Raw genomic sequence first — 55397 nt, 5'->3', positions numbered from 1 at the left:
AACTGCCGCGATACGCAACCCGCTCCAAGGATCGCACAGCACCAAACTCGTCCGCCACCCTACTAACTGCGCATCTGACAAAGCGACACTAGCGCCAGTAAGCAAAATCAACACAAAAGACAGACCAAACAGTAGCAATAGCCAATAAAGCGGCCGAACTGGTGAGAATCCAAAATCGGAGAAAAACCCCCAAAACCAAAGGATCCTCTTGGTCAATCCCGTCTCTTGTACCTGCTCTATGGCAAGCTCGTTTCGTCGAGCGATGTGAGCTAATGCAGAATCGTTCCTCCTATTGGCCCAATCTGCCAAATAAGCGAAAGAGGCGCGATTAGGGGCTTTAAACCCCTTTAAAAGCACTTCTTCAATTCCCCCCAAAACGACACTTCTGTCAAAAGTGGTACTTCCCTTGATCTCTATTGAATGCGCATTCAGTTCGCGCGGGAATAAAAATGTGCCAATCGAGCAGTTTTCTATGACAACTTTTAGATTATCGACCGGCTTTTGATTTTTAAATTCGATTTGACCAATTTCGCAGTTCTTTAGCTCGACAGTTTTCGCACGACTGTCAAATTCAATAATTCCAATTTTACATTTATAAAAACTGCAACTGCATTCACCGAGACCGACACGCCAAAACACATTTTCCCGAAAAGCAGCATCCACAGAAGTCGAAAGATGTCGAACAACTCTTCCTATTTTCCCAAAAATAAGCTTCCCGATTTCTGGCTGACCGCTTGGTCGAGAGATGCGGATCTCTAACTCCGTTTCATCTTGTAGTGTTGCCGCTTGAATAAGTATTTCATCAGCGCTTACCACTCTATTATATCCTGTACGAGAATCACCGATTACAAACTTCCCAATCGGCGGACTTGCGCGCGGCCTTGGTATGACTTTCTCGAGTGTTGGCGGATAGGAATGCGTCATTTACCGCCCCAACATCCCCTCAAACTCGCGCCATTCGCCCTTGCTCATGCCGCTCGTCTCTTGGGTCACGGCCTCGCCTGCCAGCATCCGTTTGACGCACTCAAGCCCCTTCGCGGACAGGTTCACGCCACCCATCCGGTAATCCTCGAACGCGGCATAGGCGGCGGGCACCCAGTCTTTCGTGACCCCACACATCGCATCCGCATAGGCGCGGATCTCATACTGGGCATGGGCATCGGCGCGCAGGCGCAGGAAGTGGAACAGGTTGTGCAGGTCAATCTTCCAATACCATTGGGTATAGATATTGGCAGGCAGGTTCATCCGGGCCAATTCGCGCGCCAGACCATCCTGCCCATCCTGTGACAGCATCTCCTCGTAATGGTCATAGGACCGGCCCGCGTCGGCCTTGAGCATCTCCAGCACCCGCGCGGCTTCTTCCCCCTGCAACACAGCGCCCCTGCCCTGATTGTTCACCGTGCTTTGCGCGGCGAGCTTGTCCGGCTCAGGGATATAGAATTCGCGGTCAAGGATCGAATAGCGCGCCGAGTATTCATTCACATTCGCCGTGCGATGCCGGATCCACTGGCGGGCGACGAACACGGGCAGTTTAACGTGGAATTTTACTTCGCACATCTCAAACGGGGTCGAATGCCAGTGCCGCATGAGATAACGGATCAGCCCCTCATCGTTTTGCACCGCCTTCGTGCCCTTGCCATAGCTGACGCGCGCGGCCTGCGTGATCGCAGCATCGTCGCCCATATAGTCGATCACCCGGATGAACCCGTGATCCAGCACCGGGATGGCCGTGTAGAGGTGTTTCTCCATGCCCTCACTGACCGCGCGCAGCGTCGGGCGCGGGGTGGCGCGCAGGGCGTCAATCTCGGCTTGTTGGTCTGGGGTGATGGACATGGCTCGGCTCCTCGCGATTCTTTGGGACACTATATGTGGTATGAGCCAAGGCCGGGAGCCCCTAATGGCCCGGAACCAAGGCGAAGCCGCCGGGCCGCGCCCTCCCTCCCCCATGGGAGGGTGCATCGCGACCGATCAAACAGTGGCGCGCGTCGGTCGATACGGCGAAATAAACCGATCCGCACACCTGTATCAGCGCCCACCCGAGGGAGAGCGCGTCCCTCTGTTCCAAACAAAAAGGGGCCACGGTTTCCCGCAGCCCCGGTTTGTTTCACGCAGAAACGTTAGACAGCGATCTTACCGCCACCTTGCTTGGTGACCACCACCACAGACGGGCGCGGCGGCATTGCGGGGTCGAAATCGGGCCAACGGGTTGCCGGATCCTCGAAGGTCGAGTCCCGCTCGAACCCGACCAGATCGCGGGTGCCGTCCGTGCCGGGGTGCTGCACGGCAAGGAACAGCGTCTCGGCATTGTCCGTGAAATAGGGGCCACACAGCTCCCCACCCACCGGGCAGCGGAAGAAGAGCTTGGAATGCCCGCGCTTCTCCCCTTCGGTTTCCAGCGAGTAAAGGCCATCCGATTTGCCGGTCTTGCCCCAGTTGCCGCCCTGATCGGTGGAGATCCAGAGCCGCCCATCGGCGTCAATCGCGCAGTTGTCGGGGGAGCCGAACCAGCCGTTCTCTGACGTTTCGGGATGCCATTGCGCCCCGACTTCGGCCACTGCCGGATCACCGCATTTTACAAGGATGTCCCATGTGCCACGGGTTGCGGAATGGTTGCCGCCCTCTTCCTTGATCTCGATGATATGGCCGAACGCGTTGTCGGCGCGCGGGTTTGCGGCGTTCTCATCCCCCGGTTTGCGGCGGGTGTTGTTGGTGAGCATGATATAGGCCGTGCCGTCGCCGCGCGGCTGCGCGTCCTCCGGGCGGTCCATCGGAGTGGCCCCCAAGAGATCCGCTGCCATCCGCGTGTCGATCATCACATCGCCCTGATCGTTGAACCCGTTGAGCGCATTGAGCGGCCCATTGCCATGCACCAGCGGCAGCCACTCGACTGTGCCATCGGCATCGAAGCGCGCGACATAAAGCGTACCTTCAGACAGAAGGCGCGAGTTCGCGGCCTTGTCATCGGTCACGACGCCATCGGACACATACTTATACTGGTAATCAAACCGGTTATCGTCGCCGGAATAGATGACGAGCTTGCCGTCAGACGCCACGGTCGTCTCTGCGCCCTCATGACGGAAACGGCCAAGTGCTGTGTGCTTGACCGGTTTGGCCGTCGGGTCGGTCGGGTCCACTTCGACGATCCAGCCGTATTTGTTCGGCATGTTCGGCTCTTTGTCGATGTTGAAGCGGTCATAGTGCTGACCCCAGGCATACCAGCGGCCCGGCACGCCGTAACGCTTATAGGACGCGGCTTCCGGGTTGGTCTCGTCGATCACGATCTTGCCTTCGGCATCCACGTTATCGGTCCAGAAATAGCCGTGGAAGTTTTCCTCGGCCATCAGGTAGGTGCCCCAAGGGGTCATGCCGCCTGCGCAATTGTTGATCGTGCCGATCACGGACATGCCGGTCGGATCATCATTGGTTTTCATCCGGTCATGGCCTGCCGCCGGGCCGGAGAAGGTCATCTCCGTGTTCAGCGGCGTGATGCGGCGGTTGTATTGGCCATCGCGCACGACGGACCATTTGCCATCCGCCCCTTGCGCGATCTCGACCACGGTGCCGCCATGGGCCGCCATTTCGATATCGACCAACTCTTTAGTCATGCCCTTGAACCCGTCGCGGTCCTGACGGCCAAGGCCGGGGAACATCACTTCTTCATTGGTGTATTCGTGGTTCACGCACAGAAGGCCACGGGTGCCCTCGGCATTGAGCGGGGCGAAACCAACATAATCATTGTTGTAGCCAAACTGCTTGAGCTGCGCTTCTGCCGTCTGGTTCATCACGTCGAACTCAGGCGCATCCGCAGTGATCGGATCGCCCCAGCGCAGCAGCACGTCAGCGTTATAGCCGTCCGCGATGTGGTGGGTCGCGTCATTGCCCCATGCCAGCTCTTCAAACTTGAACCGGTCGCCATGCCCCATCGCCGATGCCTGCTTGGGTGCCACAAGGGCGGAGGTGCCGAACAGGGCCGTCGCGGCGGAAACGCCAAGCACGCCGCGCAACACATCCCGGCGGCCATAGCGCTGGTTGATCACGTCACCGATGGTGGTTTGCAGGTTAGGGTTGGTGGGAATGTCGTCGAACGCCTCGAACGCTTCGGCCTTGTTGCCATAGCTGGGGTCGTTGATGATTGCCTTGCGATCCATTGAATGCTCCATGCTGAACGGGCCCGGGCGGTTGCCTTGGGGCCAACTGTGCTCAGCCATAGCCGCGCTCTATGACAGTAGCGCAAAGGTTGTATTGCGGAAATGCGACGCTGCCCGGACCTCACGCAATCGGGTTTTGACCTTGGCGGAGGAAGCCTTAGGTTGGACAGGCAACACCGACAAAGAAGGACGCTCAATGCTGACCTATCTGCACACCATGGTTCGTGTGAAAGACATCGACGAAAGCAAACGCTTTTATCGCGATCTTTTGGGCTTGGAGGAGACCAAGCGGATCGACAATGAAAAGGGCAAATTCACCCTCGTGTTCCTTTCTCCGCCCGGTCAGGACAATGCCGCTGTTGAACTGACCTATAACTGGGGCAGTGAGGAGGACTATACGGGCGGGCGCAATTTCGGGCATCTCGCCTATCGCGTCGGCAATATCTACGACATGTGCCAAAAGATGATGGATGCGGGCGTGACCATCAACCGCCCGCCGCGTGACGGGCATATGGCGTTTGTCCGCTCGCCCGATGGGATTTCCATCGAGCTTCTGCAAGAAGGCGATCACCTGCCCCCGCAGGAGCCATGGGCCTCCATGCCCAACACGGGCGAATGGTAAGGGCTTGGGTCAAAGGCGCGTGTGCGCTTGTGCTGGCTGGGGTGGTCACGATCACCCCAGCGCTCGCCCAGTGTCGTCTGGCGTTGGCGCTGGCACTGGATATCTCCAGTTCCGTCGATGAGCGGGAATACTTCCTCCAGCAGGAGGGGCTGGCCCGCGCGCTTGAGGACGAGGGCGTGCGCGGGGCCTTCCTGCCCGGCATGATGGAGCCGGTGGCGCTGTCGATCTATGAATGGTCCGGCTCCCGGCAACAGACGCTGATCCAGCCATGGATTCTGATCGACAGTTTCGACAAGCTCGATCAGGTGGCCGAGCGTATCCGCCGCCATCCCCGATCCGCCGGAACCCAGCCCACCGCCATCGGCAACGCGCTGTTGTTCGGCTATGCGCTGTTGAACGAATCCCCCAATTGCACCGAATGGACCATCGACCTGTCGGGCGATGGCATCAACAATGACGGCATGGCCCCCGCACGCGCCTATCAGGAGCGGGACTGGACGGGCATCACCGTCAACGCATTGGCGATCGGGCGGGAGCGCCAGATGGAGACCTATTACAGCCGCAACGTGATCCGCGGCTTTGGCGCATTTGTCGAACATGCCGAACAGTTCGAGGATTTCGGTGACGTGATGGAGCGCAAACTGATCCGCGAATTGCTGCCCGACATGATGCTCGGCGCGTTGAGCGAGTGAGGCTGGCGCTTGCCTTTCTGATCCTGCTGCTGCCCGCGCAGGCCATCGCGCAATGCCGCGTGGCGCTGGTGTTGGCGCTTGATGTCTCTCAATCCGTGGATGGGCGCGAATACCGGTTGCAGATGGACGGGATCATCTCTGCGTTGACCGACCCGGAGGTGCTGGACCTGCTCACCCTTCCCGGTGCGCCCGCCGCCATCAGCGTGTTTGAATGGTCCGGCCCGCAGGAGCGGTTTCGAATTCTCGACTGGACGATGCTGACGGACCATGCGGCGGTGGCGCGTGTGGTGGCGCGGCTCAGCACCCATGAGCGCGGGTTCAGTTTTGGCCCGACAGCACTCGGCAGTGCGTTGGAAGCGGCCCATGCGCAGGCCATGTTGGCACCAGCCTGTGGGCGGGTGGTGGTCGATATCTCCGGTGACGGCTTGCCCAATGCGGGCCCGCGCGTGGAGGATGTGAACGCGCGGCTTGATTGGGGGGACACGATCATCAACGGGCTGATTGTGGGTGGCGACACCAGCCCGGAAATCACCGCATTCTATATCGCGGACGTGATCCGTGGCCCCGGCGCCTTTACCGAAGTGGCGAGCGATTACACCGATTATGCGCGCGCAATGCGGCGCAAACTCCTGCGGGAATTGGCGATACAGGTGGTCTTGCGATGAAACAGCTTATCCCGCTTTGCCTTGCCGCCCTGCCCCTGACCGCACAGGCGCAGGAGCCGCCCTGCCGGTTGGCGCTCGCGATGGCGCTTGATATCTCAAGCTCGGTCAATGAATGGGAATATGACATCCAGCTTCTGGGACTGGTGGAGGCGCTGCGCGATCCTGAAATTCAGGAGATGATCCTCGCCATTCCCGGCACGCAGGTGCAGGCGATGGTCTATGAATGGTCCGGCTATGTGCAGCAGGATCTGATCGTGGGCTGGACCCGCCTTTCAACGGTGGAGGAGATCGACGCCTTCGCCGACCGGCTCAGCCAGCATTGGCGTATCTATAGCGACTTTCCGACAGCGATTGGCAAGGCGCTGGAAAAGGCGATTGACGAATTTGACCGGCTGCCGGTGTCTTGCGCCTATTCGGTAGTGGATATTTCAGGCGACGGGGTTGGCAATGATGGCCCGCCCGCGCGGGACATGTGGCCCGCACTCGCCGCACGCGGGATCACCGTGAACGCGCTGGTGATCGCGGGGGCCGAGCCTGACCCGGTGGCGCATTATCGTGAGAATGTCATCACCGGACCCGGCGCGTTTCTGATAGAGGCGCGCAACGGGTTTGAGGATTATCCGGCGCTGATCCGGGGCAAGCTGCTGCGCGAGCTTGCCCCGCAAATCATCCTCAGCTCCCCTGCGGACCATCGTTGAACTGCACTTCATCCACCAATTGCCGCGCGGCACGCTGCGCATTGGAAATCTGCTGGATGGAGATGCTGTCCGGCACGAAATTGACCGGCATTCCATAGATTTGCGCCGAGCCTAGATCGCTGTTGATCGGAAATTCATGGAGTTCCCGGTTGTAGATACCCTGCGCGATTTCACCGACCTGAAATTCCATGAACCGCCGCGCCGCATCTACGTTATCCGCCGTTGTCAGCATCGCCATGCCTGACAGGTTCACATGGGTGCCATCGTTGGGGAAGGATGGGAACACAAGCTGTATCTGCTCCGCCCATTCGCGCTGGCGCAGATTGCTGTGCGCCAGACCGTAATAATAGGAGTTGCCAATCGCGATGGAGCAGATGCCATCCGCCACGGCCTTCATCTGTGCCCGGTCATTGCCCTGCGGGACGCGGGCAAGGTTTTCACGCATCCCGATGAGCCAATCCCGCGCGGCCTCCCGTCCGTAATGCACGATATAGGCCGCGATCAAGTCGATATTGTAGGCGTGTTTGCCCGACCGGATGCAGATCTGGCCCGCAAACCGCGGCGTCGCGAGATCGTCATAGGTGATCCGCGAACGATCATTCGAGCGTTGCGTGCGGATATAGAGGTTTCGCGTGCGCAGCGTCACGCCATACCAGTGGTTATCTTCCTGACGAAACCGCGCTGGCACACGCGCATCAAGCGCGGGGCTGGTGATGGGCTGGGTCAGCCCGGCGCGATAGGCCTCATCGAGGTTACCGATCGAGGCAGTGATGTAGATATCGGCCTCCGACTGGTCATCTTCGTCAAGCAGGCGGTCGAGCACGTCCTCCTTGAAGGTGCGCAATTGCACATTGATGCCCGTCTCCTGCTGGAAGGCTTGCAGGATCGGCACCAGTCCCCGCACTGTCCTGTCCGTGTAGACCGTCACGGTCTGCGCAGTTGCCCCGGCGCCCAGCAGCATCGCTGCCATCGCCCATGCCAATACCGTTCTCATGTGAGTCTCCCCGTTGATTTTAGAAAAGACGGTAAAGAACGATTGCAATATGTAAATTCGTTTCAACCGAAAACGTGGCGTCGGATTGCATTTTACAATCTGGGCGTGTGGAAGCGTGGTGTTGAAGTGGCTCGCGCGATCTCCTATATCTCGATTGTTCTCTTTCGGGGGGACTATGGCAATAAACGCGCGCGTAATAAGCGGATCGGACCCGGGGGCGGTACCCGGCGGCTCCACCAACACATCCTGTCATTTGCAGGGGCTTGGGGCCGAAACAGGATAGACGGACGTCTAAAGGTGTTAGCTTTTGCTCGGCAGGATGCCACCGTTATCGGCTCGAATTGTACAGTTGCAAATGACAACAGTGCTCCGGTTGCAGTCGCTGCGTAAGCAGTGCCGAATACCGAAACTTAAGTCCTAGGGCCTAGCAGCCTTAGGCGGGGTTCGCAGGCACCTGGCAACAGAAGCCTGCACTTACACCCTCCGCGCAAAATCTTGGGAATCGGGTTCACCCCCGGCTCGAATCGTTTATGGTCAGGTCAGGCAGACCAAAGGGCCCGACCGCATGAGCAAGATTGACTATGGACGCCTGATGCATGACGCGCTGCGCCAATTGATGGCGTCGGTGCTGGAACGGGTCGCGGCAGACGGGTTGCCGGGAGATCACCATTTCTACATCACATTCGACACTGGACACCCGGATGTCGAAATTGCCGATTGGCTGATGGAACGCTATCCCGAGGAAATGACCATCGTCATTCAAAACTGGTTTGATAACCTCACGGTGAAACCCGATCATTTCACCATCACCCTGAATTTCGGCAATAATCCCGAACCGTTGGTGATCCCCTTCGATGCGGTCAAAACCTTTGTCGATCCGTCGGTGGAATTCGGCCTGCGCTTTGATCCCTCTGATGACGAGCTGGAAGAGGAGTTCTACGACGATGAACTGGACCTGCCGGACGATGACGCCAAACCTGCCAAGCCTGAAGGCAGCGCCGAGGTCGTGAGCCTCGACACGTTCCGCAAATCCTAGCCGGGGCATCGCGCCGCATACATCGGTATACACTTGGAAAACCGGTCGCATCGGCGCTATAGGTTGCGCAACTCAACGCATGAGGAGCGACCCATGGCCCAGACCCGCACCGAAACCGACAGCTTCGGCCCTCTCGAAGTCCCCGCTGACAAGTATTGGGGCGCGCAAACCCAGCGCAGCCTGATGAACTTCCCCATCGGCTGGGAAAAGCAGCCCGTGGCGCTGGTCCGTGGGCTTGGCGTGATCAAAAAGGCCGCGGCCCTCACCAACCGGGATCTTGGCAACCTGGAGCCGGAGCTTGCGGATGCCATCGCGGCTGCCGCGACGGAAGTGATCGAAGGCAAACTTGATGACAACTTCCCCCTGGTCGTGTGGCAAACCGGCTCCGGCACCCAGTCGAATATGAACGCCAATGAGGTGATCGCGAACCGCGCGATTGAAATGCTGGGCGGCACGATCGGCTCCAAGACACCAGTGCATCCGAACGACCACGTCAATCGCTCGCAATCCTCGAATGACACCTTCCCCACGGCCATGCACATCGCCGCCGCGATGACCGCGCGTGACGTGTTGATCCCCGGTCTTGAGACGCTGCACGCTGCCCTCGCGGCGAAGGCGGAGGCGTTCCAGGACATCATCAAGATCGGCCGCACCCACACGCAGGACGCAACACCGCTGACCCTTGGTCAGGAATTTGGCGGCTATGCGTATCAGGTGGAGCAGGGCATCAAACGCGTCAAAGCCGCCCTGCCGAACATCTACGCGCTGGCACAGGGTGGCACCGCCGTCGGCACCGGGCTGAACACCAAGCCGGGCTTTGCCGAAAAGGTCGCCGCCCATATGGCAGAAATCACCGGCCTGCCCTTCGTCACGGCCCCGAACAAATTCGAAGCCCTCGCCGCCCATGACGCGGTCGTGGAAATGTCGGGTGCGCTGAAAACCGTCGCCGCATCCCTCTACAAGATCGCTTGCGACATTCGGATGCTCGGCTCCGGCCCGCGCTGCGGCCTTGGCGAATTGATCCTGCCGGAGAATGAGCCGGGCTCGTCCATCATGCCGGGCAAGGTGAACCCGACACAGGTGGAGGCGCTCACGCAGGTCTGCGCGCATGTCATGGGCAATGACGCGGCCATCGGCTTTGCGGGCTCGCAGGGCCATTTTGAGCTGAATGTCATGAAGCCGATGATGATCTACAACCTCCTGCAATCCATGCAGCTTCTGGGCGATGCCTCCACTTGCTTTACGCAAAACTGCGTCGTTGGCATTCAGGCCGATGAGGACCGGATCAGCAAACTGATGTGGGAAAGCCTGATGCTGGTGACAGCCCTCGCCCCCGAGATTGGCTATGACAACGCGACAAAGGTCGCGAAAACCGCGCATAAAAACAAAACCACCCTGAAGGAAGAGGCGATCAATCTTGGTTTCGTCGATGCCGAAACCTTCGACCGTGTCGTCCAGCCCAAGGATATGCTTGGCCCGAAATAACACTGGCCATCTACTGAACCGGGCGGGGCCATGCGCACCCGCCCGTTTTCTTTTTTCTCTAAATACCTCCCGCCGGAGGCACCCTTCCGCTTCCCCATGCGCGCGGCCCGATCTACACTCGGCGCATGGCCAAGCTCATCAATCTGCGCACTGCCCGAAAACAACGCGCCCGCGCGGCGGCGCGCGACGCGGCGGATGTGTCCTCGGCAAAACACGGGGAGGCGAAGTCCGCGAAAACCCTGCGCCGCGATGAGGCCGCCCGTGTGGCCAAACTCCACGACCAGCACAAGCGTGAGCGCTAGGATGCGACCCGAAAAGCATTCGGTCACGCTCAATGGCCACCGCACGTCAATCTCTCTTGAGCCGGAATTCTGGGTGGCCTTTCGCCAGATCGCCAAGGCGCAAAACATCCCGATCAATGCGCTTGTCTCACAGATCGACACTGCCCGGGATGCTGACACCGGGCTGGCCTCCGCCATTCGTGTGTTCGTGTTGAAAGAGCTTCAGGCGCGCGGCGCTAGCGCGACGTAAATCCCGTCTCTCGCGCGCAGGGTCAGATGCGCCACCGGCTCCGGCGGCTGTTCGTCGAGGGTATCAAGCCGGAACCGCCGCAGGATCAGCACGAGCGTCAGCACTCCCTCCATCATCGCAAAACCCGCCCCCGGGCAGGCGCGTGGCCCCGCGCTGAACGGATAATAGGCCCCGCGCCGCGCGCTGTCCTGTGCGTCATCCTGCCAGCGATCCGGATCAAACCGGTCGGGATGCTGCCAGATGCGCCGATGCCGGTGCGCATGCCATGGCGACAGGATCACCATGGCACCACGCGGCACAGCCCGCCCGCGCCACCGCGTCGCCCGCGCTGTTTGGCGCAGCATCATCGGCACGGGAGGGTAGAGGCGCAACACCTCGCGAAACACATCCCGCAAAAACGGCGCGGCCCGCAAATCACGCATCTCTATCCGCGGGGGCAGGGCCAAGGCTTCCGCCGCCGCGCGCGCCTGCACCTCCGGGTGGGCCGCCAGAAGCCAGATGGCCCATGCCAGCGCCGAGGCGCTCGTTTCATGGCCTGCGAGGAAGAAAATGGCGATCTGATCGACCATCTCCGCCGGGGTGAAACAGCGCCCCTCTACCGGGTCGGGCGTGCTCATCAAACGTGTCGCCAGATCGTCGGGTGCGCGACCCTCCGCAATCTCCGCTGCGCGGGTGGTGACCATCTCATGGATCAGGGCGCGGATTTTTGCGGCCTCCGCGGCCCCCCTTGGGCGCGGTCGGGGCATCCAGCGCGGTGCGCGCACCAGATCCAGCGGAGACAACAGCGGCTGCGCGCGCTGATAGGCGCGAAACGCCTCGAAGACGGCCTGCGCCTGCGCGTCCTCAATCGGGCGGGAGAACAGCGTACGAAACATTGCATCCGCCGTCAGATGCGACATCGGGCGCTCCATCTCCCCGCTGTCGAGCCGCGCCACCGTCGCCTCCGCCGCGCCGCGCATCGGCTCAAACAGCGCGGCAAGCCCTGCCCCCTGAAAAGCCGGATCGATGATCCGCCGCGCCCGCGCCCAATCCGGCCCGTTCGACACAAAAACCGAATTACCCAAAAGCGGCCCAAGGGCGGAGCGCAGCAAATCATGCTTGGGCATCTCATCTGCGGGCGCGTTCAGCACATCGCGCAACAGACCCGGCTCATTGACGAGGAAAGAGCGGAAGAACGGCGTCCGCTGCTCTGCCATCCACGCGTCGTAAAGGCTGTCAGGTTGAGAGGCGAACACATCCCCGCGAAACCGCCGCAGACGCTCCAACACGCCTGCCGATTTAGGGCGGCTCTCGGGCTTTGGCGGGATCACTCCATATCCCGGTGCGGGGACATCACGTCCCACACCGCCCCCGCACTTGACCCCCGCCAGCCGAAACGTTCTCGCAGGGTCATCGGCCCGGCGGTAATGGCAAAATAATCGTAATCCTGCACCCGCTCAAAGGCACGCAGATATTGCACATGCTTGGTGAAAAACCGGCCTTTCAGCTCCTGATGCTGCCGCTCCGACAGCGCACGCGAAAATTTCGCTGACACGACAATCGGCCAGCGTTTGACATCCTTACCAGGGCTGGCACCGCTCACATCCACCGGATCGGCAAGCGCGAAACAGGCGCCATCGGACGGCGCGCTGATGTCGATCCAACACAGATCAGGCCGTAGGCTCGCACGCTGCAAATCACCGCGCAAATCCCGCGCCGTGGGCAGGAAACTGACCATCGGGATCACCTGCCCCAGCGTGAGCAGCGCAAGCTCCGGGCCATTCTGCGGTCGCGTCACCCGCGCGGCCAGATGCACCGCGATCTGCGCCCCGCTTGAATGACCAACGATCAGCACCTCATCGACATCACTGGCCAGCGCCGCCTCGATCCGAGTTTGGAATGACGCGACCCGTTCAGCCACGTCCCGCGGCATCCGCCCCCCTTCGGAGGCGGCATAGGCATAGTCACTCATCAGGTAATAAACATAGAGCTTGCCATCCTTGCGCCGCAAAAACAGCATCAGCGCGCAAAACACCGCGATCCCGAACGGTCCGGCCAGCAGCCATGACAACCCGAACAGCACCAGTCCCTCCGCCAGACCCCAGCCGATCATGCCACAGACGACAAGGTACAGCGTCAGGATCACAGCGGGATAAAGCGCGATCAGCATCGGGATATAGCGCAGCCGGATCAGCGCGATCAGCGCCCCGGACGAGAGATAAAGCCACAGGGTCCGCGCCAATTGCGCATAGGAGCGGGGGATGGAGACATTCATCGCCCCTTTCACGATATCGGCCCATTCCAGAAAGGCGATATCGGCCTCCGTCTCGACCCCATCCATACTGGCCCGTGCCGTCCAGCCATATGGCCCTTTACCGGGACGCCCCTCCACGGTCAGCGCATAGCCTGCCCATTCGGCCTGCTGGCGGCCCTGCTTGCGGTAGAGTTCACGATAGCGCCGCGCGCCCAGCGGATCAAAGCCGGGCACGAAAAACACCTTCCGGCGGCGCACCACCGGGGCAGAGGATAGGGGCGTATCATCGTCCATACGCCTCTTTAATCGGGTGAATTTGGTAAAGAAATGGCGAAGGTGTCAGCCGATCACAGCCAGCGCCGGAAAGGCCTCAAGCAGCCAGAACGAAAAGTCCGAAAACGCGCCCGTCAGCATCATCAGACCAATGGTGTAGAGCATCAGCCCCATCAGCTTTTCCACCATACCCATATGCTGCTTGAACCGGTTCATCATTCGCGAAAACGGCCCGATGAAGAACGCAGCCAATATGAACGGAATACCAAGCCCAGCGGCATAAACGGCGAGCAGCGCTGTCCCCTGCCCCACCGAATCGCCCTGTGCGGCCAGCGACAGGATCATGCCAAGGATCGGCCCGATGCAGGGCGTCCAGCCAAAGGCAAAGGCAAGACCCAGCACATAAGCCCCCACCGCGCTGCCGCCGCTTTTCGCCTCAAACCGTGCTTCGCGGTACAAGAGGCCAATGCGCAGGATGCCCAGAAAATGCAGGCCAAACACCATCACGACGACACCGGCCACTTTCGCAAAAATGTCCTGATATTGCAGGATAGAGCGGCCAAAGGCGCTCGCCGCCGTGCCCATCAGCAGGAACACGGTCGATAGACCCATCACGAAAAACAGAGCCGACAGAGTCGCCTTCCGCCGCATCGCGGCATCATTGCGGGCGGTCATCTCATCCATGGATGCCCCGGCCATATACGCAAGATAGGGTGGCACGATGGGCAACACGCAAGGGCTGAGAAAGGACATGATGCCTGCGGCCAGCGCGATCAACATCGCGAGCCCTAGGGACGCATCCAGAAATGCCTCTGCACCAAACATCACACTCCTCCTCCCCCTGTCCTAATGCCTCCCGCGCGCGGCGTCACCTCCCGCCCGATCACATCCGCGTGGACATATCGGCGCAACGGGGCTACCGATTTCGGATGATCGAGATTGATGCGATAGGCCTGATCTGCCCTCTTCCGGTCCTGAAACTGGAAAAGGCCTTGCGCCGCATGGCACCGGGGGAGGTGTTGCGGATCACGACGACCGATCCCGTCGCGGTGATCGACATCCCCCATGCCGTCGCGGATCAGGGCCACGCGCTCCTCACCACGGAAGAGACGGAAGGCACCCATATCTGGACCATCCGCAAGGGCGCGCGCTAATCCGCTTTCACTTTCCCCAAAATATCCCCGCCGGAGGCAAGAAATCTCTTAGGCCCCGACATCCAGCGCCAGCGCATGGATCGGACCGGCCATTTCCTCCTTGAGCGCGGCATAGATCGCGCGCTGCTGGGCCACGCGGGATTTCCCGGCGAACTCTGCTGCGCGAATCGTCACCCGGAAATGGGATTGCCCCCCTTCAGGCGCACCAGCATGGCCCGCATGCAGATGGCTTTCATCCACCACCTCAAGGGCCGTGGGTGCAAACGCGTCCTTCAACTTCAACTCTATCTGCTCTGCCACGCGCATATCGCACCTTTTCCTTTTTTCGCGGTTAGGGATTTCCCTCCCCGCCATATGGTTTAAGATTATGGCCCCTACCCAACTGCCAGCAGCTAAGGTGTATCTCTCACATGGCCAAACCTGATCCCTTTGGATTTAACATCTCCGCCGCGGCGGACAAGAAGAAGCGCGCGCGCAAGCGCGGCATGAGCGGGGCTGTCCACAGCTCGACCAAGGTTTGCGACCATCCCGAGTGCCAGGAGCCGGGCCAATTCCGCGCGCCCCGTTCCCCCGACAATGTCGAGGATTTCTACTGGTTCTGCAAAACCCATATCCGCGAATACAACACCCGTTGGAATTACTTCCGCGACCATTCACCCGACGAGCTGGAAGAGCAGATGAGCCGGGACAAGCTCTGGGACCGGCCCACATGGTCGATGAAGGGCGCCGATACGGCGAATGGGGCCACCGGCCATCCCGAGGGGCGCGCGTGGCAGCGCTTCGGCTTTGATGATCCGCATGAGGCGTTGGGAGAGAACGCGACGATCAACCGGGGCCGGGCAGCAGGGGACCCGGCCAAACCGCGCCGCCGCCTCCCACCCGAGGACCGCCGCGCGCTCAACGTCATGGGCGCGGAGGATCACCTCACCAAATCGGAACTGCGCAAGGTCTACAAAAGCCTCGTGAAAGACCTTCATCCCGATATGAATGGTGGTCGCCGGGACGATGAGGAAAAGCTCGCGGAGGTCGTTCAGGCTTGGGAACACCTGCGGCAAAGCCGGTTCATCCCGGAATAGGCGCTGTTCCGTAGAGCCGAAACCACTGACGGGTCGCATGTGCGGCCCGTTTTTCATGGTCTTGGCGCTGGCCCGCGCCCAGAAGGTGCACGATCTGCTGATCGCCCTTGAGCAAGCCCAGAAAATCCTCCACCGCCTGTTTTGGATCATCCAGAATGACGGTCCCTTCCTCAACGGCGCGCCCCAGATGGGCGGCGAGCAGGGGCAGGGATTTGCCACGCCCGGTTTCTACAAGGAGCCGCCCAAGGCTCGGGTCGCGGCCCACATCCGCAATGGCCACCCGGTTGAGCGCCAGCGCCCCCTCGCCCAATTGCAGATCAAGCAGTGCCGTGCCGAACCGTGCCATGACCTCGGCAAGTGGTCCCTCGGCTGACAGGGCGGCATCCACCTGCCCGGCATTGCGGCGGATCAGCGCCTCAAACAGCCCCTGCCGATTGCCGAACCATGCATAGAGCGTCTCTTTCGACGCGTTTGCGCGGCGCGCGATGGCAACCATGCTTGCCCCTTTCCAGCCTTCTTCCACGAGGATGGCCATTGCCGCATCGAGGATTTCATCCGCCCGTTTCTCTTTATCGGTCATTCAAAGACTCCTGTTGACAGAAACCGTACCGATGGGTACGGATAAAGGCAAGCCGTACCCATCGGTACGGCACTATTGAAAAGGAATCCTCCGATGCCCCTCACCCGTTCTCTTGTTCCGCCGGCCCTGATCGTGATCACGGCCCTTCATGGGATCATGCTTGCCGCACTTTTGTTCGACATTGATCCGCATCCGCCCCGCGCCATCGCTCTGTTTGCCATGGCGCCCTTTCTTGCGGTGGTGATCGGGATTGCCCTTGCCGCGCTGCGGCAGGTCAGCCATGAGGCTGCGGGCGCCCGGGGCTTGAGCCTTGCGGCCGCATTGCTCACCTTGTTGAGCTTTGGCCCTCAAAAATTCCTCGACCCTGCCTTGCCGGAGATCTGGCCTGCCGTCCTGTCGGGGCAAGCCTGCACGCTGGCGATTGTCGCGACCCTGATCGCGTCGCGGCGGCTGACCGCACAGACGATGGGCTGATAGCAGCCCTGCCCCTCATCCCAATTATGCCCGATCTGACCTCAACGCCCGTGCCACGCTGGTCAGATCGGCAAATCCAACGACCCACACTCGCCCTTGCACGCCACCAGCATATATACCAGAAAGGCGCCCGATACGGGACAGCCCGGAGCGGCAGCGATAGGAGTGATGGCAATGGCGGATGGCGCAATGGAAATGGCGGATAAGCCGACGAAAGATGTATCCGTCCGTGAGGCGTTCGGCATCGACAGCGACATGATCGTCAAAGGGTTCGAGCAGGGCTCGGACCGTGTGCCGGACCTCGACAGCACCTATCAGTTCGACCGCGACACGACGCTCGCGATCCTCGCCGGGTTCATGCACAACCGCCGCGTGATGATCCAAGGCTATCACGGCACCGGGAAATCCACGCATATCGAACAGGTTGCCAGCCGCCTGAACTGGCCCTGCGTGCGCGTCAACCTCGACAGCCATATCTCCCGGATCGACCTGATCGGGAAGGACGCGATCAAGCTGCAAGACGGCGCGCAGGTCACCGAATTTCAGGAAGGCATCCTGCCATGGGCGCTGCGCAACCCGGTTGCGATCGTGTTCGACGAATACGACGCGGGCCGCCCCGATGTGATGTTCGTTATCCAGCGTGTGCTTGAGAAAGACGGGAAGCTGACGCTTCTCGATCAGAATCAGGTGATCCACCCGCACCCCTATTTCCGCCTCTTCGCGACGGCCAACACTGTTGGCCTTGGCGATACGACCGGGCTTTATCACGGGACGCAGCAGATCAACCAGGGCCAGATGGACCGCTGGAGCCTTGTCGCGACGCTGAACTACCTGCCCCATGCGGCAGAGACCGCCATCATCGCGGCCAAAAACCCGACCTATGATGATGCCGCGGGCAAACAGACGCTGAGCCGGATGGTGACGGTCGCGGATCTGACGCGCACGGCGTTCATGCAAGGCGACATCTCCACCGTGATGAGCCCCCGGACGGTGCTTGCGTGGGCAGAGAATGCGCGCATCTTCGGCGATGTGGGCTTCGCGTTCCGCCTGACATTCCTCAACAAATGCGACGAGTTGGAGCGGCAAACGGTCGCCGAATTCTACCAGCGCTGCTTTGACGAAGAACTGCCGGAGAGTGCTGCGAGTGTGAGCTTGGGCTAACTCGGCTCTTCCATGCCCTATGAGAGGTCTCTCCATGCGCGTAATTGCCTTAGCACTGACCCTCGCCCTGCTGCCTCTGGCTGCGGTGTCGCAGGATGATCTAACGCGCGCAGAGCAGATTTCATTGGGGCAGGCCGCCGTCACGCAAGAGGAACGACAGGCATTTGTCAGCGCGTGCCGGGCGTGGCAAGACACGCTTGAAACCGTCCAGATCGGCGATGGAGCGCGATCGGTCATCACGCTCGATCAGCCCCTGTTTGTCCAACTTTTCACCATTCTCGACGCAGGCGGCACGATGGAAGTTGTCCCGGATGGTGACTTACCAAATGGTGGTATTTCTGAACTCGATATGTGCGATCCGGCCGTCTTGGTCTATCCGGAGGGAACACTGCGTGGGGGGGGAAGGTCGCTCGCCGCTGTGTTTGCAACCCGGTTTAGACCGGATCGGGATCTTGCGACGCATTATCCGACTGCTTATCCCGTTATCCAAAGCCGCAATGCGGAAATCCAGTTGCCCAGCGGCCAATACATCCTTGTCCCTCACCAAGCACCGGTGAATGATATTCTCAGGGCGATAAACCAGTTGGGGCCGGGCACGGTACGAAGCCTTTACGAGCTTGATCGCGCTGACCGCAGCGCACCGATCCTATTTTTCCGAAATCATTTCTTTGTCAAATGGCTCGGTGATCCACAATGACCCACTCCGACAACCTAGCTGATCCGTTCAAATAGGCGCTTGCCAACAACCCGGGTTTGTCGGTCAGCTATTCCGAAGGGCATGTCCAATGACGCCGCCCCCCATTCGCAGGTCACCCGCGGCAAGTTTGCGCGACGACACAAGATAGGGCCGCGCAAGTCGTGCGTGGTGGACGCATTCTGTGTCAGGCCAGCACGGGCCAGCCAGCGCGTGATGTAGCCGTCAATCCACTTAAGGTTGCATTTCAAGGAAGCCTTTCCGCCCGCACACAACCTTAAAATGTATTCACATACTACTAGGCGGAATTTGTTGGACATGTATACATGGATAGACAACCCTACAGCACAGTAGCAGAGGCGCCCCCGCCCCTGCCCCTCAAATCCCCCTTTTGAGGAATCGTAGGAGTGCCACCCATGGGTAAGGCCAAAGGACGTAAGGACGATCTCCCCGCAATCGACAACGCTCAGGACAATTTCGCGAATGGAAACGCGCGCAATGCCCCGAACGACAACGCGCAAAAAGGTCTCGACAACGCGTTGGAAAACAACCCCTTCAGCCAAGGGACGGTGATTGATTTCGACAGCGGAACTTGGACGACCAGCTACGAGTACGACTATTACTACTATCAGTATATCTACGGCACCTATACCGAAGATGGATATACCATGGATATGTATACCGGCGTTGATAACTATTATTACTACTATAATAACGGTGACCTTGGCGTACCTATTCACGACAGTAATGGTGATGGCGACAACGAAATGGGTGTGAACTACTCGAGCCCGACGGATGACCCTTATTACTATAACTACACATACGAATACACGAGCGCCACAATCCGTGCTGATGACGGTCAAAATATCGACCTTGAAGAGGTTGAAATTATCTTCAACGACGACGGCGTTGAAACTTACTATTCATATGATCTGGTTCAGATCATCTCGTTTGGTGGCGACAACAACTCAAATACATACGATTATGACTTGTTCTACACATATGGTGACGGCACCTACTATGTGCAGAATTATTCGTATGACTACTCAACAGGCGCCTATGATTACACCAACACGACCACCACCGACGAGGATGAAGCCATCGCGGCTTTGGGCGAAGGTGAGTATTACACGGTCTACCTCTATGGTGATGGTGCGATTGACGATATGGTTTTTGCCTGATCACAACGGGCTCAAAAACAGGATGGTAAAGGGCCGGTTTTCCGGCCCTTTCGCTTTTTCGAGCCGCCAATCGCACTAATCTACTGGCAGAGGCGTTGACCTTGTTGGTATGAGCACGTTGATTACCCGCGCGACCCAAAACGCAACATCCGAGGGCAGTATGGCGAACCAATCCGATAATCCGGCAGATCCGTTCAAGAAAGCACTTGCGGATGCCACGCGGACGCTCGCCAACAACCCGGACCTTTCGGTCAGCTATTCCGTTGATCCGCCGGGCATGTCAAATGACGCGGCGCGCCTTCCGCAGGTGACCCGCCGCATGACCCGCGATGAGGTGTTGCAGGCGCGGGGTGCGGCGGATGCCATCGCACTGCGCGAACGCTTCCACAACCCCGCGACCCATGCCCGCTATACCCCGCAGGGCGACATGGCCCGCACGCTTTACGAAGCGATGGAAACCGCGCGCTGCGAATCCGTTGGTATGCGCGCGATGCCGGGCTGTGCCACCAATATCGACGCCAAGATTGATCAGGAAGCGACCCGCAAGGGCTTTGCCGACATCACAGAGGCCGCGCAGGCCCCACTTGCCGATGCGGCAGGGTATATGGTGCGCCAATTGGCCACCGGGCGGGATTTGCCGAAAGGTGCGCAAAACGTGCTCGACCTGTGGCGCGGGTTCCTTGAGGGACAAGCGGGCGAAAGTTTCGAGAGTATCGACGATGTGTTGGCCGATCAGACGGCCTTCGCCAAATTCGCCCGTCAGGTGATCGACGATCTCGGCTATGGGGAGGAGTTGGGCGACGACCCGGATGAGGCCGAGGAGGCGGACGAGGATGCCGCCGCCGATGAACCCGATGAAAACCCCGACAGCGATGGCGGCGACGAACAGGACGACGACAGCGAACAGGACGAACAATCCGACGATCAGGGAGAGGAGGATCAGGACGCCGCGCAGGCGATGATGTCCTCTGAGGACTCCGAGGACGCGGAGATGGGCGAGGAAGCAGAGGATTTCGACGGGGAGCCGCCTGCCGATCTGCCCCCGCCCCCCATTTCCGACGCCGATCCAGATTACAAGGTGTTCACCACCGAGCATGACGAGGAAATCCTCGCAACCGAATTGGCCAGCCCCGATGAACTGGACCGGTTGCGCGCCTATCTCGACCAGCAACTAGACCCGCTGAAAGGCGCCGTGAGCCGCCTTGCCAACCGCCTGCAACGCAGGCTTCAGGCTCAGCAAAACCGGTCATGGCTGTTTGATCTGGAGGAAGGCACGCTTGATGCAGGGCGGCTCGCCCGTGTGGTGGCCAATCCGACGACGCCGCTGTCGTTCAAGCAGGAGAAAGACACTGAGTTTCGGGACACTGTGGTGACCTTGTTGATCGACAATTCAGGCTCGATGCGCGGGCGTCCGATCTCCATCGCGGCGATCTGTGCGGATGTTCTGGCCCGGACGCTGGAACGCTGTCAGGTGAAGGTTGAGATCCTCGGCTTTACGACCAAAGCATGGAAGGGCGGCCTGTCACGGGAGGAATGGCTGAAAGCTGGGCGCGCACCGGCACCGGGCCGCCTCAACGATCTGCGCCACATCATCTACAAACAGGCGGACGCCCCATGGCGGCGCGCGCGGCCCAATCTCGGGCTGATGATGAAAGAGGGTCTGCTGAAGGAAAATATTGACGGCGAGGCGCTCGAATGGGCGCAACGCCGCCTGATGGCCCGGCCCGAGGCGCGGCGCATCCTCATGGTGATCTCCGATGGCGCGCCGGTGGATGACAGCACGCTGAGCGCAAACCCCGCGAGCTTTCTTGAAAAACATCTGCGGGATGTGATCACGATGATCGAAAAACGCCGCGCTGTGGAATTGTTGGCAATCGGGATCGGCCATGACGTGACGCGCTATTACGATCGGGCAGTGACGATCACGGATGTGGAACAACTCGCCGGGGCGATGACTGAACAATTGGCCGCGCTGTTCGAGTCCGATCCCCGCCTGCGCGCCCGCAACGAACGCCAACGTGCGCTCTCTCGCTAAGGGAGCCCTCCCGCCCGTCGCCGCCATATCAAAGATATGTCGCCTCCCGTTGGGCCGAGCCGGTGCTGGCGCACCGGTAAGAGATTTATGCCTCCGGCGGGGTATATTTGAAGAAAGTGAATTGGACTTGGTTGGGCAAGAGCAGCCCCCGCGATTCGGCCGTGGGTCAAGGTCCGAGGAACGAGCGGCCTTGACGCACGGGCGAATCGTGACACCCACAATCGAACGGGTGATTTGAGGAACAGACCTGTACCTCAAACACCTCAGCGCAATCTTAAACCGGCGCGCAGCGCCGGCCCGGCCCAAACAGAGATGGCTCATCTTTGATGAGGCAGCGACTTGCGGGAGCGCTACCGGTCGGCGTCGATCGCCTCAAGAAAGGCGTGACCAAACCGCTCCACCCGCGCCTTATCCATCCCCTTGATCCGCTCAAGCGCGGCATAGCTGTCGGGCCGTGCCTCTGCGATCCGGGCGAGTGTTGCGGGCGTCAGAGACAGGAGTTTATCCGTCCCCGTCACCCCATATTGCAATTCGCGCGCAAGGGTTTCCAACTGATCATAGAGCGCGCCGCCCCCGGTCGTTGCGAGTCTGGCTCGCGCCGGGTGGGGCGGCTCGACGGGTGCACCATTGAGCACCTCAAGGAAAATCCGCCCGAATTTCTCCAGCTTCTTTGCGCCCACGCCCGACACCTGCGCCATCTCGTCGAGCGATTTTGGCCGGACGCGGATCATCTCCACCAATGTCCGGTCGGGGAAGATCACATAAGCCGGGGCCTTTGCCGCTTCGGCCAATTCGCGGCGCTTGGCTTTGAGCGCGGACATCAGCGGCGCGTCCTCGTCGGCCACCTCCACCGGCACGGCCCGTCGCTCAACCCGCCGCTGCACCGAATCCTTGCGCAGCGTCAGCCGCTCTTCGCCGCGCAGCACCGGCCGCGCGCGCGCCAAAAGCCGCAGTGCGTTGTACCGTTCCGGGTCGTGCCGCACCAGATCAAGCGCCATCATCTGGCGAAAGATCGTCTGCCATTGCCCCTTGTCATATTCCTGTCCGATGCCAAATGTCGTCACCCGATCATGGCCCGCCGCCGTGACCTTGGCGGTTTTCACCCCGCGCAGCACGTCAATCAGATGCCCCACGCCATATCGCTCCTCCGTGCGGTAGATGGTGGAAAGCGCCTTGCGCACCGCCTCTGTCGCATCGAATTGTTCGGGCGTGTCATGGCACAGATCGCAATTGCCGCAAGGCGGCTCAAAGGTTTCACCGAAATAGGCAAGCAGCGTCTTGCGGCGGCATTCGGGGGCTTCGGCCAATGCCAAGAGATCGTTCAGCCGCGCATGATCCGCCTGTTTCCGGTCCGGCGGGGCAAGCCCCTCCTCGATCTGCGCGCGGCGGATGCGGATATCGTCAGGGCCAAACAGGGTCAGCGTTTCTGCTGGATCCCCATCGCGGCCCGCGCGGCCAATCTCCTGATAATAGGCCTCGATGCTTTTCGGCAGATCGGCATGAAGGACATAGCGGATATCGGGTTTGTCCACGCCCATGCCAAAGGCGATCGTGGCGCACACAACCAGACCATCCTCTATCTGGAAGCGCTGCTCGGCCTCCCGCCTTGCATCCGGCTCCATCCCGGCATGATAGTGCAGCGCACTGATCCCTTCGGCCCGCAGCGCCTGCGCCAGCACCTCCGTCTTGTTCCGCGATCCGGCATAGATGATGCCAGACCGGCCCTTGCGCGCGCGGGCAAACGCCAAAAGCTGATCGCGCGGCTTGTTCTTGGGCTGAAAGGCCAGTGTCAGGTTCGGTCGGTCAAAGCCCTGCACGAACACAGTCGGCGTGCGTGTTCCAAACAGCCGCGCGGCAATCTCATCGCGCGTATCCGCATCTGCCGTGGCCGTAAAAGCCGCGATCTGCACGTCGCGCAGCGCGTCGCGCAATTCCCCGATCCGCAGGTAATCAGGGCGGAAATCATGGCCCCATTGGCTGACGCAATGCGCCTCATCCACCGCAATGAGGCTGACACCGGCGCGGCGTAGAAGCCGCTCTGTCCCCGCGGTCGCCAGCCGCTCCGGCGCGAGATAAAGGAGCTTCAGGGTGCCTGCATCCAGCGCGGCAAACACCTCCTCCGTCTCCTCCTCGGTATTGGCGGATGTGAGCGCGCCTGCGGCCACTCCAGCGGTGCGCAGCGCGCGGACCTGATCCCGCATCAACGCAATGAGCGGAGAGATCACGACCGTCAGCCCCTCCCGCGCCAGCGCGGGCAACTGATAGCACAGGGACTTCCCGGCCCCCGTCGGCAGGATCGCAAGCACGTCCTCCCCCCGCGCGACGGCCTCCACCACCTCGCCCTGACCGGGGCGGAACGCGTCAAAGCCAAAGACATCGCGCAGAATGGGGGAAAGCTCACTCATGCGCCCTGCAATAGCGGCCCGCGCCGGGATGTGAAAGCGGCAATCGCGGCCCTCGCCCCTTGTCTCACACGGCACCCATGCTAAACCCATGCCCGACATTTCGGATGAGAGGGGAGCACTCATGCACTGGGCATTGGAACTGGCCGCGAATGTGGCCGTCGCGGGCGCGATCATCATTGGCGCGCTGTTTCTGTCGGGCCTCGTGGCCAAGCAGATCCGCCGCGCCGCCGACCGGTACGAGCAACTCGATGACACGCTGTTTGGCTTTTTCGCGAGCCTCGCGCGCTATGCGATCCTGACGATTGCGGGGATTTTTGTCCTCGGCCAGTTTGGCATTCAGACCACATCGCTTGTCGCCCTGATCGGTGCCGCCGGTCTGGCGATCGGTCTGGCGTTGCAGGGCACATTGTCCAATCTTGCGGCGGGCGTGATGCTGCTGATTTTTCGCCCGTTCAAACTTGGGGACTACATCAATGCGGGCGGGCAGTCGGGGACGGTGAAGTCCATCGACCTTTTCACGACCGAACTGTCCACGCCCGACAACGTGCAAATCATCGTGCCAAATGGCGATATCTGGTCGGGGGCCATCACCAATTATTCCGCCTATGACACGCGCCGCGTCGATCTCGTGTTCGGTGTGTCCTATGGCAGCGATCTGCAAGCGGCAGAGGCGATCTTGCGCGCGCAAATTGATGCCGATGAGCGGATCCACACCACGCCCGCGCCCTTTGTGCAGGTGACCAATCTGGGCGACAGCTCGGTTGATTTCACGCTGCGCCTGTGGTGCGATTCCGGGGATTACTGGGCGATCAAATTCGACCTGACCCGCAATGTGAAAGAGGCGTTCGACGCCGGCGGGATCGAAATCCCCTTCCCCACGCAAACCGTGATCAAGGCCTGATCCATGCCGATCCGCGCCTGCATCTTTGATGTGTTCGGCAGCCTTGTCGATTGGCGCGGGTCGGTGGCACGCCATGTCGCGGGAGTGGCCGCGCGCAAGGGCGTGACGCTCGATGCCATCGCCGTGGCGACCGACTGGCGTGCCGAATATCAGCCCGGCATGGCGCGGGTACGGGACGGCGCGCGCGGCTATGTGCCGCTTGAGGTGCTGCATCTGGAAAACTTCGACCGGGTGCTGGACCAGCATGGGCTCTCCGGCGCGTTCGATGCCACGGATCGGATCACGCTCAATCAGGCATGGGAGCGGCTCGACCCATGGGCGGACGTGCCCGAAGGGCTCGCCATGGTGCGCGCGCAGCGCCTCGTCGCCCCCTGCTCCAACGGCTCCATCGCGATGATGACCCGGCTCGCGCGGCATGGCGGCTTGGTGTGGGATGCGATTGTCGGGGCAGACATCGCCCGCGACTATAAGCCCAAGCCAGAGGTCTATCACGCCTCCGCCCGCGCGCTGGGACTGGCCCCGTCAGAGGTGATGATGATCGCGGCGCATAATGACGATCTGGCGGCCGCACGCGATGCGGGCCTTTCCACCGGTTTCTTCCCTCGCCCGACAGAGCATGGCCCCGATCAGTCAACCGACCTGACGGCAGAGCAGGATTGGGACGTGGTGGCACACGACCTCAAGGATTTGGCGCAGCGTTTGACCGACCGCACCTGACCGGACCGGAGCAGGTCCAGCGGTCGCCCGAGGGGGTCGCCGACACGGCAGTGCCGCGCGGTTTATGGTGCACCACCGCGAAACGGTTCTATGGAAGGCTCACGTCGTAAAGCGGCCGCCTGGGGGCGGGCGACCGCTGGACCGGCGGCTTCGCCTTGAGTCCGGTCCAATTACTCCCGCACAAGCGCGCTCGCGATCTCCACATGCGGGGACCAGCGGAACTGGTCCACCACCTGCACCCAGTCCAGCCGATACCCGGCCCCGCGCAGCATCGCCATATCCCGCGCAAACGTCACCGGATTGCACGAAATCATCGCAAGCCGCGCGGGCCCGGCCTCTGCCAATGGTCCCATCTGCGCCTGCGCTCCTGCGCGCGGCGGGTCGATCACGGCAGCGTCCCAGCCCTTGAACTCCCCTGCCAAGAGCGGTCGCCGAAATAGATCGCGCGCCTCTGTCGTCACACGTTTCAGCCCCGGGGTCGCGCGCCATGCGGTATCGAGCGCGGTCAGCATCGTCGCATCACTTTCCACCGCATGAACCTCCGCCCGCTTGGCCAAGGGCAGCGTGAAGGTGCCCACACCGCTGAACAGGTCCAGCACCCGCCCCGCATCCGCCACGGCCTCCAACGCGGCGGCGGTCAGGGCTTCCTGCCCCTCTGCCGTGGCCTGCAAGAACGCGCCCGGCGGCGGCACCACCGATGCCGCTCCAAGCCGCAAGGCAGGCGGGCGCAGCGTCGCCAACACATCGCCATTCCATGTCAACCGGCTCAGCCCGAACCGGTGCGCCAACGCGACCAATTCCGCGAGCATCTGCCCCTCCACCGGTTTTGCCTCCGTGACAGAGACGTCTGGCCCCTCGTCGGTGTCGGTCACGGTGAATTTCACCTCGCCCTTGCGCGACCCGCCAGTCATCACCAGCGCCTCCAGCGCGGGCAACACCGCGCGCAGGCCCGGCGTGATGACGGCGCAATCCGGCACCTCCACGATCAGCGCATCGCCGCGCGCGTGAAAGCCGATCTGCGCGGCCTTCTTCGTCCGCCGTCCCGAAAACGTGGCCCGCCGCCGCGATCCGGGCGGGGAGATCGCCTGTGGCCGGAACGGAGCCTCGATCCCATGGGCGGCCAGCGCGCGGCGCACCGCGTCCTCTTTCCAATCCGCGACCAAACTGTCGCTCGCATGTTGCAGCGCGCAGCCACCACAGCGCCCGAAATGGGTGCACGGCGCGCTGACGCGCTCGGCCACCGGCTCCAGAATGCGCACCCGGCCCACGGGCTTGCCATTGGTGATGTCGGCAGCAACTCGTTCGCCCGGCAGGGTCAGCGGCAGGTAAATGTCGCCGCCCTCGGTCTGCGCAATCCCGTCGCCGGACAGGCCCAATCGTGTGATCTTGAATTCTTCCATACCGCGCGGGATAGCGCGGGTTGCGGGCTTTGACCATAGGCAGGGTGTTTGGCACGGATACGACGCAAACTTCGCTTGCCGCGACTCATCCGCCGCGCTATGAGGCTTCCACCTGCTGGGAGAACTGGTTTACCCAGTGCCGAAGGAGCAACCGCCCCGGAAACTCTCAGGCCAAAGGACCGGCAGGACCGTTAACGATGCTGGAGAGTGGCGCCCGATACCGCGCCCGCCGAAGGGATAACGATCTCAGGCGAAAGGACAGCAGGGGCATCGCAGGCGTCTATGCGCCTAATTGTGATGCGACGGTCCAAAGGGGTTTTTCATGGCCACCGATCTGAAAACAACACCGCTTCATGCGCTGCATCTGCGCCTTGGGGCCAAGATGGTGCCTTTCGCGGGCTATGACATGCCGGTGCAATACCCGATGGGCGTGATGGGCGAGCATAACCATTGCCGCACTAAGGCGGGGCTTTTTGACGTGAGCCATATGGGTCAGGTGCGCATCACTGGTTCGAATGTGGCAGCAAGGCTTGAGGCGCTGATGCCCGTCGATGTCGCGGGCCTGCCGGAGGGTCGGCAACGCTACGGGCTTTTGACCAATGACGCGGGCGGGATCATGGATGATCTGATGTTCGCCAATCGCGGCGATCACTGGTTCGTCGTGGTGAACGCGGCGTGCAAGGAGGCCGATATCGCCCATCTGCGCGCCAACCTGCCCGATTGTGACGTGACCGAGCTGGACCGCGCCCTCCTCGCCCTGCAAGGCCCCACGGCAGAGGCCGCGATGATCGACGCAGGTATCGACGTGGCCGCGATGCGCTTCATGGATATCGCGGATTTCGACGCGTTCGGCGGGCTGACGATCAGCCGCTCGGGCTATACGGGCGAGGACGGGTTCGAGATTTCCGTGGCCCCCGATCAGGCGGAGGCGTTGGCAGAGGCGCTGCTCGCGCAGGAGGCCGTCGCGCCCATTGGTCTTGGCGCACGGGACAGCCTGCGGCTTGAGGCGGGGCTGTGCCTTTACGGCAATGATATCGACACTGGAACGACACCGGTCGAGGCCGGGTTGACCTGGGCGATGGGCAAGGCGCGGCGCGCGGGTGGCGCGCGCGAAGGGGGCTTTCCCGGTGCCGCAACAATCCTGAACCAGATCGCGCATGGCGCGGATCGCCGCCGCGTGGGCCTTGCCCCCGAAGGGCGCGCGCCGATGCGGGCGGGCACTGCGCTGCACGCCGCTCCCGATGGCCCACAGATCGGCACGATTACCTCTGGCGGCTTTGGCCCGACGGTCGGCGCGCCCGTGTCGATGGGCTATGTGCCGACCTCCCATGCTGCCGAAGGCACCGCGCTTTATGCGGCCTTGCGCGGCAAATTTCTGCCCGTCAAAGTGGCTTCACTTCCCTTCACCAAACCCGGTTTCAAGCGTTAAGGACCGACACCATGATTAAATTCACCGAAGAGCATGAATGGCTCCGTACCGATGGCGACGAAGTGATCGTCGGCATCACTGCCCACGCGGCAGAACAGCTTGGCGATATCGTCTTTGTCGAACTGCCCGAGGCGGATACCGAAGTCGCCAAAGATGATGAGATCGTCGTGATCGAGTCGGTCAAGGCCGCGTCCGACATTCTCGCCCCCCTCGACGGCACCATCACCGAGGTGAACGAGGCCATCGTGGAAAACCCCGCCCTGGTGAACGAAGACCCGATGGAAGCCGGATGGTTCTTCAAGCTCAAGCTGGCCGATCCGTCCGAAATGGACACCCTGATGGATGAAGCCGCCTACAAGGCCTACGTCGCCGACTGATGGGAACCGCTCCGGCCCGCGCCGGAGCAACCCACCCCCTGACCACGATGTTTCGGCGCAGGCCGAAACATCCCCCATTTGATCACAGTCTCATCGCCTTTGCGGAGAACCAAATGCCCTACACGCCCACCGATTACGCCCCCTATGATTTCGCCAATCGCCGTCATATCGGCCCGTCCGAGGCCGAAATGGCAGAGATGCTGGCCACACTCGGCGTGTCCTCCCTTGATGAGTTGATCGCTCAGGCCGTGCCACAGGGCATCCGGCAGGCCGAACCGCTCGATTTCGGCCCGGCGAAATCCGAACAGCGCGCGCTCGCCACGATGCGCGATGTGTCAAAGAAAAATCAGGTGCTCGTGTCGATGTTGGGTCAGGGCTATCACGGCACCGTCACGCCCCCGGTGATCCAGCGCAATATCTTTGAAAACCCCGCGTGGTACACCGCCTACACCCCCTATCAGCCGGAAATCAGTCAGGGCCGCCTTGAGGCGCTGTTGAACTTCCAGACGATGGTTGCCGACCTCACCGCGCTTGATGTGGCGAACGCGTCGCTCTTGGATGAGGCGACCGCCGCGGCGGAGGCGATGGCCCTTGCCCAGCGGTCCTCCAAATCGAAATCCACCACCTTCTTTGTCGATCATCATTGCCATGCACAGGTCATCGACGTGGTGAAAACCCGCGCCGAGCCGCTTGGCTGGACCATTCAGGTTGGCAATCCCTTCACCGACCTCAACGCGCAGGAGGTGTTCGGCGCGCTGTTCCAATATCCCGGCACCTATGGCGATTGCCACGATTTCACCGATGTGATCACAGCGCTGCACGAGGCCAAGGCGCTTGCCGTCATGTCTGCTGATCTGATGGCGCTGACGATGCTCAAAGCACCGGGAGAGATGGGCGCAGACATCGCCATCGGCAACACCCAGCGCTTTGGCGTGCCGCTGGGCGCGGGCGGGCCGCACGCGGCCTATATGGCGTGCACGGATAAGCTCAAACGCTCCCTCCCCGGTCGTCTGGTCGGCGTGTCCATCGACAGCCACGGCCATCGCGCCTACCGCCTGACCCTGCAAACCCGCGAGCAGCACATCCGCCGGGAAAAGGCCACATCGAACGTGTGCACCGCGCAGGCGCTGTTGGCCGTCATGGCCTCCATGTATGCCGTGTTCCACGGGCCGGAGGGGCTGCGCGCGATTGCCCAGAAAATCCACCTCAAGGCGACGGACCTCGCCGCCGGGCTGGAGGACGCGGGCTACACCATCGACCAGGACAGTTTCTTTGACACCTTCACGGTTGAGGTGGGCCATATGCAGGGCCTGATCATCCGCGCGGCCTTGGCCGAGGGGATCAACCTGCGCGCGGTTGGCGCGGACCATATCGGCATCACGCTGGATGAAAAGATCACCCGCGCGAATATCGAGGCTGTTTGGCGCGCCTTCGGCATCGCGCGCACCGCGACCTATGCGGCCCCCTACCGCCTGCCCGAGGCACTGATCCGCACGTCCGATTACCTCACCCACCCGGTGTTCCACATGAACCGGGCGGAGGCGGAGATGACCCGCTATATCCGCCGCTTGGCTGACCGCGATCTGGCGCTCGACCGCGCGATGATCCCGCTTGGCTCCTGCACGATGAAGCTCAATGCAACAGCAGAGATGATGCCGGTGACGTGGCCGGAATTCTCCGACATCCACCCCTTCGCCCCTATGGACCAGCAGCAAGGCTATGCTGAACTGGTGGCTGATCTCTCCGCGAAGCTGTGCGATGTGACGGGCTATGACGCGATCTCCATGCAACCCAATTCGGGCGCGCAGGGCGAATATGCGGGCCTGTTGAGCATCCGCCGCTACCACATCGCCAATGGCGACGCGGGCCGCGACATATGCCTTATCCCCACCAGCGCACATGGCACCAACCCGGCCTCCGCCCAGATGGTCGGCTATAAGGTCGTGCCGGTCGCAGTGGCGGAGAACGGCGATATCGACCTCGAAGATTTCCGCGCGAAGGCGGAGAAATACTCCGATACGCTCGCCGCCTGCATGATCACCTACCCTTCGACCCATGGCGTGTTTGAGGAAACCGTGCGGGAGGTCTGCGACATCACCCATGAGTTTGGCGGGCAGGTCTATATCGACGGGGCGAACATGAACGCCATGGTCGGGATCGCACGCCCCGGCGATGTGGGCGGCGACGTGAGCCATCTCAACCTGCACAAGACCTTCTGCATCCCCCATGGCGGCGGTGGTCCGGGCATGGGACCGATTGGCGTCAAGGCGCATCTTGAGCCGCATCTTCCCGGCCATGTGGCCCAAGGCACCAGCGGGGCGGTGTCCGCCGCACCGTGGGGCTCCCCGAGCCTGTTGCCGATCTCATGGGGCTATATCCTGATGATGGGCGGTGAGGGCCTGACCCAAGCGACCAAGGTCGCGATCCTCAACGCAAACTACATCGCCAAGCGGCTGGAGGGCGCCTATGACATCCTCTATTCCAACAAAAATGGCCGCATCGCGCATGAATGTATCGTGGACACAAGGCCGCTGAAGGACAGCGCGCATGTCTCCGTGGATGACGTGGCCAAGCGGCTGATCGACAGCGGCTTTCATGCCCCGACGATGAGCTGGCCTGTCGCGGGCACCCTGATGGTGGAGCCGACGGAATCGGAACCCAAGGCCGAGCTTGACCGCTTCATCGCCGCGATGCTGTCGATCCGGGCCGAGGCCCGCGATATCGAAGAGGGCCGCCTTGATCCGGAAAACAACCCCCTGCGCAACGCGCCCCACACGATGGAAGACCTCGTGAGCGACTGGGATCGCCCCTATTCCCGCCAGCAGGGCTGCTTCCCGCCGGGGGCGTTCCGGGTGGACAAGTATTGGGCACCGGTCAACCGCGTCGATAACGTCTATGGCGACCGAAATGTCGTCTGCTCCTGCCCGCCGATGGAGGACTATCAGGAAGCCGCCGAATAACCGGCACGCCCCCGACACACCGCAATGGCGGCGCAGAAATCCCCTCTGCGCCGCCATTGTCGTCTTGAAACCTGCGCGGGGATGGATTTTTGTAGCGGTCCCACGATCCGAGAGCCCGCGTGCAAAAACCCAATCCGAAAGAGATGAGCTATTACAGCGCCGCGAAATCGCGGGGCGGGCAAATGGTGATCCGCACGGTCGAAAACCTGACCGGCCGGATCGGCGCGCTGATGCGCCTGCGCGGGCTGGAACAGGATTTGCAGGCCGACGGGGCCAATATCTGGGATTGCCTCTTTCGCCGCTTCGATATGCGGCTGGCGACGCAGGGTGCGCCGCTTGAGGTGCTCAAGACCCAAGGCCCCCTGCTGATCATCGCGAACCATCCTTTCGGCATGGCCGATGGCATGGCGTTGATGCATCTGATGTCCCATCACGGGCGCGATTTTCGCCTGATCGCGAATGACGTGTTGTGGCAGGTCGAGGCGTTGCGCCCCTACCTTTTGCCGTTCAACGTCACCGGGGCGAAGGGCGGGCAGCGCCGCAATCTGGAAACCCGCGCGGCAGCACTGGACAGGCTGCGGGCAGGCGGCGTGGTGATGGTGTTTCCCTCAGGCGCCACCGCCTCTGCCGCGACGCCCTTCGGCCCGGTGCGGGAGGCCCGCTGGACCCCATTCATCGCGCGGCTGGCGCAGGACAGTGGCGCGCAGGTGCTGCCCATCTGGATTGACGGGGCCAATCCACGCCTGTTCCAGATCGCCCCGTTCGTGCACCCGAACCTGCGCCACGGGCTGCAACTTTATGCCTTCCGCAGCCATATCGGCAAAACCCTGCACCTGACACTGGGTACGCCGTTTCAGCCGGACCTCGCCCTGCCCCGCGCGGCCCTGACGATGGAATTGCGCCGCGCGGTCCTGAGCCTCGCGCCCGATCCCCAACCGATTGAGGCGACCGGGCCGATCTGGTGAGCATTGCTAGTGGTTCATGTGGCCCGTATGGCCACCCCCCTGAAACGGCTCCACAGTGAACAGCACGTCAATCTGCCCCGCGCGTTCAAAGATCAGCGTGACCTCCTTCTCCTCCCCCTCGATGAAGGGGCCGGTGAGGCCCATGAACATGACGTGATAGGAGCCGGGTTTGAATTCCAGCGTGCCGCCTGCCGGGATCACGATGCCGTCCTCCTGCTCCATCATCCGGTTCACGCCGTCCTCCGTGACGGTGATATGCAACTCCGCCCGCGCGAAATCGGCGCTGGCCGACAGCAACCGCTCATCCCGGTCGCCGGTATTGGTGATGGTCATGAACCCGCCAGAGGCGCGCGCCATCGGCGTGGTTTCCCGCGCCCATGGATGGTCAATCGTCAGATCACCAATGCGGTAGTCATGGGCCAGCGCAGGCATGGCAGATGCAAGGCCAAGAGCCAGTGCAATAAGGGTCGTTTTCATGTGTTTTGTCCTGTTCATGCGGGCGGCCAGGGGCCGCCGGATTGGTCTTAACAAAGGGTTAAGCCAGAACAGGTGGCCCGCGCGGCAGGGCAGGTGAGCGGGGTGCCGCACCCGTCCCGTTTTGCGCGGTAAGTCCAAAGGGTGCGGCCAGCACGCCCGTGTTGCGCATCACGACACGCGGCAGGGTCGGCAAATCGACCGCCCCGATCAACAGGCACGCATCGCAGGGCTGCCCCACGGCAATGCCCGCAGGCGCGTCACCCGTCAGGCAAAACACCCCCGGCAACCCATCCGGCCCCCGGTAATACAGTTTCGCGTCGAGCGTGGGTGGCTGATGCGCCAGCGACGCGCCCATGGTCCCGACCAGAACGGTCAGGGCCAGAAAGGCGCGCAGCCAGAAGAGTCGCAAATGCCTCATGATGCCGTTTTACGCCCAATGTTTCGCGCGCGAAACATCTGCCATGTCGCAGGTCAGACCGGCTCCAGCAGGTCCATCCGGGGCATTTGCGCGATCAGGCTTTGGCTATAGGCATGGGTCGGCGCGTCAAACAGCGCCTCCGTCTCCGTCAGCTCGACGATCTGGCCCTGCTTCATCACTGCCACTCGGTCACACATCTGACGGATCACCGGCAAATCGTGGCTGATGAACAGCATGGTGAGGTTCAGCTCTGCCTGCAAATCCTTCAAAAGGTTGAGGATTTGCGCCTGAATGGACACGTCCAGCGCACTGGTCGGCTCATCGCAGATCAGCACACGCGGGCGGCTGGCAAGCGCGCGCGCAATCGAAATCCGCTGCCTTTGCCCGCCGGAGAATTCATGCGGATAGCGGATCGCGGCTTGCGCCCCAAGGCCAACATGATCCAGCAGGTCTTGCACGATCTGCTTTGTCTCTGCCTCGCTGCTGGTAAGTTTATGAAACCGGATCGGTTCGGCCACGATGTCCATCACCGTCAGCCGCGCATTGAGGCTGGAGAACGGATCCTGGAAAATCATCTGAAGGCGGCGGCGCACGTCCCGCTCCGCCGGGTCGGACCAGCTGCCTTTCACGTCCCGCCCCAAAAGGCGCACGGTGCCACTGTCCTGTTTGTAGAGCCCCGCCACGATCCGCGCGACGGTGGATTTGCCGGAGCCGGACTCGCCCACAAGCCCAAATGTCTCCCCCTGCCGGATGGAAAAGCTCACGTTATCCACGGCCTTCAGCATCCGGCGTTTGGATTTGAAGAAAGACTTTTCCAGCACGAAGGACAGGTTGAGGTTTTCGACCGTGAGCGTCTCCTCCGGCTCTGTCGCGTCAGCCCGCGCGGCGCCGAGCCAATGGGTGCGGATGTCGATCTTGCGCCCTGCGGCCTCTCCCCCTTCGATGTAGTCCACACTCGCGAAACGCTCCAGCCGCATATCGGCGCGCGGCACGGCGGCGATCAGGGATTTGGTGTATTCATGGTTCGGCGCGCCGAGGACTTGCGCGGTTTGGCCTGTCTCCACCACGCGCCCGCGATACATCACGCAAACCCGATCCGCGATTTCCGCGATCACGCCGATATCATGGGTCACGAGGATCACGCCAAGCTGGCGTTCGCGGCAAAGGCGTTTGATGAGGTCAAGGATTTGCTTCTGGATCGACACATCAAGTGCCGTGGTCGGCTCATCCGCGATGATAAGATCAGGATCACCGGACAGGGCCAGTGCGATCACAACCCGCTGCCGCATCCCGCCTGAGAATTGGTGCGGATAGGATTTGAGCCGGGCTTCGGCTTCCGTGATCCCCACGTCGCCCAGCATCTGAATGGCGCGTTGTTTCGCGTCGGCCTCCGTCATGTCGAGGCTGTTGCGGATCGACTCGATCAACTGCTCCCCGATGGTGAGCAATGGGTTCAGGCTGGTCTGCGGATCCTGAAAGATCATGCCGATCTTGCGGCCCCGCACCCGGCGCATCTGATCCGCGTCGAGCGTGCGCAGGTCGGTGCCCTGAAACACGATCTCCCCCGCGCCGACATAACCCGGAGGCTCCAACAGGTCCATGATCGCGTTGCCGATGGTGGATTTACCCGCCCCGGACTCGCCCACCAACCCCAGCACTTCGCCCGGTGCCACGGTCAGGGAAACGCCCTGTGCAGCGTGCACAGTGCCGCGCCGGGTCGGGAACACAACATCGAGGTTCTTGATATCAAGAAGGTCCATGGCTCTCACCGCAATTTCGGGTTCAGCGCGTCGCGCATCCAGTCACCCAACAGGTTGACCGCAAACACGAGGATAACGAGGGTCAGCGCAGGAAAGAACGCGATCCACCACAGGCCGGAGAACATGAACTCCTGCCCGACGCGGATCAGCGTGCCAAGGCTCGGCGTGGTGGGCGGTACGCCCTGACCAAGAAAGCTCAGCGTTGCCTCCGCGATGATCGCAAGCGCAAGGCCGATCGTGGCCAGCACCAGCACCGGACGCAGCACATTGGGCAGCACATGGCGCCACATGATGAGCCAGCCGGGCAATCCGATCACACGGGCGGCCTGCACATATTCGCGCTCTTTCTCCACCAGTGCGGCACCGCGTGTCACACGCGCGAACTGCGGCCAATCCGACAGGCCAATGGCAAAGATCACGACATAGACGGAAAATTCGGCGCGCAATTCCTGCGGCAGCATGATCTGCCCCACACCGTTGATCAGGATCGCAACGAGGATGCCCGGAATGGTCAGCTGCACATCGGCCACCCGCATGATCAGCGTATCGACCCAACCCCCGAGATAGCCCGCAACCACCCCCAGCACCACGCCCAGCGTCATGCCAAAGAACACGGCAGCAAGGCCAATGATGATCGACAATCGCCCGCCATAGAGGATCGTGGACCACAGATCGCGGCCCTGATTGTCGGTGCCAAGGAAATAGCGTTCATCCCCGCCCGCAAAGGACGGCGGCAGCTTTCCGTCCCAAAGGCTGACTTGCGCGGGATCGAACGGGTTATAGGGCGCGATCCATGGGGCAAGTGCTGCGGCAAGCAAAAACGCCACCGTCACGGCTGCGGCCACCATCGCGAAGGGCGAGCGGAAGAAGGAATAGCCAATGTCGCTTTCGCGGATGCGGGTCCACATCCGGGGGCGGCTGGCGACTTGGTGCGGGGTTGGATCGGTGGTCATGACGAACCTATACGAATACGAGGATCAATCGACACATAGAGGATGTCCACGATCAGGTTTACGATCACGAACATGAGTGCCACGAACATCAGATACGCGGCCATCACGGGCACATCCGCGAACTCCACCGCTTGAATGAACAAAAGTCCGGTGCCGGGCCATTGGAACACCGTCTCCGTGATGATGGAGAAGGCGATGAGGCCACCGATATTCAGGCCGATGATCGTCACCACTGGCACCAGCGTGTTGCGCAGCGCATGGGTGAAATTGATCGCACGATCAGACAGGCCGCGCGCGCGCGCAAATTTGATGTAATCGGTGCGCATCACTTCCAGCATCTCTGAGCGGACGAGCCGCAGGATCATGGTGGTCTGAAACAGGCTCAGCGTCAGCGCGGGCAGGATGATGGCGCGCCAGCCATCCACCGTCAGGAAAGACGTGCGCCAGAAGCCCAGATCGGTCACGCCGGCCCGGCCACTTGATGGCAACAATCGCAGATAGACCGCAAAGAGGTAGATCAGGCCGATCCCGATGATAAAGGTCGGCAAGGACACCCCGACGAGCGACACCGACAGGATCGACCGCGACAGCCAACTGTCCCGCCGGATCCCCGTATAGACGCCCGCGACCACACCGATCACGAGGGCGATCACGGCGGACACGGCCACCAGTTCCAGCGTGGCGGGCAGCCGCTCAAGGATCATGTCCGACACATCCTGTTTGGAGCGGTAGGAAAGGCCGAAATCGCCCTGCACCGCATTCCCGAGGAACCGGACATATTGCACAAGGATCGGATCATCGAGGCCAAGCGCATCGCGGATGTTCTGGCGATCCTCTGGGCTCGCCTCTTGTCCGACCATGTTGTTGACCGGGTCGCCCACAAAGTTGAACAGCGAGAAGGACAGCGCCGACACGGCGGCCATCACCAGCACCGATTGCAATAACCTTCTGAGAATAAATGAAAACATGGCGCGCGTGGCTCCAGCGTCAGATCATGGGAAGGGGGTGTTGAGCAAAAGCTGAGCGGCGCGAGGATGCCCCCGCGCCGCTCATATTGTGGTTACTCGACGACCGCGTAGCGGAAGCGCGGGGTATCATCCGCTGCCATCGGCACGGTCACGCCGTCCCGCAGGCCCCAGGCCAGAACCTGGTGGTGGATGGTGGTGTAGGGCTCAGCCGCCTGCACGATATCCCATGCCTGTTCGATCATCGCGGTCCGGGCCGGGATGTCCGTCTCGGTCAGCATGGCTTCAACCAGCGCATCAAGTTCCGGATCGGAATAGCCGGTCGCGTTCCACGACCCACCGGTCTGCATCAGGAAGGAGAAGATGTAGTGGCTGTCGAGGGTCGGCACGCCCCACCCGAGGAGGTAGAAATCCGTCTCGCGGTTCTGGATCTTCGGGAAGTGCTGGGAGCGCGGCAACGCGTCAAGCGTCACGTCAATCCCGATCCGCGCCAGCATCGACACGGCCGCCTGACAGATGGCCTCATCGTTGTTGTAGCGGTTGTTCGGGCAGTCCAGACGGACGGAGAAGCCGTCACCATACCCAGCCTCAGCCATCAGCGCCTGCGCGGCGGCGATGTCCACGGCGGGCGGGGTGTCATGCTCGGCATTCCAACCCAAAACACCGGGAGAAGCGACCATGCCGCCCGGCACGGACAGCCCATCCATCACGACCCGCTGGATCGCGTTGCGATCAATGGCGAGGCTCACGGCCTTACGCACACGTACATCCGCAAACGGGTTTGCGCCTTCGATGTTGGAGGTGCGCAGCTCTTCCGCGCCCTGATCGTAGCCAAAGAAGATAGAGCGGATTTGCGCCACGGTTTCATAACGCAAGCCATCGGTGTTGCCGATACGCTCAAGATCCTGAAGCGGCGGATCGAGCACGAAATCAACCTCGCCAGACAGAAGCGCCGCAACACGGGTAGCCGCGTTGGTGATCGGGCGGTATTCGATCCGGGTCACGTTGCCGGGGAACTGGCCAGCGCCCCACCAATCGGCGTTTGCTTCGAGGACGGTCATTTCCTCGGGCAGACGCTCGGTGATGATATAGGGGCCGGTGCCGTTTGCGTTGCGGATCGAGAAGGTTTCTTCGCTCGCCGCGTAATCCTGCGGACGGACCACGTTGTTTTCGGTCGCCCAGCCGCTGTCCATGATGAAAATGTTGGTCAGCTGGTTCGGCAGGATCGGGTTCGGCCCATCCGTCACAAGCTCAACGGTATAGTCATCAATGACGCGCACACCTGTCACGGAGGTGATTAGGGTGCGGAAGTCAGAGGTTTCCTGCTTTGCACGGTTGATGGAGAACGCAACATCGCCCGCCGTCAGCGCTTCACCGCCATGGAAGGTCACGCCTTCGCGCAGCTTGAACATCCAGCCATCTTCCGTCGGCTCCCACGAGGTCGCCAATTCGGGAACAAGGTTGAGTTCCGGGTCACGGGTGACGAGGGATTCGTACACCAGACCGTTCATCGCGGTGGTCGGTCCTTCGTTCTGGGAATGCGGATCGAGGGTCAGCGCGTCGCCCTGGCTCGTCCATTTGATCGTCTTGCCACCATGGCCCGCAGCCTGCGCGGCGGTCATCGCCATCACGCTTACGGATACGGCTAATGCCGCTGTCTTGAGATGTCTCATAAAGGCCTCTCCTGTCAGAATCTGTTGGGTTCGATGGGTCTTGTGCCCAGCGATGGGCCTAATGAGGGCGACCATTTGGCAGAAGGTCAAGGGGGGTGATGCTGTTTTTGGTTGCAGTTTTGCACCGTGGTGGCGCGGAAAACGCCACCTGCACAGGAAATAGACGCTCCCAAATTTTCGCAACCCTTTCATATATTTACGAATTCTGCGTGTGAATTTGTCCAAATGGTCCAAATTCCGAAATCCGGCGCGAGACCAGCAGGCTTGATCGGCGGGCCGGGTCATGTCATCTTTCCGCTAAATGAACGTACGTTCACATCAGGGAGGATGCCATGACCGACGCTGTCGTCATCACCGGAGCCGCGCGCACGCCCATGGGCGGCTTTCAGGGGGAATTGTCGGGGGCCACTGCGTCAGAGCTGGGCGGCGTGGCGATTGCCGCAGCCCTTGATAAGGCCGGTCTCGCCCCCGATCAGGTGGACGAGTTGCTGATGGGCTGCGTTCTGCCCGCCGGTCAAGGGCAGGCCCCTGCCCGTCAGGCCGGGTTTCACGCCGGATTGCCGGAACACGTCCCCGCCACCACGCTCAACAAAATGTGCGGCTCGGGCATGAAAACCACGATGATGGCCTATGACCAAGTGGCGCTGCATGGCGGCACGGTCGTCGCAGGTGGGATGGAGAGCATGTCGAACGCGCCCTACCTTTTGCCCGCGATGCGGGGCGGTGCGCGGCTGGGCCATGGCACGGCGCAGGATCACATGTTCCTTGATGGGCTGGAGGACGCCTATGACAAGGGCCGCCTGATGGGCACCTTCGCGGAGGATTGCGCGGGGAAATACCAATTCACCCGCGAGGCGCAGGACGAATACGCGCTCGCATCCCTCGCCGCGGCACAGACCGCCGATTTCAGCGCGGAGGTCGCGCCGGTGACCCTCAAAACCCGCAAGGGTGAGGTCACGATCACCACGGATGAGCAGCCTCGCACGGCACGGCCCGACAAGATCCCGCATCTCAAGCCCGCCTTCCGCAAGGACGGCACGGTAACGCCCGCCAACGCATCGAGCATCTCTGACGGGGCGGCGGCGCTTGTCCTTTGCCGTGAAAGCGATGCGACCGGGCCGGTGCGCGCGCGCATCCTTGGCCACGCGAGCCACGCCCAAGCGCCCGCGTGGTTTTCCACCGCACCCGTGCCCGCGACGCAAAAGCTGCTCAAGCGGCTGGGATGGTCGGTGGAGGACGTCGACCTTTTTGAGGTGAACGAGGCGTTCGCGGTGGTGCCTATGGCCTTCATGCATGAGCTTGGGGTGCCGCGCGACAAGGTGAATGTCCATGGCGGGGCCTGCGCGCTTGGTCATCCCATCGGGGCATCCGGCGCGCGGATCATCGTCACGCTTTTGCACGCCATGGAACAGCGCGACCTCAAGCGCGGCATCGCCGCGATCTGCATTGGCGGCGGCGAAGGCACGGCCATCGCGATCGAGCGCCCCTGATGGAGGCGCGTCGCCTCAATGACTGCCCCGACTGGCGTTATCTGCTGGTCGAGTTTTATGAGATGTACCGCCGGGGCCGCGCGGGCGGCTCGGCCAAAATCCGGGCGCATCAGCGCGTGGTGCGGGAGGCCGTGTCGAAGGTCATGGCCGATAACCCGGTCGTGCAGCCGCAACCGCGTGAGGATAAACCCGTCACAGCGCATCTCAAACGCGCGCTGGATCAGGGCCGGCGGGAGACGACGCAATCCATGATCCGCGCGATCGAAAGCGTGCAGGACGATCTGTCATGGCTCTATGGCTATGAGAAAGTGCCGCGCGGGCTGAGCCAGAAATTCGCCTATGCCGAATTCGTCGGGCCGCAGGGGCCCGTGGTGTCGGACCGGGTGATCCTCGGGCTTGTGCTGTTCGCGCCGAAATGTACCTATCCCGCCCATTCCCATGACGGGCTGACGGAGAGCTATTTTACCCTCTCGGGTGCCGTGTCGGAAAACGATGACGGGGTGTTTGCACCCGGCTCGATGATCTTTAATCCGCCGGGCCGGATGCACCGCCTGACCACGGGCGACAATGAGCCGACCCTGTTGGCCTATGCCTGGCATGGGGCGCATGACAAGCTGGTGGCGCAAAAGATGGTGTTCACCCGCCGCAAGAAGGAGCAGCCATGAAATCCGTGAAAGAGATGGTCGATGAGGCCAATGCCATCGTGGATCACCTGCCGGGGGCCGAGGCCTTGGCGCTTCATGGGCGGGAGGATGTCACCTTTGTCGATCTGCGTGACATCCGCGAATTGAAGCGCGAAGGCCGTGTGCCCGGGGCGTTTCATTGTCCGCGCGGGATGCTGGAATTCTGGCTCGACCCCGCGTCGCCCTATGCCAATGACGTGTTCCAGAAGGGCGGCACCTATGTGTTTTTCTGCGCCGCTGGCTGGCGATCTGCGCTCGCCGCCCGCACGGCGCAGGAAATGGGGCTGGAGGGCGTCACCCATATCGAGGACGGATTTGCAGGCTGGCGCGATGCAGGCGGCGCGGTTGAGACGGACTGATCTTTGGTCGGGCCTTTGGCCCGGCCAGCGCCCGTCCCACCCCCCACGCGGCGGGCGCTTCGCCCCCTCCCCGCCGGGCCGGACGCTGGCCTTTCGTATCAAGGAGTTCACACCATGCTGACCGAAGACCAAACGCTGATCCGGGACATGGCGCGCGCCTTTTCCAACGACGTGCTCGCCCCCGGTGCCGCCGCCCGCGAAACCGCGCGGGAGATCGAGGCACCCGTGCGCGCGCAACTCGCCGAGTTGGGCTTTCTGGGCATGACCATCGACCCGGACTGGGACGGCGCGGGCGCGGATTACGTCTCATATGCCGTGGCACTTGAGGAATTGGCGCGTGGCGACGGGGCCGTGTCCACCATGGTCAGCGTGCATAACGCGCCGTTCCTCGCCATCCTTGATCGCTTTGCCAGCGACGCGCAGAAAGAGGCATGGCTCAAACCCGCCGCACGGGGGGAATTCATCGGCTGTTTTGCGCTGACGGAGGCCCATGCGGGCTCCGACGCTTCCGCTCTCAGAACCCGTGCGGAAAAGCGCAACGACCGCTATATCGTCAACGGCTCCAAACAATTCATCTCCTCTGCCCGGATCGGCGGGGCGACCATCGTGTTTGCCGTGACGGACCCGGCTGCGGGCAAAAAGGGGCTGAGCGCCTTTTATGTGGAGAATGACCGCGCGGGTTTTCACGTCGCGAAGGTGGAGGACAAGCTGGGGCAAAAGGCATCCGATACCTGCGCGCTGTCCTTTGACGATCTGGAGGTGCCCATCGAGAATCGCATCGGGGAGGAGGGGCAAGGCTATGCCATCGCCCTCTCATCGCTGGAAACGGGCCGGATTGGCATTGCCGCGCAATCGGTGGGCATGGCGCAGGCCGCGTTCGACGCAGCCCTTGCCTATGCCCGCGACCGGGACAGTTTCGGCAAACCGATTTTCGAGCATCAGGCCGTGCAGTTCCGGCTCGCGGATATGGAGACGGAGGTAGAGGCCGCGCGCCAGATGGTGCTGAACGCCGCGCGGATGAAAGATGCGGGGGTGCCCTGCCTGAGGGAGGCCGCGATGGCCAAACTTTTCGCGTCCGAGATGGCGGAGCGGGTCTGTTCTGCCGCGATCCAGACGCTGGGCGGCTATGGCTATCTCAGCGATTATCCGGTCGAGCGGATCTACCGCGATGTGCGGGTGTGCCAGATCTATGAGGGCACCAGCGACATTCAGAAAATCATCATCGCCCGGCAGATGGCGTGAGGGAGGGATCATGAAACTAGGGACAGACATCAGCGCGGTCGTGACGGGTGGCGCATCGGGCCTTGGGGAGGCAACGGCGCGGAGCCTCGCGGCGGAGGGCGTGCGCGTCGCGATCCTCGACCGGGACGCGGAGCGGGGTGAGGCAATCGCGGCAGAGATTGGCGGATGTTTTTGCAGCGTCGATGTGGCCGATCCGGCGAGCGTGGCCGCAGCACTCAAAGCCGCCCGCGCGGCCCATGGCCAGGAGCGGCTGACAGTGAATTGCGCAGGCGTCGCCTGGGCAATCAAAACGGTGGATCGGGACGGCAACGCCCACGACCCGGACGCCTTCGCCAAGACGGTGATGATCAACCTTGTGGGCACGTTCAACGTCGCCAGCCAATCGGCAGCGGGCATGGTCGCGGCAGACCCGCTGACACAGGATGGCGAGCGTGGAGTGATCGTGAACACCGCGTCGGTGGCAGCCTTTGACGGGCAGATCGGACAGATCGCCTATGGCGCGTCAAAAGGTGGCGTGGTCGGCATGACCCTGCCCATGGCGCGCGACCTGTCCCGCTCCGGCGTGCGGGTGATGGCGATTGCGCCGGGCCTGTTCCTGACCCCGATGCTGAAATCCCTGCCTGAGGAGGCTCAGGCCAGCCTCGGCGCGCAAGTGCCCTTCCCGTCCCGGCTGGGCGATCCGGCGGAATATGCCGCGCTCGTTGCCCATATCGCGACCAATCCGATGCTGAACGGGGAGGTGATCCGCCTTGACGGGGCGATCAGGATGGCGCCGAGATAGAGCTTTTATGCCTCCGGCGGGGTATATTTGAGGAAAGTGAATTGGGGTTTGCGTTAACAGAGCAACCCACGCGATTCGGCCGTGGGTCAAGGTCCGAGGAACGAGCGGCCTTGACGCGCAGGCGAATCGTGACACCCACAATTGAAAGGGTGATTTGAGGAACACGACTGTTCCTCAGACACCTCAGCGCAATCTTCCCTTCTCGCGGCGCAGCCGCGCCACGCCAAACGGGAGGACGGAGCGCAAGCGACGGAACGACGGGCGGGAGGGCTTTTCATTCGGGTTTGGGTCCACCATTTTGACCGGATGGATGAGCCGCTTATCAGACACCGCGCCGATCTCGACCAGGCATTGGTCGCATTGATCGCCATTGAACCGCGTTTTGCATTTGTCCGGCAGCTTGCCGAGCCAGTGCCGCTCCGGTTGCGGGAGGATGGGTTTCCGGCCCTTCTGAATATCATCCTCGGGCAGCAGATCTCTGTCGCGTCAGCGGCAAGTGTCTGGCGGCGGTTGGACGCCGCAGGTGCCACGACCGAAGCCGGGGTTCAGCGCTATGATGAGCCGGGTTTGCGCGCGCTTGGCCTCACACGGCAAAAGGCGCATTATATCAACCTTCTCGCCCATGCCGAATTCGACTACACAGCGCTCAGGCACCTGCCCAGCGCAGAGGTGATCCACCGCCTCACGCGCCTCAAGGGCATCGGCCCATGGACGGCGGAGATCTACGCCATGTTCTGCCTGGGCCGGGCCGATGTGATCGCGGCGGGCGATCTGGCCATTCAGGAGGCCACGCGGCAGCTTTTCGGTCTATCCGCCCGCCCCGATACCCATGAGATGCGCGCCATCGCGCAAGACTGGTCGCCATGGCGGTCGGTTGCGGCGCGCGCGCTCTGGGCCTATTACCAAGACATGACAACACGCGAAGGGATCGGCTGATCATGGCGACACTCACCTCCACCCCGCTCACCGCGAAATCCGGCACGGCGGACAGTCTTGTCATCTTTTTGCATGGATATGGCGCGGATGGGGCCGATCTGTTGGGGCTGGGGGAGGTGCTGGCCCCGCATATGCCCAACACGGAATTTCACGCCCCAAACGCGCCGGAGCGCTGCGTGAACAATCCCATGGGTTATCAGTGGTTTCCGATCCCGTGGATGGATGGATCGACCGAGGCGCAGATGACGGCAAGTTTCACCGCATCCGTCGCCGCACTCGACGCCTATCTTGACGACATCGCCAGCCGCACCGGGATCGGGCCAGAGCGCACGGTGCTGGTCGGCTTTTCGCAAGGCACGATGATGAGCCTGCATGTCGGACCACGGCGGGCCGATCCGCTGGCGGGGATAGTCGGCTTTTCCGGGCGGCTCTTGGCACCCGAGGATATCGGCTCCGTCATCAGTAAGCCGCCGGTTCTGCTGATCCATGGCGATGTGGACCCGGTTGTCCCCTTCGCGCATATGGCGGAGGCCGCAACCGCGCTGCGCGGCGCAGGCTTCGACGTGGACACCCATACAAGCCACGGCACGCCCCATGGGATCGCGCCAGATGGCCTGTCCAAAGCCCTGCTCTTTCTGCACGAGCATCTGGCGTGAGAGGACGCGTCCTTTCGGTTGCCCGCCACCCCGCGCATGGCAGCGGCAAGGACGTGACGGATGAGATCACCCTCGTGGCCGGGATGGGCGTGGAGGGAGACGTGCATTACGGCGCAACCCTGCGCCACGAAAGCCATAATCCCGACGGGCCCAACCTGCGTCAGGTCCACCTGATGTCACAGGAGATGCTAGACGCGCTGTCGCTCAAGGGGTTCGCGCTGAAACCCGGGCAGATCGGCGAGAATATCCTGACCGAAGGCATCGACCTGCCGCATTTGCCCACGGGCAGCCTGATCCGGTTCGGCTCGGGTGCGCTGGTGGTGCTGACCGGGCGGCGCAATCCTTGCGCGCAACTCGATGGGATAAAGCCGGGCCTGCTGGCCGCCTGCGCCGAGCGGGATGCAAGTGGCGTCATGTGGCGCATCGGCGTGATGGCCATGGTGGTCGAGGGCGGCGTGGTCCGGCCCGGGGCGGAGGCGATCCTGCGTATCCCGCCTGCCCCGCATCACCCCTTGGCGCGGGTCTGAGCGCGCAACGAAACCGTCACATCCCCGCGCTATCCTCCCACTATATGGGATGGCACCCCACGACCTTGGGGCTTGTCAGAAATTGACACCCATATATAGTTTCACCGTGGGACGTTGTCCCGTCCCCGCGCGCGATAGTCGTGAGAGGATGACACGTCACCATGGATACCCAATTCGCTGCGAATTTTGTGCGAAGCCCCTCCAGCCTGCGGGAGCATCCCGCGCTGGTGTTGAATGCGGATTTTCGCCCGCTCTCTTATTTCCCGTTGTCGCTGTGGCCATGGCAGGAAGCGGTCAAGGCCGCGTTTCTGGATCGGGTCACGATCCTTGCAGAATATGACCATGTGGTGCACAGCCCCTCGACGGCGTTTCGTCTGCCTTCGGTTGTGGTGCTGAAGGATTATGTGCGGCCCGCCAAATCCACCGCGTTCACCCGGTTCAACCTGTTCTTGCGCGATGAGTTTACCTGCCAGTATTGCGGCGCGCAGGGGGAGATGACGTTTGACCATGTGATCCCGCGCGCACGCGGCGGGCGCACCACATGGGAAAACGTGGTCGCCGCCTGCTCCCCCTGCAACCTGCGCAAAGGGTCCAAGACAGTGAAAGGGGCGAATATGTCGCTGCGCCGCCCGCCGCGTGCGCCCCACCCGGAACATCTGCGCAATGTGGGCCGGAAATTCCCGCCCAACCACCTGCATGAAAGCTGGATGGATTTCCTCTATTGGGATGCGGAACTGGACGCTTAAGCGCGCACCGCCTGCAGCCAAAGCCCTGCGAGGAAGAAAGAGACAAGCGCGTTCCAGCCAGCCATGGAAATGCCAAAGAGGCTCCATGGCACCTGATCGCACCGCACCAGCGGCGCATCCATGATCTGCGCCATCAGATCGGTGGAGGACAGCGACCCAACGTCGCCCCCGCCCGCGCAGGCCGTGATGCCCTCCCAAAAGCCCCATTCGACACCCGCGTGAAACACGCCGATCCCAGCGGTTGTCAGCGCCGCCAGGAGCCCCAGCACCGCGATCCAGCGCGCCGCACCGGGCAAAAGAAAGGCGAGCACTCCAAACGCAATCGCCGCCGCATGGGGCCAGCGTTGCCAGATGCACATCTGACAGGGCGCGAGCCCGCCGATATATTCAAACCCGAATGCCGCGAGGAGCAGCGCGGCAGACCCACCTGCTGCCACTCCGATCAGCCCAAGGCGTGCGCCCACCGTGCTAGACATAGCTCACCATCACAAAGCCCCCGATCAACAACACCATCGCGATGGTGAACATAAGGCCAAGCCGCTTTTCGATGAAATCACGAATGGGTGGGCCGAACTTCCACAAAAGGGCAGCCACAAGGAAAAACCGCAGCCCCCGCGCCACGACGGAGGAGACCATGAAGGTCATCAGATCAAGGCCCGTGGCCCCGGACGCGATGGTAATGACCTTGTAAGGAAAAGGTGTCACCCCGGCAAACAGCACTGCCCAAGCCCCAAAATCATTATAGCGGGCGGCAAACTCGGCAAAATAATCCCATTTGCCATACATCTCCAGCACCGGGCGGCCGACCGTTTCCAGAAGCGCCGCACCGATCCAATATCCCAGCCCGCCCCCCAGAACGGAGGCAACCGTACACACGCCCGCGATCAACCACGCACGGTGCGGCGCGGCCAGAACCATCGGGATCAACAGCACATCGGGGGGAATCGGAAAGACCGAGCTTTCCATGAAGCTCACAACAGCCAGCACACCCAGCGCATAGCGCGTGGCCGCAAGGCGGAGGGTCATATCGTACATCGCACGGATCATGGCGGTCTGTTATCGCCGGGCGCGGGGTCTGTCCACTCACCATTCGCGCGGCCCGCGATTTCTCGGACGATTGGGCGCGGATCACGTTCAAATCCCGTTGCACCCGGTGAAATTGGATTGTAAGCCTGATGCCCATGCCCGGGTGGCGGAATTGGTAGACGCAGCGGATTCAAAATCCGCCGATCTAACGATCGTGGGGGTTCGAGTCCCCCCCCGGGCACCACATCCCATATGACCAGTGACGGTGCCCCGTGATAAGTGGTCCCGACTGCCATGGATGCAAGGCACCAACCCCAAGCTGCCCCCGCAGACACTCGCCCTGCTTATCAACCTTGAAGTCGGGCGGGAACACAGCCTTTATTGCAGGGGAGCACAGGTGCCGGGGTCGGCGTCACGATCCATGAGGAAAACCCAAATCGAGATGGAAGCCGAACAGTCCCCCGTCACCATCCTTGAGCGGTTGGCCTTTCTTGTGCACACGCAAGAACTGATCAACCATTACGCCCCGGTGTTTGACGCGCTGGCGCGAGCGGGGGCCGCGTTTGATATCCTGACCCATCGCGAGCCGATCACCATCACGCCTGAGCAACGCGCCGCATGGGGCTGCGGCGTGATCAAACAGCGCCGGATCCGCAATCTGGGTCAGAAATACCGCTGCCTTGTGACCAATCACTTCATCGCCCAGCGCAATGGCCGATTGCTCCACAGCCTCGCGGTGGAGAATATCCGCTTTATGTATGCCGCCGGGAAAAGTGCGCATAACCTCGCGCCGTGGAACACGATCTATGACGGGATTTTGTGCTTTGGCCCCTATCATGCGGGGGCGTTCAAAGCCCGCTACGGCCTGCCGACCTATGAAATGGGCTTCCCGCGCTTTGACCGCTATTTCACAGAAACCCCCGATATGCCCGCGCTCTATGATCGGTTTGGCTGCGATCCGGCGAAGCGGACCATCGTGTGGCTGCCGACATGGCTGGAATTGTCCTCCGTCGGGCTGTTCAACGATGAGATTGCAGCACTGTGCGCCGATTACAATGTGGTGGTGAAAGTGCATCCCCTGATGCCACAAAGCGAGCCGGACAGGATAGCCTCATTGCGAGCGCTCCCCCTTACGCGACTGATTGAGACGGCAGAGGACAACATCCCCCTCTACCAACTGGCCGACTTTATGCTGTTTGACTATGGTGGCCCGGCTTTTGGTGCGATCTATGCGGGCAAACGGTTTATCCTGCTTGATGTCCCACAAGCGGCGGCGGATACGCTCACGGGCCCGGACTCCAGCGATATCGGATTGCGGCAGGTCTTTCGCCATGTCGGCGCATCGGATCGGGGCATTCGTGGGGTGTTGGAGGATGACGCGACATGGGCTGCGCATGGCGCGGCGTGCGCGGACCAAAGCGCGCGGTATTTCGCGCCGCATCAGGGCACAGCCGCCCAGCACGCGGCCCGCGCGCTGATAGACAGAAGCTGGCTGACGAAAGGGACCGCGCCATGATCCTCTGGTTCATCGGATTATCCGGCTCAGGCAAGACGACCTTGGGGCGGGAAGTGTATGATCGCCTGAAAACCCGCCACGCCAACACCGTATTCCTTGATGGGGACGAGTTGCGCGCGGTTTTCGCCGCTGATCGCGACAAGGACGCCTACACGGTCGCAGGGCGGCGGCGGAATGCGGAGCGGATCACGGCATTGTGCGAGATGCTGGATCGGCAGGGCATTCATGTGGTGTGCTGCATCCTGTCGCTCTTCCCCGATATGCAAGCCGCCAACCGCACCCGGTTCAGCCGCTATTTCGAAGTGTTCATGGATGCCCCGATAGAGGTGTTACAGGCGCGCGATGTCAAAGGTCTCTATGCGCGCGCGGCACGGGGAGAGGCCGGGGAGGTCGTGGGGATCGACATCCCGTTTCCGCGGCCCGAACACCCGGATATGGTCATCGCATCCAGCGGGGACACGCCCGATCTCGCCAAGCTCGCAGAGCAGATCATCGCGCGGGCGGCACTGTGAGCACGATCTACCCCTATGCCAGCGGCCGCTTGCTGCATGAGCGCAACACCTATTTCTACAGCGCCTTTCATGGGCAGGCGACATTCGACGCGTGGCTATCGGCGCGCGCCGGGGCGCAAGATGCCCCCCCACCACCGCATGACGCGACGCCGACGCGGCAGCGCCTTTCCGGCCCACTGGACACCGCGACGCTCGACAAACTGGTGCAGCGCTTTGAGGTGACCAAGCGGCTCCATGATGACTATCTGCCGTCATGGCGAGCGGTCGATACAACGCGGTTTGAGGATATGAAAAGCTACCGGTTATTTGCCGACCGGCTGGCTGGCGCCTATGAGCGGACGGGCCAGCTTTGGTATCTCAATACGCTCCTTAAGGTGAATGACACGCTGACAGCACTTGGTCATCTGCCCAAGGACGGGCGCGTGGCGGAGCAGCGATTGATCCGGGCACTTGCGGAAAGGGTGGCGCTGCCGCCTCTCCGACCCTTTGCGCCCGTTCCGTGGCAGGCCGCGCCAGCGCCCGCACGGGTGATCCCCGGCTTGTCCGCGATCCTCTGTGCCAGCGCGCGGGCGCGGGCCTATATCCAGCGGCTCGTCATGCTGGGCCTGATCCCCGAGTATGTCCTTTTTCTGGGGGAGGACGGGCCCGCCGCGCTACCCAGCGGCCCGCAAAACTGGGACGGGGTGTTCCTGCCCGACCTGTCCGAGCCTGCCACCGCCACCTGTGCCCGCGCGGGCATTCCCGTCACTCGGATCGCCGCGCCCGATGTGAACGACCCGGCGGTGCGGGACGTGCTGCGCCGACAGGGGGGTGGCGTGACCCTCTATGCCGGGTTGGGCGGGCAAATCGTGTCGAAAGAGACGCTGGAATGCGGTGTGCGCTTCTTGCACCTGCATTCGGGGTCGCTGCCGGAGTATCGCGGCTCCACCACGCTTTACTACGCGTTGCTGAACGGACAGGCGCCCGCTGTCAGCGCGATCTGGCTTGACCCCCAGATTGACACGGGGCCGGTGCTGGCGCGGCAAAGCTATCCCATTCCCGCGTCAGGCATGGATGTGGACCGGCTTTATGACGCGAGCATCCGGGCCGATCTGATGGGGCGGATCGTGGGTGAGATCGCGCGGCATGGCGCGGATCACCTGACACCACAGCCCACGGAGGGGCCAGAGGGCGTTTATTATGTGATCCATCCGATCCTGAAACATATCGCATTGATGGCGCTCAGTGGCACGAGAGCGCAAATCTCAGCGCCTTAGAACAATGGACGCCGCACAGCATTTGTCGCACAAAGGGCCAGAATGAGCCAAGGACTGCCGCCGCGATGACTGACACGCCTCGCTTCACCTTCGGGACCAAAGCCGAAACGCTCGCTCTGCTGGCGCCACTTGTGACGACGGCGATGGTGCCGCCGGTCCATGTCACCCGCCGCGACGCATGGGTGAAGGACCGGGACGGCGTGCTGGCCGCGATTGCCGCGCGCTTTGCCGGGCAGCGGCTGGCCGTCCGGTCAAGCGCGTTGAGCGAGGACGCCGCCGAAAGCTCCATGGCGGGTGCCTTTCTCAGCCTTCTTGATGTGCCTACCGATGATCCTGCACAGCTGGCGCAAGCGATGGATCAGGTCAGCGCCTCCATGACCGCGCGGGACGGGGATCAGATCCTTGTGCAGCCCATGATCGGGGATATCGCCGTGAGCGGGGTCATCATGACCTTCGACATGGCCAGTGGCGCGCCCTATTACCGGCTCGATTTCGATGATGAAACCGGACGCCCGGATGTGGTGACAAGCGGCACGGGCGTGCACAAGAGCCTTTATGTGCATCGCGACACCGCCCCTGCGGCCCTGAAATCGGAGCGCGTGGCGCGGTTCATCGCATTGGCGCGGGAGTTGGAGGCCATCACAGGCTCCGCAGCACTCGACATCGAATTTTGCATGACCCGGGGTGGCGATCTGGTGCTGTTGCAAGTGCGGCGCATCGTTCTGGCGCGGCATTGGCACCCGGTGATCGAGCGGCGCGTGCGGCGCGAATTGGCACATCTGGAGGCGCATCTGACGCGCGCATTCGCGCCGCAACCGGGGCTGCTGGGGCAAGGGACGGCCTATGGCGTGATGCCCGACTGGAACCCGGCGGAGATCATCGGGACCACGCCGCGCCCGCTTGCGACCTCGCTCTATCACGATCTGATCACCGGGCATGTCTGGCATGAGGCCCGCGCGGAGATGGGCTATCGCGCGCTGCCGCGCACGCCACTGATGACGGTGCTGCATACCCATCCCTTTATCGACGTGCGGGCGAGCTTTAATTCGTTCCTGCCAGCCGGGCTGGCGGATACGACGGGTGCGGTGCTGGTGGATGCGTGGATCGCGCGGCTCAAGGCGCAGCCGGAATTTCATGACAAGGTCGAGTTCGAGATCGTGCCGACCTGCATGAGCTTCGATTTCGACGCGCAGTTTCAGGCGCGCTATCCCGGCCTGCTTGCCCCGCAAGAATTTGACGACTACCGCGCTGCGCTGATTGCGCTGACCCGCGATAATCTGGACCCGGCGCGGGCGGGTCTTGAGCGCGCGATTGCAGAGGCGCAAACGCTGCTTCATCACACCGCGCCGCGTGGCGGCGACGGAGACGGGGCCGCGCATCTGGGTCATGCCGTGCGGCTCATCAATGCCTGTCGCAGCCATGGCACCCGCCCCTTTGCCAAGGCCGCGCGCCATGCCTTTATCGCGGAAAGCCTGCTGCGGTCAGCCGTGGCGCGCGGGGCGCTCAGCGCCGACCGACTGGCCCAGTTCCGGCGCGCGATCCAGACCTATTCCAGCACCATGATGGCGGATTTCGAGGCTGTGCATGACGGGCAGATGACGCAGCCCGATTTCTTTGCCCGTTATGGTCACCTGCGGCCCGGCACCTATGACGTCACCTCGCTGCGCTATGACGAGCGGGAGGATCTGTTTGCCGACAAGCCCGCCGCGATGGCAGCGCATGTCGCGACGTTCACCGCCACGGACGCGGAGCACGCGGCGCTGTCCTCCCTCTTGAGCGAGGCGGGGCTTGATGTGCTGACGGCTGAGGCGTTTTTTGACTATGCGGCGCGGGCGATTGCCGCGCGAGAGGACGTGAAATTCATCTTCACCCGCGCCCTGTCGGACGCGCTGTTGCATCTGCGGCACTGGGGGCTGAGCAACGGCTTGTCCGCCGATGATGTATCCTTCCTGCGCTGGCCTGAGATTGCCGATCTGACCCATACCCCCGTGCTAGAAGACCTCGACCGGCATTTCCTGCCCATCGCCAATGCGCGACGGCAAGACATGGTGGATGCCGCGACCATCCGCCTGCCGCATCTGATCACCGCGCCGGGCGATATTTATGTGGCCACGCTCAACCGGTCTGTGCCGAATTTCGTTGGTTCGGGTCGGGTGGTTGGCACAGTGAGCCATATCTCAGCCGACAGCCCGCCGGGCGCGGATATTCGTGGGCGCATCGTGTGCATCAGCAATGCCGATCCCGGATTTGACTGGATTTTCGCGAAAGGACCGGCGGCCCTTGTCACCCGGTTCGGCGGTATGAACTCACATATGGCGGTGCGCTGTGCCGAACTGGGCGTGCCTGCCGCCATCGGCTGTGGCGATCAGGTGTTTGAGCGGATCGCCGCCGCAGCGCAGGTTGAACTGAACTGCGCGGAAAAGATCATTCGGCCCGTCCATGGCAGATAGGGCGCCATATCGTATCGGGCTGACCATGCGTCAGGTCTCCGCCCCCGGCTATGAGGAGCCGCGCGATGCGCTGGCGCAGGATTGGGCCGGGTTCATGGCCGCAGCCCTGCCTGGCACTCCGTGGATGCCCCTGCCCAATTTGGGTGCGGAGCGGATCACCGCCTATTGCACAAACTGGGGGATCAATGGCCTTTTGCTGACCGGCGGGGACGATCCGGGTGCGACCCCCCTGCGCGATGAGACCGAGCGGGCACTCCTTGACTGGGCGGGCGTCGAGGGGCATCCGGTGCTCGGCATTTGTCGGGGGATGCAGATGATGGCGATCTGGGCGGGTGCCAGCCTGACCGGGGTCGCGGGCCATGTCGCGACCCGCCATGCGGTGACCGGGCGGGACGGCACGGTCAATTCCTATCACGCCAGCAGCATCACGGGCCCGATCCCCGGCTTTCGCCCCGCCGCAGTCGCGGAGGACGGCACGGTCGAGGCCATCGCGGCAGAAGGCCGAGCCATGAGCGGCATCATGTGGCACCCGGAGCGAGAGGCACGCCCCGATCCGCAGGACATCGCCCTGTTCAGAAAGGTCTTTTCATGAGAGCGATCATCCTTGCCGCCGGGCGCGGCAGCCGTATGCAGCAGATGACGGATGAAAAGCCGAAATGCATGGTGCCATTGGACGGCAAGCCCTTGCTGTTTCATCAGATCGAAGCGCTGCGCGCGGCAGGCGTGACGGAGCTTGGCATTGTCACGGGCTACCGCGCGGCGCTGATCGAAGGCCATGCCGACCGCGTGTTCCACAATCCCCGCTGGGCAGAGACGAACATGGTCGCCTCGCTAGCGCAAGCGGAGGCATGGTTGGCGGAGGGGCCATGCCTGATCAGTTATTCCGATATCTTCTATGCGCCGGAGGCCGTCAGCGCCCTGTCACACGCGCCAGAGCCGATTGCCATCACATATGATCCGAACTGGCTTGAGATTTGGGCCGCGCGATTTGACGACCCGCTGGAGGACGCGGAGAGTTTCAAGCTGACCCCAGATGGGCAATTGGCCGAGATCGGCAAACAGGCCCACCACACGGATGAGATCGAGGGGCAATATATGGGTCTGTTGCATTTTCGTCCTGAAGGCTGGGCCGAAGTGCATCGCCTGCGCGCGGGCATGAATGCTGCGGCGCGCGACCGGCTTGATATGACCAGCGCGCTTCAGATGGTGCTGGAGGGCGGGCGCGTGGCCATCGGGGCAGTGCCGAACCATCATCCGTGGGGGGAGGTCGATTCCATCTCCGATCTCGCGGCCTATGAGGGGGGACGCCCATGACTGCCCCCGCCCGTCCCGCGCTGGATGCGTGCCATCTGATCGACCTGCCACGGGTGAGCGACGCGCGCGGTGCGCTGAGCTTTGTCGAAGGGCAACGGCATGTCCCGTTCGACATCGCGCGGGTCTATTACCTTTATGACCTTGGGCCAGCGGTGACCCGTGGCGCGCATGGTCATAAGGCGCTGGAACAGCTTATCATCGCGGTGGCCGGACGGTTTGAGATCACCCTCTCCGATGGGCAACAATCGCGGCGGTTTGAGCTGTCCCGCCCGGATCAGGGGCTTTATGTAGGGCCAATGATCTGGCGCGATCTGGGCGGATTTTCCGAAGGCGCGGTGTGCCTCGTTCTGGCCTCCCTGCCCTATGACGAGGCCGATTATTTCCGCGATCATGCGGCGTATCTGGAGGCCGTGTCCGCGTCATGATCGTCCCTTTCCTTGACCTTACCGCTGGAACGGCTGAGTTGCGCGACGCACTTGATGCGGCGATGGCGCGGGTCATGTCCTCGGGCCGGTATATCGGCGGGGCGGAGGTCACCGGGTTTGAACAGGCCTTCGCCGGGTTTTGCGGAACGGCGCAATGCGTGGGTGTCAGCAACGGGCTGGATGCGCTGCGGCTGGCGCTGATGGCGATGGAGGTCAGGCCGGGGGATGAGGTGATCGTGCCCGCGCATACTTTCGTCGCCACATGGCTTGCCGTCAGTCAGACCGGAGCCACCATCGTGCCGGTCGATCCGGCGGAAGGACAGTTCACGATTGACGCCGACGGGAT

57 protein-coding genes, 1 tRNA gene, 1 other RNA gene and 1 riboswitch (2 of these 60 running past the window's edge) are annotated in these 55397 nt (G+C 62.2%); of the genes, 40 read left to right on the top strand and 19 right to left on the bottom strand.

What is annotated here, in order from left to right:
* The 3 genes from FHS89_RS08485 to FHS89_RS08475 all read right to left on the bottom strand — a co-directional run.
* Positions 1–816, bottom strand: the 5' portion of a protein-coding gene (locus tag FHS89_RS08485; protein ID WP_184010588.1) for a hypothetical protein. Its footprint begins 171 nt before the window's first position; the window shows 816 of its 987 coding nt (coding positions 1–816); it begins with the start codon at positions 814–816; its stop codon lies beyond the left edge, outside the window.
* Positions 817–924: 108 nt separating this feature from the next.
* Complete coding sequence (gene thyX / locus FHS89_RS08480) at positions 925–1833, bottom strand: FAD-dependent thymidylate synthase (protein ID WP_184010586.1); 909 nt, start codon at positions 1831–1833, stop codon at positions 925–927.
* Positions 1834–2117: 284 nt separating this feature from the next.
* Entirely contained in the window at positions 2118–4148 is a 2031-nt protein-coding gene (locus FHS89_RS08475) for a PhoX family protein (RefSeq protein WP_184010584.1), read from the bottom strand.
* A gap of 196 nt (positions 4149–4344) precedes the next feature.
* Here FHS89_RS08475 and FHS89_RS08470 point away from each other — a divergent pair, with 196 nt between their 5' ends.
* The 4 genes from FHS89_RS08470 to FHS89_RS08455 are packed head-to-tail and all read left to right on the top strand — an operon-like array spanning position 4345 to position 6825.
* Positions 4345–4770 (top strand): VOC family protein, encoded by a 426-nt coding sequence (locus FHS89_RS08470; protein ID WP_184010582.1) that lies wholly within the window; start codon positions 4345–4347, stop codon positions 4768–4770.
* The gene (locus tag FHS89_RS08465; RefSeq protein WP_184010580.1) at positions 4764–5462 is read left to right on the top strand and encodes a DUF1194 domain-containing protein; all 699 of its coding nucleotides are present in this window, start codon (positions 4764–4766) and stop codon (positions 5460–5462) included. Before FHS89_RS08470 ends, FHS89_RS08465 begins: the two co-directional genes overlap by 7 nt.
* Positions 5459–6127: a DUF1194 domain-containing protein gene (locus tag FHS89_RS08460; RefSeq protein WP_184010578.1), complete on the top strand. Its 669-nt coding sequence runs from the start codon at positions 5459–5461 to the stop codon at positions 6125–6127. The genes FHS89_RS08465 and FHS89_RS08460 overlap by 4 nt, the downstream gene beginning before the upstream one ends.
* A complete protein-coding gene (locus FHS89_RS08455) occupies positions 6124–6825 on the top strand; it encodes a DUF1194 domain-containing protein (RefSeq protein WP_184010576.1) in 702 nt (233 codons plus the stop codon). Before FHS89_RS08460 ends, FHS89_RS08455 begins: the two co-directional genes overlap by 4 nt.
* Here the strand turns inward: FHS89_RS08455 and FHS89_RS08450 are convergent.
* Entirely contained in the window at positions 6800–7819 is a 1020-nt protein-coding gene (locus FHS89_RS08450) for an extracellular solute-binding protein (RefSeq protein WP_184010574.1), read from the bottom strand. The two genes, FHS89_RS08455 and FHS89_RS08450, sit on opposite strands and share 26 nt — an antisense overlap.
* Positions 7820–7936: 117 nt before the next feature.
* Here FHS89_RS08450 and ssrA point away from each other — a divergent pair.
* The 5 genes from ssrA to FHS89_RS08425 all read left to right on the top strand — a co-directional run bounded on the left by ssrA (position 7937) and on the right by FHS89_RS08425 (position 10871).
* Positions 7937–8294: a transfer-messenger RNA gene (gene ssrA, locus FHS89_RS08445) on the top strand.
* A gap of 90 nt (positions 8295–8384) precedes the next feature.
* Positions 8385–8855: an SspB family protein gene (locus FHS89_RS08440; RefSeq protein ID WP_184010572.1), complete on the top strand. Its 471-nt coding sequence runs from the start codon at positions 8385–8387 to the stop codon at positions 8853–8855.
* 93 nt (positions 8856–8948) lie between these two features.
* Complete coding sequence (gene fumC / locus FHS89_RS08435) at positions 8949–10340, top strand: class II fumarate hydratase (RefSeq protein WP_184010570.1); 1392 nt, start codon at positions 8949–8951, stop codon at positions 10338–10340.
* Positions 10341–10465: 125 nt separating this feature from the next.
* Positions 10466–10642 (top strand): DUF4169 family protein, encoded by a 177-nt coding sequence (locus FHS89_RS08430; RefSeq protein ID WP_184010568.1) that lies wholly within the window; start codon positions 10466–10468, stop codon positions 10640–10642.
* Position 10643: 1 nt separating this feature from the next.
* Complete coding sequence (locus FHS89_RS08425) at positions 10644–10871, top strand: ribbon-helix-helix domain-containing protein (protein ID WP_184010566.1); 228 nt, start codon at positions 10644–10646, stop codon at positions 10869–10871.
* On the opposite strand, the gene FHS89_RS08420 is transcribed toward FHS89_RS08425, so the two are convergent.
* Genes FHS89_RS08420 through FHS89_RS08410 form a run of 3 tightly spaced genes read right to left on the bottom strand, consistent with a single transcriptional unit; the run spans position 10844 to position 14202 of the window.
* Positions 10844–12181, bottom strand: a complete 1338-nt coding sequence (locus tag FHS89_RS08420) for a cytochrome P450 (protein ID WP_184010564.1) — start codon at positions 12179–12181, stop codon at positions 10844–10846. The two genes, FHS89_RS08425 and FHS89_RS08420, sit on opposite strands and share 28 nt — an antisense overlap.
* On the bottom strand, positions 12178–13398 hold the full coding sequence (locus FHS89_RS08415) for a hypothetical protein (protein WP_221229328.1): 1221 nt from the start codon (positions 13396–13398) through the stop codon (positions 12178–12180). The genes FHS89_RS08420 and FHS89_RS08415 overlap by 4 nt, the downstream gene beginning before the upstream one ends.
* 45 nt (positions 13399–13443) lie before the next feature.
* On the bottom strand, positions 13444–14202 hold the full coding sequence (locus FHS89_RS08410; RefSeq protein WP_184010562.1) for a cytochrome c biogenesis CcdA family protein: 759 nt from the start codon (positions 14200–14202) through the stop codon (positions 13444–13446).
* 104 nt (positions 14203–14306) lie between these two features.
* Here FHS89_RS08410 and FHS89_RS08405 point away from each other — a divergent pair, with 104 nt between their 5' ends.
* Entirely contained in the window at positions 14307–14531 is a 225-nt protein-coding gene (locus FHS89_RS08405) for a sulfurtransferase TusA family protein (protein WP_184010560.1), read from the top strand.
* 48 nt (positions 14532–14579) lie between these two features.
* Here FHS89_RS08405 and FHS89_RS08400 read toward each other — a convergent pair whose 3' ends face one another.
* The gene (locus FHS89_RS08400; protein ID WP_184010558.1) at positions 14580–14837 is read right to left on the bottom strand and encodes a BolA family protein; all 258 of its coding nucleotides are present in this window, start codon (positions 14835–14837) and stop codon (positions 14580–14582) included.
* A 104-nt stretch (positions 14838–14941) separates the two neighbouring features.
* Between FHS89_RS08400 and FHS89_RS08395 the strand changes: the two genes are divergently transcribed.
* Positions 14942–15607, top strand: coding sequence for a J domain-containing protein (locus FHS89_RS08395; RefSeq protein ID WP_184010556.1), 666 nt, complete (start codon positions 14942–14944; stop codon positions 15605–15607).
* Here the strand turns inward: FHS89_RS08395 and FHS89_RS08390 are convergent.
* Positions 15594–16187, bottom strand: coding sequence for a TetR/AcrR family transcriptional regulator (locus tag FHS89_RS08390; RefSeq protein ID WP_184010554.1), 594 nt, complete (start codon positions 16185–16187; stop codon positions 15594–15596). The two genes, FHS89_RS08395 and FHS89_RS08390, sit on opposite strands and share 14 nt — an antisense overlap.
* 93 nt (positions 16188–16280) lie before the next feature.
* Between FHS89_RS08390 and FHS89_RS08385 the strand changes: the two genes are divergently transcribed.
* The 5 genes from FHS89_RS08385 to cobT all read left to right on the top strand — a co-directional run bounded on the left by FHS89_RS08385 (position 16281) and on the right by cobT (position 21732).
* Positions 16281–16661, top strand: a complete 381-nt coding sequence (locus FHS89_RS08385; protein ID WP_184010552.1) for a hypothetical protein — start codon at positions 16281–16283, stop codon at positions 16659–16661.
* Positions 16662–16835: 174 nt separating this feature from the next.
* Positions 16836–17822 (top strand): cobaltochelatase subunit CobS, encoded by a 987-nt coding sequence (gene cobS, locus FHS89_RS08380; RefSeq protein WP_184010550.1) that lies wholly within the window; start codon positions 16836–16838, stop codon positions 17820–17822.
* Positions 17823–17856: 34 nt separating this feature from the next.
* Positions 17857–18519: a hypothetical protein gene (locus FHS89_RS08375; RefSeq protein ID WP_184010548.1), complete on the top strand. Its 663-nt coding sequence runs from the start codon at positions 17857–17859 to the stop codon at positions 18517–18519.
* 413 nt (positions 18520–18932) lie between these two features.
* Entirely contained in the window at positions 18933–19697 is a 765-nt protein-coding gene (locus FHS89_RS08370) for a hypothetical protein (RefSeq protein ID WP_184010546.1), read from the top strand.
* Between the two features lie 160 nt (positions 19698–19857).
* Complete coding sequence (gene cobT, locus FHS89_RS08365; RefSeq protein WP_184010634.1) at positions 19858–21732, top strand: cobaltochelatase subunit CobT; 1875 nt, start codon at positions 19858–19860, stop codon at positions 21730–21732.
* A 350-nt stretch (positions 21733–22082) separates the two neighbouring features.
* Here the strand turns inward: cobT and recQ are convergent, their stop codons facing one another.
* Positions 22083–24137 (bottom strand): DNA helicase RecQ, encoded by a 2055-nt coding sequence (gene recQ / locus FHS89_RS08360; RefSeq protein WP_184010544.1) that lies wholly within the window; start codon positions 24135–24137, stop codon positions 22083–22085.
* A 121-nt stretch (positions 24138–24258) separates the two neighbouring features.
* On the opposite strand from recQ, the gene FHS89_RS08355 reads away from it, so the two are divergent.
* Positions 24259–25038 (top strand): mechanosensitive ion channel family protein, encoded by a 780-nt coding sequence (locus tag FHS89_RS08355; RefSeq protein ID WP_246413679.1) that lies wholly within the window; start codon positions 24259–24261, stop codon positions 25036–25038.
* Positions 25039–25041: 3 nt separating this feature from the next.
* The gene (locus FHS89_RS08350) at positions 25042–25755 is read left to right on the top strand and encodes a haloacid dehalogenase type II (protein WP_184010539.1); all 714 of its coding nucleotides are present in this window, start codon (positions 25042–25044) and stop codon (positions 25753–25755) included.
* Positions 25756–25925: 170 nt separating this feature from the next.
* On the opposite strand, the gene FHS89_RS08345 is transcribed toward FHS89_RS08350, so the two are convergent.
* Positions 25926–27155 carry a class I SAM-dependent RNA methyltransferase gene (locus FHS89_RS08345; protein ID WP_184010537.1) on the bottom strand — a complete coding sequence of 410 codons (1230 nt, stop codon included), beginning with the start codon at positions 27153–27155 and terminating at the stop codon, positions 25926–25928.
* Positions 27156–27261: 106 nt separating this feature from the next.
* A riboswitch (glycine riboswitch) is annotated at positions 27262–27347 on the top strand.
* A 130-nt stretch (positions 27348–27477) separates the two neighbouring features.
* Between FHS89_RS08345 and gcvT the strand changes: the two genes are divergently transcribed.
* From gcvT to FHS89_RS08325, 4 genes are all read left to right on the top strand, one after another.
* On the top strand, positions 27478–28584 hold the full coding sequence (gcvT, locus tag FHS89_RS08340; protein ID WP_184010535.1) for a glycine cleavage system aminomethyltransferase GcvT: 1107 nt from the start codon (positions 27478–27480) through the stop codon (positions 28582–28584).
* A gap of 14 nt (positions 28585–28598) precedes the next feature.
* Positions 28599–28961: a glycine cleavage system protein GcvH gene (gene gcvH, locus FHS89_RS08335; protein WP_184010632.1), complete on the top strand. Its 363-nt coding sequence runs from the start codon at positions 28599–28601 to the stop codon at positions 28959–28961.
* A 113-nt stretch (positions 28962–29074) separates the two neighbouring features.
* Positions 29075–31921 (top strand): aminomethyl-transferring glycine dehydrogenase, encoded by a 2847-nt coding sequence (gcvP, locus tag FHS89_RS08330; RefSeq protein ID WP_184010533.1) that lies wholly within the window; start codon positions 29075–29077, stop codon positions 31919–31921.
* Between the two features lie 143 nt (positions 31922–32064).
* Positions 32065–32886, top strand: coding sequence for a 1-acyl-sn-glycerol-3-phosphate acyltransferase (locus tag FHS89_RS08325; RefSeq protein ID WP_184010531.1), 822 nt, complete (start codon positions 32065–32067; stop codon positions 32884–32886).
* A 6-nt stretch (positions 32887–32892) separates the two neighbouring features.
* On the opposite strand, the gene FHS89_RS08320 is transcribed toward FHS89_RS08325, so the two are convergent.
* The 6 genes from FHS89_RS08320 to FHS89_RS08295 all read right to left on the bottom strand — a co-directional run bounded on the left by FHS89_RS08320 (position 32893) and on the right by FHS89_RS08295 (position 39132).
* Positions 32893–33363 (bottom strand): copper chaperone PCu(A)C, encoded by a 471-nt coding sequence (locus tag FHS89_RS08320; protein WP_221229323.1) that lies wholly within the window; start codon positions 33361–33363, stop codon positions 32893–32895.
* A gap of 58 nt (positions 33364–33421) precedes the next feature.
* Positions 33422–33772: a hypothetical protein gene (locus FHS89_RS08315; protein ID WP_184010527.1), complete on the bottom strand. Its 351-nt coding sequence runs from the start codon at positions 33770–33772 to the stop codon at positions 33422–33424.
* Positions 33773–33834: 62 nt separating this feature from the next.
* Positions 33835–35541, bottom strand: a complete 1707-nt coding sequence (locus tag FHS89_RS08310; protein ID WP_184010525.1) for an ABC transporter ATP-binding protein — start codon at positions 35539–35541, stop codon at positions 33835–33837.
* A 5-nt stretch (positions 35542–35546) separates the two neighbouring features.
* Positions 35547–36494 (bottom strand): ABC transporter permease, encoded by a 948-nt coding sequence (locus FHS89_RS08305; RefSeq protein WP_184010523.1) that lies wholly within the window; start codon positions 36492–36494, stop codon positions 35547–35549.
* The gene (locus FHS89_RS08300; RefSeq protein WP_184010521.1) at positions 36491–37462 is read right to left on the bottom strand and encodes an ABC transporter permease; all 972 of its coding nucleotides are present in this window, start codon (positions 37460–37462) and stop codon (positions 36491–36493) included. Before FHS89_RS08300 ends, FHS89_RS08305 begins: the two co-directional genes overlap by 4 nt.
* A gap of 92 nt (positions 37463–37554) precedes the next feature.
* Positions 37555–39132, bottom strand: a complete 1578-nt coding sequence (locus tag FHS89_RS08295; RefSeq protein ID WP_184010519.1) for an ABC transporter substrate-binding protein — start codon at positions 39130–39132, stop codon at positions 37555–37557.
* A 332-nt stretch (positions 39133–39464) separates the two neighbouring features.
* Here FHS89_RS08295 and FHS89_RS08290 point away from each other — a divergent pair, with 332 nt between their 5' ends.
* The 9 genes from FHS89_RS08290 (at position 39465) to FHS89_RS08250 (ending at position 46552) form a co-directional block, all read left to right on the top strand.
* The gene (locus FHS89_RS08290) at positions 39465–40622 is read left to right on the top strand and encodes an acetyl-CoA C-acyltransferase (RefSeq protein ID WP_184010517.1); all 1158 of its coding nucleotides are present in this window, start codon (positions 39465–39467) and stop codon (positions 40620–40622) included.
* Positions 40622–41287, top strand: a complete 666-nt coding sequence (locus tag FHS89_RS08285) for a dimethylsulfonioproprionate lyase family protein (RefSeq protein ID WP_184010515.1) — start codon at positions 40622–40624, stop codon at positions 41285–41287. Before FHS89_RS08290 ends, FHS89_RS08285 begins: the two co-directional genes overlap by 1 nt.
* On the top strand, positions 41284–41664 hold the full coding sequence (locus FHS89_RS08280) for a rhodanese-like domain-containing protein (protein WP_184010513.1): 381 nt from the start codon (positions 41284–41286) through the stop codon (positions 41662–41664). Before FHS89_RS08285 ends, FHS89_RS08280 begins: the two co-directional genes overlap by 4 nt.
* Positions 41665–41778: 114 nt before the next feature.
* Positions 41779–42906: an acyl-CoA dehydrogenase family protein gene (locus FHS89_RS08275; protein WP_184010511.1), complete on the top strand. Its 1128-nt coding sequence runs from the start codon at positions 41779–41781 to the stop codon at positions 42904–42906.
* Positions 42907–42916: 10 nt separating this feature from the next.
* A complete protein-coding gene (locus FHS89_RS08270; RefSeq protein ID WP_184010509.1) occupies positions 42917–43687 on the top strand; it encodes an SDR family NAD(P)-dependent oxidoreductase in 771 nt (256 codons plus the stop codon).
* 306 nt (positions 43688–43993) lie between these two features.
* A complete protein-coding gene (locus tag FHS89_RS08265) occupies positions 43994–44623 on the top strand; it encodes a DNA-3-methyladenine glycosylase family protein (protein ID WP_184010507.1) in 630 nt (209 codons plus the stop codon).
* The gene (locus tag FHS89_RS08260) at positions 44623–45279 is read left to right on the top strand and encodes an alpha/beta hydrolase (protein ID WP_425502784.1); all 657 of its coding nucleotides are present in this window, start codon (positions 44623–44625) and stop codon (positions 45277–45279) included. The genes FHS89_RS08265 and FHS89_RS08260 overlap by 1 nt, the downstream gene beginning before the upstream one ends.
* Positions 45276–45806: an MOSC domain-containing protein gene (locus FHS89_RS08255; RefSeq protein ID WP_343051374.1), complete on the top strand. Its 531-nt coding sequence runs from the start codon at positions 45276–45278 to the stop codon at positions 45804–45806. Before FHS89_RS08260 ends, FHS89_RS08255 begins: the two co-directional genes overlap by 4 nt.
* Positions 45807–45967: 161 nt before the next feature.
* Positions 45968–46552, top strand: a complete 585-nt coding sequence (locus tag FHS89_RS08250) for an HNH endonuclease (protein WP_184010503.1) — start codon at positions 45968–45970, stop codon at positions 46550–46552.
* Here the strand turns inward: FHS89_RS08250 and FHS89_RS08245 are convergent.
* Positions 46549–47028, bottom strand: coding sequence for a disulfide bond formation protein B (locus tag FHS89_RS08245; RefSeq protein ID WP_184010501.1), 480 nt, complete (start codon positions 47026–47028; stop codon positions 46549–46551). The genes FHS89_RS08250 and FHS89_RS08245 overlap by 4 nt on opposite strands.
* On the bottom strand, positions 47021–47599 hold the full coding sequence (locus FHS89_RS08240) for a YqaA family protein (protein WP_184010499.1): 579 nt from the start codon (positions 47597–47599) through the stop codon (positions 47021–47023). The genes FHS89_RS08245 and FHS89_RS08240 overlap by 8 nt, the downstream gene beginning before the upstream one ends.
* Before the next feature lie 136 nt (positions 47600–47735).
* Between FHS89_RS08240 and FHS89_RS08235 the strand changes: the two genes are divergently transcribed.
* From FHS89_RS08235 to FHS89_RS08195, 9 genes are all read left to right on the top strand, one after another.
* Positions 47736–47822, top strand: a tRNA-Leu gene (locus FHS89_RS08235).
* A gap of 177 nt (positions 47823–47999) precedes the next feature.
* Entirely contained in the window at positions 48000–49094 is a 1095-nt protein-coding gene (locus tag FHS89_RS08230; RefSeq protein ID WP_184010497.1) for a CDP-glycerol glycerophosphotransferase family protein, read from the top strand.
* Complete coding sequence (locus FHS89_RS08225) at positions 49091–49606, top strand: adenylyl-sulfate kinase (protein ID WP_184010495.1); 516 nt, start codon at positions 49091–49093, stop codon at positions 49604–49606. Before FHS89_RS08230 ends, FHS89_RS08225 begins: the two co-directional genes overlap by 4 nt.
* The gene (locus tag FHS89_RS16430; protein ID WP_184010493.1) at positions 49603–50862 is read left to right on the top strand and encodes a formyltransferase family protein; all 1260 of its coding nucleotides are present in this window, start codon (positions 49603–49605) and stop codon (positions 50860–50862) included. The genes FHS89_RS08225 and FHS89_RS16430 overlap by 4 nt, the downstream gene beginning before the upstream one ends.
* A 65-nt stretch (positions 50863–50927) precedes the next feature.
* The gene (locus tag FHS89_RS08215; protein ID WP_184010490.1) at positions 50928–53312 is read left to right on the top strand and encodes a PEP/pyruvate-binding domain-containing protein; all 2385 of its coding nucleotides are present in this window, start codon (positions 50928–50930) and stop codon (positions 53310–53312) included.
* A complete protein-coding gene (locus tag FHS89_RS08210) occupies positions 53302–53904 on the top strand; it encodes a gamma-glutamyl-gamma-aminobutyrate hydrolase family protein (protein WP_184010488.1) in 603 nt (200 codons plus the stop codon). Before FHS89_RS08215 ends, FHS89_RS08210 begins: the two co-directional genes overlap by 11 nt.
* On the top strand, positions 53901–54626 hold the full coding sequence (locus tag FHS89_RS08205) for a phosphocholine cytidylyltransferase family protein (RefSeq protein WP_184010486.1): 726 nt from the start codon (positions 53901–53903) through the stop codon (positions 54624–54626). The genes FHS89_RS08210 and FHS89_RS08205 overlap by 4 nt, the downstream gene beginning before the upstream one ends.
* A complete protein-coding gene (locus tag FHS89_RS08200) occupies positions 54623–55051 on the top strand; it encodes a sugar 3,4-ketoisomerase (RefSeq protein ID WP_184010484.1) in 429 nt (142 codons plus the stop codon). The genes FHS89_RS08205 and FHS89_RS08200 overlap by 4 nt, the downstream gene beginning before the upstream one ends.
* A protein-coding gene (locus tag FHS89_RS08195; RefSeq protein ID WP_184010483.1) for a DegT/DnrJ/EryC1/StrS family aminotransferase crosses the window boundary here: on the top strand, positions 55048–55397 show its 5' end (the start). 748 nt of this gene lie beyond the right edge of the window; only the first 350 of its 1098 coding nucleotides appear in the window; the start codon lies at positions 55048–55050; its stop codon lies off the right edge, out of view. The genes FHS89_RS08200 and FHS89_RS08195 overlap by 4 nt, the downstream gene beginning before the upstream one ends.

The sequence above is a fragment of the Rubricella aquisinus genome, from assembly GCF_014199445.1.
Lineage (GTDB): Bacteria > Pseudomonadota > Alphaproteobacteria > Rhodobacterales > Rhodobacteraceae > Rubricella > Rubricella aquisinus.
The sequence above is the reverse complement of the archived record's forward strand: the minus strand, read 5'-3'. Positions and strand labels throughout refer to the sequence as shown.

Bases quoted from the DNA above. Each gene is read 5' to 3' on its own strand.
- thyX (WP_184010586.1), bottom strand. From the start codon at position 1,833: ATGTCCATCACCCCAGACCAACAAGCCGAGATTGACGCCCTGCGCGCC.
- FHS89_RS08475 (WP_184010584.1), bottom strand. From the start codon at position 4,148: ATGGATCGCAAGGCAATCATCAACGACCCCAGCTATGGCAACAAGGCC.
- FHS89_RS08470 (WP_184010582.1), top strand. From the start codon at position 4,345: ATGCTGACCTATCTGCACACCATGGTTCGTGTGAAAGACATCGACGAA.
- FHS89_RS08465 (WP_184010580.1), top strand. From the start codon at position 4,764: ATGGTAAGGGCTTGGGTCAAAGGCGCGTGTGCGCTTGTGCTGGCTGGG.
- FHS89_RS08455 (WP_184010576.1), top strand. From the start codon at position 6,124: ATGAAACAGCTTATCCCGCTTTGCCTTGCCGCCCTGCCCCTGACCGCA.
- FHS89_RS08450 (WP_184010574.1), bottom strand. From the start codon at position 7,819: ATGAGAACGGTATTGGCATGGGCGATGGCAGCGATGCTGCTGGGCGCC.
- FHS89_RS08440 (WP_184010572.1), top strand. From the start codon at position 8,385: ATGAGCAAGATTGACTATGGACGCCTGATGCATGACGCGCTGCGCCAA.
- fumC (WP_184010570.1), top strand. From the start codon at position 8,949: ATGGCCCAGACCCGCACCGAAACCGACAGCTTCGGCCCTCTCGAAGTC.
- FHS89_RS08430 (WP_184010568.1), top strand. From the start codon at position 10,466: ATGGCCAAGCTCATCAATCTGCGCACTGCCCGAAAACAACGCGCCCGC.
- FHS89_RS08425 (WP_184010566.1), top strand. From the start codon at position 10,644: ATGCGACCCGAAAAGCATTCGGTCACGCTCAATGGCCACCGCACGTCA.
- FHS89_RS08415 (WP_221229328.1), bottom strand. From the start codon at position 13,398: ATGGACGATGATACGCCCCTATCCTCTGCCCCGGTGGTGCGCCGCCGG.
- FHS89_RS08410 (WP_184010562.1), bottom strand. From the start codon at position 14,202: ATGTTTGGTGCAGAGGCATTTCTGGATGCGTCCCTAGGGCTCGCGATG.
- FHS89_RS08405 (WP_184010560.1), top strand. From the start codon at position 14,307: ATGATCGAGATTGATGCGATAGGCCTGATCTGCCCTCTTCCGGTCCTG.
- FHS89_RS08400 (WP_184010558.1), bottom strand. From the start codon at position 14,837: ATGCGCGTGGCAGAGCAGATAGAGTTGAAGTTGAAGGACGCGTTTGCA.
- FHS89_RS08395 (WP_184010556.1), top strand. From the start codon at position 14,942: ATGGCCAAACCTGATCCCTTTGGATTTAACATCTCCGCCGCGGCGGAC.
- FHS89_RS08390 (WP_184010554.1), bottom strand. From the start codon at position 16,187: ATGACCGATAAAGAGAAACGGGCGGATGAAATCCTCGATGCGGCAATG.
- FHS89_RS08385 (WP_184010552.1), top strand. From the start codon at position 16,281: ATGCCCCTCACCCGTTCTCTTGTTCCGCCGGCCCTGATCGTGATCACG.
- cobS (WP_184010550.1), top strand. From the start codon at position 16,836: ATGGCGGATGGCGCAATGGAAATGGCGGATAAGCCGACGAAAGATGTA.
- FHS89_RS08375 (WP_184010548.1), top strand. From the start codon at position 17,857: ATGCGCGTAATTGCCTTAGCACTGACCCTCGCCCTGCTGCCTCTGGCT.
- FHS89_RS08370 (WP_184010546.1), top strand. From the start codon at position 18,933: ATGGGTAAGGCCAAAGGACGTAAGGACGATCTCCCCGCAATCGACAAC.
- cobT (WP_184010634.1), top strand. From the start codon at position 19,858: ATGGCGAACCAATCCGATAATCCGGCAGATCCGTTCAAGAAAGCACTT.
- recQ (WP_184010544.1), bottom strand. From the start codon at position 24,137: ATGAGTGAGCTTTCCCCCATTCTGCGCGATGTCTTTGGCTTTGACGCG.
- FHS89_RS08355 (WP_246413679.1), top strand. From the start codon at position 24,259: ATGCACTGGGCATTGGAACTGGCCGCGAATGTGGCCGTCGCGGGCGCG.
- FHS89_RS08350 (WP_184010539.1), top strand. From the start codon at position 25,042: ATGCCGATCCGCGCCTGCATCTTTGATGTGTTCGGCAGCCTTGTCGAT.
- FHS89_RS08345 (WP_184010537.1), bottom strand. From the start codon at position 27,155: ATGGAAGAATTCAAGATCACACGATTGGGCCTGTCCGGCGACGGGATT.
- gcvT (WP_184010535.1), top strand. From the start codon at position 27,478: ATGGCCACCGATCTGAAAACAACACCGCTTCATGCGCTGCATCTGCGC.
- gcvP (WP_184010533.1), top strand. From the start codon at position 29,075: ATGCCCTACACGCCCACCGATTACGCCCCCTATGATTTCGCCAATCGC.
- FHS89_RS08325 (WP_184010531.1), top strand. From the start codon at position 32,065: ATGAGCTATTACAGCGCCGCGAAATCGCGGGGCGGGCAAATGGTGATC.
- FHS89_RS08320 (WP_221229323.1), bottom strand. From the start codon at position 33,363: ATGAAAACGACCCTTATTGCACTGGCTCTTGGCCTTGCATCTGCCATG.
- FHS89_RS08310 (WP_184010525.1), bottom strand. From the start codon at position 35,541: ATGGACCTTCTTGATATCAAGAACCTCGATGTTGTGTTCCCGACCCGG.
- FHS89_RS08305 (WP_184010523.1), bottom strand. From the start codon at position 36,494: ATGACCACCGATCCAACCCCGCACCAAGTCGCCAGCCGCCCCCGGATG.
- FHS89_RS08300 (WP_184010521.1), bottom strand. From the start codon at position 37,462: ATGTTTTCATTTATTCTCAGAAGGTTATTGCAATCGGTGCTGGTGATG.
- FHS89_RS08295 (WP_184010519.1), bottom strand. From the start codon at position 39,132: ATGAGACATCTCAAGACAGCGGCATTAGCCGTATCCGTAAGCGTGATG.
- FHS89_RS08290 (WP_184010517.1), top strand. From the start codon at position 39,465: ATGACCGACGCTGTCGTCATCACCGGAGCCGCGCGCACGCCCATGGGC.
- FHS89_RS08285 (WP_184010515.1), top strand. From the start codon at position 40,622: ATGGAGGCGCGTCGCCTCAATGACTGCCCCGACTGGCGTTATCTGCTG.
- FHS89_RS08280 (WP_184010513.1), top strand. From the start codon at position 41,284: ATGAAATCCGTGAAAGAGATGGTCGATGAGGCCAATGCCATCGTGGAT.
- FHS89_RS08275 (WP_184010511.1), top strand. From the start codon at position 41,779: ATGCTGACCGAAGACCAAACGCTGATCCGGGACATGGCGCGCGCCTTT.
- FHS89_RS08270 (WP_184010509.1), top strand. From the start codon at position 42,917: ATGAAACTAGGGACAGACATCAGCGCGGTCGTGACGGGTGGCGCATCG.
- FHS89_RS08265 (WP_184010507.1), top strand. From the start codon at position 43,994: ATGGATGAGCCGCTTATCAGACACCGCGCCGATCTCGACCAGGCATTG.
- FHS89_RS08250 (WP_184010503.1), top strand. From the start codon at position 45,968: ATGGATACCCAATTCGCTGCGAATTTTGTGCGAAGCCCCTCCAGCCTG.
- FHS89_RS08245 (WP_184010501.1), bottom strand. From the start codon at position 47,028: ATGTCTAGCACGGTGGGCGCACGCCTTGGGCTGATCGGAGTGGCAGCA.
- FHS89_RS08240 (WP_184010499.1), bottom strand. From the start codon at position 47,599: ATGATCCGTGCGATGTACGATATGACCCTCCGCCTTGCGGCCACGCGC.
- FHS89_RS08230 (WP_184010497.1), top strand. From the start codon at position 48,000: ATGAGGAAAACCCAAATCGAGATGGAAGCCGAACAGTCCCCCGTCACC.
- FHS89_RS08225 (WP_184010495.1), top strand. From the start codon at position 49,091: ATGATCCTCTGGTTCATCGGATTATCCGGCTCAGGCAAGACGACCTTG.
- FHS89_RS08215 (WP_184010490.1), top strand. From the start codon at position 50,928: ATGACTGACACGCCTCGCTTCACCTTCGGGACCAAAGCCGAAACGCTC.
- FHS89_RS08210 (WP_184010488.1), top strand. From the start codon at position 53,302: ATGGCAGATAGGGCGCCATATCGTATCGGGCTGACCATGCGTCAGGTC.
- FHS89_RS08205 (WP_184010486.1), top strand. From the start codon at position 53,901: ATGAGAGCGATCATCCTTGCCGCCGGGCGCGGCAGCCGTATGCAGCAG.
- FHS89_RS08200 (WP_184010484.1), top strand. From the start codon at position 54,623: ATGACTGCCCCCGCCCGTCCCGCGCTGGATGCGTGCCATCTGATCGAC.